Raw genomic sequence first — 56,312 nt, 5'->3', positions numbered from 1 at the left:
CATCGCGCGAAGGAGCGAGGGGTTGGTTCCGCCCACGGAGTGGCCGTGCAGGTACGTGAGCGCATTCGCGTAGAGCGCGTCGAGCAGATCCTGGTCGTAGACGCCTCCGACGAGCCGGATCCGGTCGTCGCCGTCGGCCACTCGCTGGATCTCCTGGGTGTATCCGGCGCTGTAGGGCGCCGACCCGACGACCACGAGCGGTAGCGCCGCATCGCTGTCGCGGTAGCCTTCGACGATCTCGAGAACGTGGTTCTCGGGCTCGAAGCGCGCCACCACGAGGTGGTACCCGCCAGGGGTCAGCCCCATCTCGGCGACGCCGCGCTCGGGGAGCTCATCGAGGATCGGTGCGCCGTAGCGGATGAGCTCGGTCGGAACATCGAACTGGTGCCGGTAGTAGTCGGCGATGCCAGGCGCATCCGCGATCAGTGCATCGGCCGTACGGACGCCGAACTGCTCCGCCCAGCGGTAGTAGGCCTTGCCTCGCGGACCCCACTTCGAGCGTCGCCATTCGAGCCCGTCCATGTGCAACGCGACCGGAGCCCGACGCAGCCGGAGCAGAGGCAGGAACGGGGAGTTCGCAGCGTTGAAGACGAACGTCGCGTCTGGTCGGCGCCGGAACATGAGATGCAGCGCCGACAGCCCGGTGTGGCTGAGCGTCTCGATCTGCTTCACGGGTACCGCAGGGAGGTGCACCACCCGCATGCCGAGGTATTCCTTCTCGCGCCGCTCGGAACCGCGGGTGTACACGACGACATCGTGTCCGCGGTCCGCGAGCCGGCGACCGACCTCTTCGATGGCGGTCTCGAAGCCGCCATAGGCCGCGGGCACTCCTCGAGTCCCCACCATCGCGATGGTGAGGCGGTTCGTATTGCTCATGCGATCAGTATGCCCCGCTGGGCTGCACCATGACCTTGGCGGTGCGCCACATGATCTGCAGATCGTTCATCACTGACCAGTTCTCGACGTAGCGGAGGTCGAGGCGCACGCTCTCATCCCAGGAGAGGTCGCTGCGTCCGGAGACCTGCCACAGGCCGGTGATGCCAGGCTTGATGTAGAGGCGGCGGAACACCGTGCCGTCGTAGGCGGTGACCTCGGTGGGCAGCGGCGGACGCGGTCCGACGACGCTCATGTCGCCGATGAGGACGTTCCAGAACTGCGGCAGCTCATCGAGGGAGAGCTTGCGCAGCACCTTTCCGATGCGGGTGACTCGCGGGTCGTCCTTCATCTTGAAGAGGAGGCCGGCGCCCTCGTTCTGCGCCTTCAGTGCAGTGAGCTGCTGTTCGGCGTCGGTCTTCATCGAGCGGAACTTGACGATCTTGAAGCGACGACCGTCACGGCCGACACGCTCCTGGAAGAAGAAGACAGGACCGCGCGAGTCCAGCTTGATGAGCAGCGCGAGCACGGGGGCCAGCAGCCCGATCGGGATCAGCGCCAACGTGGCGACCGCGATGTCCAGTGCGCGCTTGAGCAGGTGCTGACCGCCCTCGTAGGTCGGGATCTGCACCTGGATCAGCGGCAGTCCTTCGACGGGGGCGAATGAGATGCGGGGACCCGCGACATCGGTGAGCCGGCTGGAGAGCACGAGCTCGGCGGCGGTTCCCTCGAGCTGCCAGCTCAGCTGTTTCACGAACTCCGGCTCGCCCTCGGGGCGGCTCGCCACGATGATCGTGTCGGCACCGACCTCGGCCGCGACCGACGACACGGAGTTCACGTTCCCCAGAACTGGGAACCTCGTGTCGTCGATCACGATGTCGCGCGCGTTGCCGTCGAGCAGCGTCGCGCCGACCACCTGGTAACCAGATGCACCGATCGGGTGCAGCGTCCGCACCACATACTCCACGTCATCTCGATTGCCGACGACGAGGGTGCGGGAGGCGAACCTCCCGTGGGAACGCTGCTTCTGCAGCCAGTGGCGCCACAACCACCTGGTCACGAGAAGCGTCAACACACCGAGGGGCAGCCCCAGCAGCAGCGTCAGTTGCATCGACTTCCATGCGAGCAGCACCGCCACGATGGCGATGATCCCGAAGGCGAGTCCGCTGGCGTGGACCACGCCGCGGTACTCGGTGGCACTCGCGCGGAACAACGCGGCGTCCCGCGTGTGCATCGCGCTGAGCATGAGGTACCACAGCGCAGCGAGCGGGATGCCGCCGCGCAGGACCTCGAGCCCGGAGACGCCGGTCGCCAGCTGGATCGCTGCGGTCAGACCGAGGGCGAACAGGATGACAGCTGCATCCGTGATCCGCAGTCGCATCCGATAGCGGCGCTCCCATTGACGGCGTCTCTCCAAGGTCGCCGAGGCGCGCGGTGTGACCACCGTTCGCGTCACCGACTTGGCGGCTCGCGGAGCAGCGACCGGCACGAAGCCCGTACGAGTGATGCTCAGGGCATCCTCGACGGAAGTCATGCCGAGGCTCCTTGAGCCGTGAATGTACGCAAATATCCCCAGTGCGACATGTGATTCCCCAGATTCCCCAGACCATGAACCCCACGTTCACGGCGTTTGTCTGCGTCCCGACCCCTCGGGTCCTGCTGAAACTCCCCGTGATTCCCACATCACGAGGTGCGTTTTCGCCGTCCCACACGGCGGTCGCTGACAGCAGGCACTGCAGACCTTCACCACTGTAGCGGAAGATCGTCTTTACCGGAAGGTATCTCTGCCGAGTGGAACAATCCGTGTCGCGAGATGGCTCCGGTCGCGGGCTATCCTGTCGCGGTGACCGCGAACACAGATTCCCCTCGCTTCCAGCTCCGCACGATGCTGCCGCGGGACCCCGCTCAGCCGCATCGAACCGCGAGTCCACTCGAGCTCTTCTTCGATCTCGTCTTCGTCGTCGCCGTGAGCATCGCCTCGGCCCAACTGCACCATGCCCTCAGCGAAGGCGAGTTCCTCCACGGCATCACCTCCTACGCGATGCTCTTCTTCGCGATCTGGTGGGCCTGGATGAACTTCACCTGGTTCGCGACTTCATTCGATACCGATGATTGGTTGTACCGCGTCACGACGTTCGTGCAGATGGGCGGCGTCCTCGTCTTCGCCGCCGGCATCCCACAGGCGTTCAACGAGGGGAACTTCACGATCCCCGTCCTCGGCTACGTCGTCATGCGCGTCGCGATGGTCGCGCAGTGGCTGCGGGCGTCGCGCTCGGCCGGCGCCCTGCGATCCGCGACGCGCCGGTACGCCTTCGGCATCGCGGCGGTCCAGGTGCTCTGGATCCTCTTCCTGCTGATCCCTACGGGACCGCTGCAGTTCATCGCCTTCGCACTCTTCGCATTGATCGAGATCAGCGTCCCGGTGTTCGCCGAGTACCGCAGGCAGACTCCGTGGCACCCGCACCACATCACCGAGCGCTACGGACTGTTCACGCTCATCGTGCTCGGCGAGAGTCTTCTCGCGTCGGCGAATGCCATCATCGACGCGCTCGACAAGGTGGAGACGCTCGGACCGCTGATCGCGATCTCCGTGCTCACACTCCTGGTCACGGCATCCCTGTGGTGGATCTACTTCTGGCCGCCGCACCACCGCGCGATCACGACCTTCGGCCGTTCGCTGCGTTACGGCTACGCGCACTACTTCGTGTTCGCAGCCGCCGCGGCGTTCTCGGCGGGCATCGAGGTGGAGCTCGACGTCCTGACAGGGGAGAGTCACCTCTCGAACATCGCGGCGTCGTTCACGGTGACGATCCCGATAGCCATCTTCCTCATCGGTATCTGGTGGATCGCGATCCGCGAGAACGCCGACCGCGTCGTGAACACCGTCGTCCCGCTCGGCGCGGTGCTGGTGCTGCTCGATCCGATCCTTCCGATCCCGGTCACGCTCACCGCCCTGATCCTCGTCGGCATCGTCGTCGTGCTGGTGCTCCGCCCGCCGGTCGCCGCTTCCGCCATAGAGAAGGCATAGGCCGAGCAAAGCCTTCTGATCGGATGCTCCGCGAGCCTGGTGGTCCACCCTCGCCGATAAGGAGTCAGATCATGAGCATTCCGGAACCCACGCAGACCCCCGACGGCCCCGCGTTCGAAGGCCGGCTGCTCGATCGCATCGATGAAGAGGTCGTCGATCAGGGGGCGGCCTTCGACATCCGCACGCTGATGAGCCGGCGCGGCGTGCTCGGGCTCGCAGGCCTCGGTCTCGGTGCCGTCGTGCTCGCGGCATGCGCGCCTGCCGCCTCCGGCGGATCGTCGAGCACTCCGACGCCGGCGGCGACGTCGGGAAGCTCGGGCGACGGTACGTCGGGCGTGGGTGAGATCCCCGACGAGACGGCAGGACCGTATCCGGGCGACGGTTCGAACGGCCCCGATGTCCTCGAAGACTCGGGAATCGTCCGTCAGGACATCCGCTCGTCGATCGACGGCGGGGCGACGGCCGAGGGAGTGCCGCTGACGTTCGAGCTGCAGATCATCGACCTCGCGAACGGGGGCACGCCGTTCGCCGGTGTCGCGGTGTATGCATGGCATTGCACGGCGCAGGGGGAGTACTCGATGTACTCCTCCGGCTTGGAAGATGTCACCTACCTGCGGGGCGTGCAGGTGGCGGATGCCGAAGGCAAGGTGTCGTTCACGTCGATCTTCCCCGGGTGCTATTCCGGACGCTGGCCGCACATCCACTTCGAGGTTTATCCGGATGTCGCCTCGATCACCGATTCGACCACGGCGATCGCGACGTCTCAGCTGGCCCTTCCCGAGGCGGCCTGCGCTGCGGTGTATGCGGAAACCGCCTACGACGGGTCCGCGCGCAACCTCTCCCAGATCACCCTCGCCAGTGACAACGTCTTCGGTGACGACTCCGGCGCTCTGCAGGTGGCCACGGTCTCCGGAGGGGTCTCGGCGGGGTGTGCGGCCACGCTGGTCGTCGGTGTCGACACAGCGACGAGCCCCACCGCTGGATCGGCGCCGTCGGGAGGTCAGGGAGGGCCTGGCGGCGGCGGGCAGCCGCCGGCCAGCTGAGGCGACGAGACGAGGATTCGATGCCGAGGGGGCGGTCTGCTATGCTTATCGTGCAGCGTGTGTGCATCGCCCCTCTCGGCCGCCACGTCGCCACTGATCAGGGCCATTACGGACCGCGCACATCGATGCGTGCGGAATCCGCCCTCGGTCTCAAATCTTGCGGAGCGCCTACGCGTGTCCGCCACACAGCAATGAGCATCACCATGAGCACCACCACCTTTCCCCCGTCCGATCCGTTGACCTGGAAACAGGCCGACGCCGATGTGCACGTCGCTACCCGTGCCGGCGAGTTCGCCGGCTTCGTCGAGTTCGACGGCACCACCCACCTCGTGCGCGACAACCGCGGCACCGAGCTCGGCGCGTTCGCTTCGCTCGATGACGCGTTCAGCGCGCTCGAGGAAGCACACGAGTCTGTCAGTCGTGGACCGGCGTTCGCGCCGATCCTGCCGCGCGCCTGGCGCCGGAGGACCCGCCGCGCCCGTTCCTGACGCCGACCGGGACTCTGTGTTCTCGACGGCCACCCCGACCACCATTCGGCGCGCATGCTGAGAGGTGGCCAGGGGTTGTCGAAGTATTCCCTGACGCGCATGGAGCTAGGGCTATCGTGAGGTAAGCGTTCGGCACCTGCCTTGGGCTTTCACAGCTCAAGGGCTCCGATCGTCAGGAGAAGATCATCTCCAGCACACAGATCGAAACGACCGCGTCAACGCTCGGTCCGGTTCGCCAGACCTATTCCGGCAATGCGGATTTCCCTCCGATGGCCAAGGCCTACAAGCAGGTGTCGCAGGTGGTCAAGGAGACCGGCCTGCTCGGACGCACCCAGTGGTTCTACGTCTTCGTGGCCGCCGGTATCGCCGTCGCCCTCGGTGGTCTCATCACCGGTTTCATCCTGCTCGGCGACAGCTGGTTCCAGTTGCTCATCGCCGCGGGGCTCGGCATCGTCCTGACCCAGATCGCGTTTCTGGGACATGAGGCAGCACACCGTCAGATCCTGACGACGGGACCGGCGAACTTCAAGCTCGCCCGCATCGTGATCGCCAGCATCGGCATGAGCTACTCCTGGTGGGACTCGAAGCACACCAAGCACCACGGCAACCCGAACCAGGTCGGCAAGGACCCCGACATCGAGGTCGACACCGTCTCGTTCCTCGAAGAGGATGCTGCGAAGGCGAAGGGCCTGATCAAGCTGATCACCCGCAAGCAGGGCTGGCTCTTCTTCCCACTGCTCACCCTCGAGGGGCTGAACCTCCACTACCTCGGCCTGAAGTACCTGATGACGACCAAGAACGTCAAGGGACGCTGGACCGAGCTGAGCATCATCGCGCTGCGGTTCGCGCTTATCCTCGTGCCCGTGTTCATGATGCTCCCGCTCGGAATGGCCTTCGCCTTCATGGGTGTGCAGTTCGCGGTCTTCGGCGTCTACATGGGGGCCGCGTTCGCGCCGAACCACAAGGGCATGCCGATCATCGAGCCCGGCGCCCGTCTCGACTTCTTCACCAAGCAGGTCCGCACGTCCCGCAACATCAGCGGTGGATGGTGGACGACCTGGCTCATGGGTGGCCTCAACTACCAGGTGGAGCACCACCTCTTCCCGAGCATGGCGCGCCCGCATCTGTCCCAGGCGCGCGAGATCGTACGTGACTACTGCGCGGCGAACGGCGTGCCGTACACGGAGACCAGCCTCGGACGCTCGTACATGATCGTGATCGAGTACCTGAACCGTGTCGGTCTCGCCGCCGGCGCAGACCCGTTCGACTGCCCGGCATCCGCCCAGTTCGGGCGGGCGTAGCCGAAGCGGTCTCACCGGGCATTGATCAGCCCGGGAATGACAGAGGCGCGAGCAGGAATTCCTGCTCGCGCCTCTGTCGTTCCGTGACTACTTGGAAGACTTCTTCTTCGTCTCCACCACGTCGATCGTGATCTTCTCGAGTGGGCGGTCGTCGTCGAGCTCGTCCTCGAGAACCTCGTCACCGAGGAAGATCTCCTCCGGCGTCGCGTCGTTCGCCTCGGCAGGCGCCTCGACGGTCGCCTCGTCCGCTGCGGCGATGCCGGCCGGCAGGGAATCGTCGGAGAAGATTCCGTCGGGACGGATGAGCTCCTTGACCTCCGCCATGAAGCTCGTCAGCTGCTGCTGCTGCCAGCGCAGCTGACGCGTGCGGTCTTCTGCGTCGTGCAGCACCGAGGTGGTGTGGCCGGTGACCGAGTCGACGATCTTCTGCGCCTTCGCACGAGCACGCTCGAGGGTCTCGCGCGCACGGACCTGGGCGTCTGCCTCGATGGCCTGTCCCTGCGAACGCGTCAGACGCTCGTAGTCCTCTGCCCGCGCGGAGATGCGCTGGGCATGCTCGAGTGATGCCGAGACCTGCTCGTTCGCATCGTTGGTGATCCGTTCGGCGTGCGCCACGGCCTGGTTGTGCAGCACGAGGAACTCCTGCTGCGCATCGTCCTGCCGGCGCGTGAGCGTCTCCTCGAACTCCAGCACGCGGGCGTTCATGTCGCGGACATCGCGCTCGGCGTCGGCGCGCAGCTGGGTCGTCTCGCGGGTGACGAGGGAGCGCAGCGCGGCCGCGCCCTTCTCAGCCTCGGTACGGATCGCGGTGGCCTCCTGGGCGGCCTGGTTCACCTTCTCGGCGGCGTGCGCGGCTTCGCGCTCGATGCGGGCCTCGTGCGCCGTGTACTCGGTGTCCATCTTCAGACGCACCTGGTCGGCGTCGCGCTGCGCCTGGGCCGTGATCCGCTCGGCGTCGGCGTCGGCCTCGGCGCGCTGCGCGGTCACTTCCTCACGAGCAGAGGTCATCAGGCGGTCGGCCTGCACGGCCGCGTTCTGGATGAGCACGTTCGCCTGTTCCTCGGCGACGCGCAGGATCGCCTCGAACTGCTGACGGGAAGGAGCCTCTTCGCCGTCGGGCTGGGGAGCGTCGACGAGTTCAGAGGTGAGGGTCGCGACCTGCTGCTCGGCGTCGGAGGCCTTGGCGTTCGCGGCCGTCAGTTCGCTCTCGAGGGCTTCGCGGGCCTTGCGCTCCTCTTCTCGTACGGTTTCGACGGCCTCTTCTTCGCGGGCCTGTGCCTCGGCGACGTCAGCGGCTGCCTGCTTGAGCTGGTTGCGGAGGGTCGAAAGTGCCGAGTCGACCTCGCCCTTGTCGTAGCCGCGGAAGCCGATGGTGAACGCACCCTGCTGGTCGCGCTGTGGCGTCTCGATCAGCTGGTCGAAGAAGTCCGGCGAGCGCTCGCCTTCGCGGTCGGCGGTTCCAGGGGATTCGCTCATGGGTTCTTGCCTTTCTGGCGTGGCCACACCGGGAGCTGCGGCTCCATCCCGACAAGCGGGACCGTGTGGACCGGTGGAGGAGGTCGTCAGGGCGCACGCCACCACCGTGACCCGGCGGAGGCCCGGCGGGCAGGGCGCGCCTTCCAGCCTAGTTGCGTCTGCGGGATGTTGCGCGCTCGGTTTCGTCGGGCTGGGGTCGCTCCGCGCCCGGGGCCCGGAATCGGATCACGAGTTTCGAACCCAGCGGGCGTTCCGGTCGTCGATGAGCGCTCCGCGGAGGAACTCGATGGGCTCGCCCGCTGCGACCGGGATCTCGCGGGCTCCGGCAGCAGTAGCGACGCGCGAGCGCAGCTCTGTCCACAGCGGACCCGTCTGCGGAGAACCCAGGTACTCCCGGAACGTCTCGACCTGCAGCCGGGTGCCCTCGGGGTCGGCGGTGAGATGGACGATGGTGTCGTCGGGTTCGATGAAGCGGATGCCGTAGTCGCCATCGCTGCGGATGACGTACTCTCGCTGCTTCTTCGCCATCGCCGATGCCACGATCTCACGCGCGAGGGGCTCCGGTGCGTGGATCACCAGGGTCGTGCCGAACTCATCGAGCGTCTCGGCGAGCTTGGCGGCGGCGAACTTCCGCCCGGTCTCGTCACCGGCCTCGGACGCACTGCGACTCAGTCGAGACTTCAGCAGGGGGCCGCCGATGATCAAGGCGAGGATCGGCAGGCCGAGAAAGAGGTAGGGGACAGCATCCACTGGCACAGCGTATCCGGCTCCTCGCAGGCTTCCCGTGCGGAGGTCCGGAGCCCGACCGGGCTGATCTGGTTAGTCCCGTCCGTCACGCCGCCTGCCTCTTCTCGGGCTCTCGCGCAATCCCCTTCTGCGTCGGCAGCTCGGTCGATAGCGTCGCCGGTGGCACCAGACGGAGAAGTGGAGGGCGAGATGCAGACCATGTCCCGCACGCGGGTTGCGCTCGACGATGCTGGGTTCTTCCTGGCTCAAGACCAGGATGTCGCCGATTTGAGACGGCGCATCGAAGACGCGGTGCACTCCGGCGGAGCTTTCGTCGAGTTCGTCGCGGCGGGTGATCGCTCGATGAGCGTGCTCATCTCCTCAGCGAGCAAGGTCGTGATCTCGGTCGAGAGCGTCGACTTCGACGCCCGTGACCTCGGTGACGATGCTCTGCCGTACGGCGGGGAGTTCGACCTGCTCTGACGAGGAACCGCCATCGCTCTCGCGGTCGAGCTGCCCGCCGCTCGGCGTATCGTTGGGCCATGGCTGCTCCGACGTTCGACGAGATCGTGCGCGGACTGTATGCCGGGCCCCCGGAGAACTTCGTGTCGTCTCGCAAAGCCCTGGCCGACGAAGCCGGAGACGGGGGAGTGGCCTCGCGAATCCTCACCCTGCGCAAGCCGTCCGTCGCGGCCTGGGTGGTCAACGTCTTCGCTCAGGAACGGGCAGGTCAGCTGGGGGAGGCACTCCAACTCGCGAGAGAGCTTCGCGAGGCGCAGGATGATCTGGATGCGCCGGCCTTGGCGAAACTCGGTCGGGAGCGTCGGGCGCTGACGCGAAGGCTCGCCGAGAGCGCGGGGGAGTTGGCTGCTGCACGCGGTGAACGCATCACGCCCGCCACGCTCGAGGCCGTCGAGCAGAGCATCTCCGCGGCATTCTTCGATCCTGCCGCGGCGGCGGCCGTCGCCTCGGGCCGGCTGTTGCGGGCTCTCGCGCCCTCGTCGACGGCGGACGACGTCCGTGATGCGGTGGCCGGAGAGAGCCCGGTGCCGGCCCCGGAAGCTCTGCGTCCCCCCGGCGAGTTGCAGGCGCGCAGGGCTCGCCGCGAGGCTGAGCGCGCAGTCGCGGACGCCGAGAAGGAACAGGCATCGGCGGAACGGGAGCTCACAGCTCAGGATTCGGCGTTGCAGGCGCTGCGTGCCAGAAGGAAGGAGCTGTCCGAGCGGTTGTCGGAGCTCGAAGATCAGCTCGCTCACTCTCGCGCAGACGCGGCCCGCGTCGAGCACGACCTCCCGGGTGCCGAGGAGGGGCGGGCGGATGCGGCTGCGCGGGCGGATGCTGCTGCGAGTGCCGTGGATCTGGCGCGGAAGGCGCTGGAGAGCCTGTAACCAGGCGTCAGTGGGGTCAGTTCTTGCCGCGCGTCGCGAAGTCGGGCCGGTAGATCCACTTGACCGTGTCGACGAAGCTGATCGTCTCGGTCTCGGTCACCCCGGGGATCGCGCGGATCGACATCACGAGGTCGAGCAGGTGTTCGTTGTCCGCGGCCATCAGTTCGGCCATGAGGTCGTAGTGTCCGGTGGTCGTGACCAGGTAGTACACCTCGTCGATCGCCGAGATCGCATCGCTCACCTCGTGCACGCGGTGGTCCACGCGGACACCGACGAGCGCTGACTGCGCATAACCGTGAGTCTGCGGATGCGTCATCGCGCCGATCGTGACGACGCGCTCGTTCAACAGGCGCTGGATGCGCTGTCGGACGGCCGCGTGCGAGAGGCCGACGGCTCCGGCCATCTCGGTCACGGACCGGCGTCCGTCTTCCTGGAGAAGGCGGACGAGTTTGCGGTCGAGCTCGTCCAGCTGTGCCGGGACCAGTCCGTGGAATTCTCCGGATCGCATCGGTGCGTGCTCCTCTCGTGCGGCCTTTCGGCACGCTGACAGCGTACTCGAACCGTCATTCTCGTCGCACAGCATCTCGCCGACGATCATTTTGACGGTGCACGCCATGCGATTCTGTAATTTTCGTTGCTGAGAAGGAGCCCAACCGCTATATTCATTTTCAAACAGATGTTCAACGATGAAATCAGCGGTTCAAGGAGTTCGTGATGAGCAAAATCACGGTTGTTCAGGCCGGACGCCTGCTCGACGGCACGGGGCAGGTCATCGACGACGCGACGCTGGTCGTGCGCGACGGCACGATCGTGGCGGTCGGGCCGCGCGGCAGCGTCGCGGTCCCGGCAGGTGCCGAGCAGGTGGACGCCGGAGACATGACCGTCATGCCCGGCCTCATCGACTGTCATACGCACCTCGGCGGGGCGTCTTCGCCGAACTACACGACCTGGGTCGTGGAAGACGATCTTCGCCAGGCGATCCTCTCGGGGCAGCAGATGCGCGCGCTCATGGAGCACGGGGTCACCACCATCCGCGACATCTCCCGCAACGGGCTCCGGCTCAAGTGGGCGGTCAACAACGGTCACATGGAGGGACCGCGAATCGTCGCCTGCGGGCCGGGGCTTTCTCGTACGGGTGGGCACGGTGATGCGCACAACCTGCCGTGCGACATGATCCAGCGCAGTCACCCGTGGGCGATGCTCGCCGACGGGCCGGAGGAGCTGCGCAAGTCCGTCCGTCTGCTCAACCGCATGGGCGCCGACGCGGTCAAGATCTGGGCGACCGGCGGCGGCATGTGGGACAAGGAGCTCGAGACCGACCAGCACTACGACTTCGAGGAGCTCTGCATGGTCGTCCGCGAAGCGGCGATGGTGAAGATCCCCGTGCTTGCGCATGCCGAGTCGCTCGCCGCTGCCAAAGACTGTCTCCGCGCCGGCGTCGCCACGCTGGAGCACGGCGAAGAGCTCGACGACGAGTGCCGACAGATGATGGTCGACAACGGCGTCATCCACGTGCCGACGCTGCAGCTGTTCCTGGGGCCCTGGTTCGACGAGTACCCGCCGCCCCCTCGTGAGGGTCTCGAGAACTACCGCGGCGAAACCATGGTCGAGAAGGAGAAGAACCGCGTCGCCGACAACTTCACCGCCTCCCGTCTCGCCGGCGTCACGATCGCCGTCGGCAGCGACAGCTTCTCGAGCGTCGATGTTCCCTACGGCGCATCGACCCTGTCCGAGATCCACACCATGGTCGAGACCGGGATGCCGGAGAGCGACGCGATCGTCGCCGCCACGCTCAACGGCGCCAAGGCGCTCCGCGTGGACCACCTGACCGGTTCGCTCGAAGTGGGCAAGGCCGCCGACTTCCTCATCGTCGACGGCGACCCGTTGGACGACATCCACTCCCTCGCCCAGGACCGTCTGCGATATGTTCGCCGCGGCGAACAACTGTGGCTGGACGAGCTCACTCCCACCGCGCACCGCTCACCCGCCCGCTGAAACGCCGAATCCGAGGACGATGATGACCCCGACAGCCCCCTCAGCACCACACGCCCCCACTGATGCGTCCGAACCGCGCACGCTCCGCCGCGCGGGCCTCGGCACTGCCGACCTCGTGTTCTTCGTCGTCGCGGCCGCCGCTCCCCTCACGGTGGTCGCGGGAGTCGTGCCGCTCGCGATCCGCACCGGCGGAGAATCGGCGGCCTACGGGTATCTGGTTCCAGCGATCGTCCTGATCCTCTTCGCCGTCGGTTTCACTGCGATGAGCCCTCGGATCAAGAATGCCGGAGCCTTCTACTCGTACATCACCCACGGCATCGGGAAGCCGTTCGGGGTCGGCTCCGCGCTCCTGGCCGTCGTGTCGTACAACGCCATGACGATCTGCCTGGTCGCCGGATTCGCCGTGTACGCCCAGAACATGCTCGCCTCGCTGTTCGGGTTGAGCGTGAACTGGGTGATCCTCGCCGCGCTCGCGGTGATCGGGATAGCGCTGCTCGGCTACTTCAAGGTCACGCTCGGTGCCAAGGTTCTGGGCATCGCGCTCGGTCTCGAGGTCGCCGTGCTCGTGGTCTACGAGGTCTTCATGCTCGGTCAGGGTGGCGGTGGCGACATCGCCGAGACCGTCACGATCTTCAACCCCGCGGTGATGGCCGACCCCGGTTTCGGTGCGATGCTCGTGCTCACCGCCGGCGGATTCATCGGGTTCGAGGCCACAGCGATCTATGCGGAGGAAGTCAAGGACCCGAAGCGTACGGTGCCGCGTGCCACCTACATCGCGATCGCGTTCCTCGGCGTCTTCTACACCTTCTCGGTGTGGTGCATCTTCGCCGCGTACGGCACTCAGGGCGCACTCGACGCGGCGGCGAGCGACGACGTGGCCCTCCTGACGTTCGCCTCGATGGAGCAGTTCGTCGGCCCGTGGTTGTCCGATCTGTCGCAGCTTCTTCTGTGCACGAGTGCGTTCGCTGCGGCGCTCGCGTTCCACAACGCCGCGTCCCGGTATCACTTCACGCTCGCCCGCGAGGGAATCCTGCCTCGTAGCATCGCGAAGATCAGCCGCGCCCACGGCTCGCCCGTCGGCGGTGTCGCTCTGCAGATCGTGATCTGCGTGGTGGTGCTGGGCTTCGCCGCCATCGCCGGCGCCGACCCGTACCTCGTGGTCTTCCTCTGGTCGGCAGCTCCCGGCGTACTCGGCATCCTGCTGCTCGAGGGCATCGCCGCGATCGCGGTCGTGGCCTTCTTCCTCCGCGACCGGCACGGGCACAGCGTCTGGCGGGTGATCGTAGCCCCTGTCCTCGCGGCGATCGGCCTGTTCGTGTTCGTCGGCCTCAGCGTGTCCCAGCTCGAGCTGCTCACCGCAGCCGAGCCCTTCGTCAACGCGCTCCTGCTGATCCCGATCCCCCTCGCGATCCTCGCGGGAATCGTCGTCGCGCTCGTCTTCCGCGCACGGCGCCCGGAACGATACGCCGCGCTGAACACCGTGGATGTGGACGCCGAGAGCTGAGTCGTCGAGGGTCAGCGGGAACGGTGTCCGAGGCGTCCAGCAAGGAAGGGCAGCACCGGCGCCCGGTACTCCAGAGCCGAGTGATCCTCGGGTTCGAGCGTGAACTCGGTCTGACCGAAGCGCCATAGTCGGTTGAACAGGTACACGCCGATGACCACTGACTCATCGGCGGGAACCTGCCAGGTGCCCAGGCCCCACTGCGTCGGCTGACCGCGCCCGCCGATGACGAGCGTCGGCCTGATCCCGGCATAGAGCGCGAATCGCGGCCGGTGCATCGTGAGCTCGATCCGGCGGGTGGTCATTCCTGGACCTCGTCCTGGTGGGTGCGGACCGTGGGCCGGCGCGTGACCCGCCAGATGCCGGCGGTGGCGGAGCCGGATGCGGGGTGGTGCTCGTGGTCCATGATGATCGCAGCCTAACGGCTCGAATGGCTGGTCAGTCAGTCGAGCCCGAACGCCCGTCGCAGGGTCTGTCGGAGGACCCGCTCATCTCGGGAATGATGGTTGCGAGCATGATCTCGGGCCCGCTTCTGTCAGCGGGCCGAACGCTCGGGATCACGCACCAGGGCCGGCCGCCTGATCGGGAGAGAACTCAACCGGACCAGGAAAAGGCAAAACCCCCGCCATGTAGAAGCTAGGCGAGGGTTTCTGGGGTGATTGTAATGATCACCCTTGTGGCTCCGACGGGCGTCGATCCCGTGACCTCTCGATTTTCAGTTGGATGCGGCGGGATAGTGGGCGCTCGTTGGTCGCCGTTTGCCGAGTGATTCCGCGGAAGTGGTCATGGTTGGTCGCGGCTGGTTGAGGGTGTTTTCAGTCGAGCTACCGGCACAGAACCGGCACGACTGTTCGTCTCTCAGAGGCTGCGCTTCCAAACGCGAACGGCCAGATCCGCGAGTCGGAGTTGCCGTTCTGCGATCGTTTTCGGTGTCCAGTCGGTTTCCCTGCCGATTTCCTCCGTGAGATTGAGGCTCGATGCCAGCAGGACAGGCTTCTTCACGCTGAACGACTTGTTGCCGATCGCGTCATTTTCTGTCTTCTTCAAGAGAGAATGATTGCCGAGCCGATCCACCCATTCCGCTCGGAGGTCGCCCGCGAACTTGGGCCAGTCCGACGCAGTCGCGCGCTTCGGCAGCACGTGCTCGAGATTCACAGCGTTCTCATCCGCGTTGGGGACGAGCTCCGGCTCTGCCTCTCCCCGCGACTCGCGTTCAAGCGCGACCAGGTAATAGCGACCGATGTTTGTCTTGGGCACGCGGATCGTGGCGAAAGCACTTGCGAACTCCTCATCGGTGGCGACGATGGCGGCTAGCGACGGCAGCAGCTCAGATGAGAGCTTGGTCGTACCCTTGCGAATGCTGATCGCGGCTTCGCAGTATGCCTTCTCAGCCGTGCCACCGCCGATGCCTCCGACTACCAGGCCGCGGACCCCCCAGTTGACTGCCAAGCGGAGCGCCTTCTGAGCTTCGCTTCGACGGAAATGCTGGAGGACGGCGAGCAAGAGAGGGCGATTCTGCTCGAGCCCGAGACGATTGAGAGTCTCGATGTTGGCCTTGGTCTCGGTCCCCCATCCCTGCCAGTAGCTGTGCCCAGGGTCGCGCAATGCGGCATAGAGCGTCGAAGCTTTCTCAAGATCGCCCGAGAATGAGATGGCCTGAGCAGCGCTGACGACTTCCTCCTTGATTTTGCGGTAGAGGTCGCGCTCGCGGGTCGCGCCATACATCGAGCTCCAGTATTGCCGAAGGAATGTGATGAACAGGTCCTGGTCGGTTTCGAGCGCGCCAAGCGCAAGTAGCCACCGCTCACGAACCTGATCTAGCCCGCCCGCTGTGCTGGACGCCCTACCGAACAGGTAACTCTTGAGGAGATCGGCAAGGGTGAGTTTTGCGCCTCGATCGTTGAGGGTCTCAAAGATCAGGAAGGCGTCAGACTCTGTCGCCACCGATACGTAGATGACGTTTAGCCCCTCCTCGATGAACTTGCGCCATGCGATAAGGCGTTGCACCCAACTCGAGCCGGCGTTGACCGCCTCATCGGCCACAAACTTCCGCAACTGTTGATATGCCGCCGCAATCAGCGGGTGAGAGGCGCGTGTCGCCGCAACCTCCGGGGACCCTTCGATGACGAACTGGCGAAAGAACTCGTCGTCCTCGGAGTTGAGAGTCAGTCGGGGAATGAAGTCGTCCTCGTCATCCGAGTAAGAGTTGAGGAACTCTCTATTGATACTGTCGGCGCGATTGGTCTCGTGGTGCTCACGGTAGTGATCGCGCAATGCCGCGAGGAGGAGCGCGGTCGTTGCCAGCCGTTGCTGCCCGTCGATGATTGTCGCGCGTGAATCGTCCTCACTTAGGACTATCGTGCCCATGAAGTGCTCGCGCGGCTCACTGTTGAACGCGTTACGAACGTCACCGCAGAACTCGTCGACCTGGTCCTTCTCCCATGCGTAGGAACGCTGATAGAGCGGCACTTTCAGCAAACGCTGTTTGAGCTGGGCGCCGATTCCGGCGAGTCCGAAGTCAATCGAGCTAGAAGTCATGCAATTCCAATCGCGCGTGGCCTTGCCTGACTCTAGCGTTGGGTTTCGAACCGCGCACGATCGGCCGCGACTGGAGCGAGTCTGTTCCGCCTGCGAAGCGTGATCGTCGGGTTGAGGAGCGCCCGGACCGGAGCGTAGCGAGGACCGGACGCACCGCAGGCCCGACGATCACGCGCAGCCGGCCGCTAGGCCGGCCTTGAATGAGTAAAGAAAGTTCTCACAGCTCGGTACGCCGTCAACGCTATTGGCCAGCAGCTTCGAAGTGAGGCGCGGTTCCCGCCGCGGCCCAGTTTCAGCGGACCGAAGGTTCCTCTGGTGTCGCATGCCGCCGTGCGACACGCGGTTTCACGGCGGCTTGACTTTTTCGAGTTTCCCAAGTTCTTGAGTCTGCTGCTTATGGCACTGGATCAGGGATTTGCCTGCCGCGGCTGTTCGTAACATCCCGCTCGGCTGGCCGATCTGGACGGCGGGAGGGGCGAGATACGGCCCGGGCGTGTCAGGGTGCCGACCGAATGTGGAGTTGTTCCCGCAACTGCGGAACACAACTCAAGCAGGAGGTTGCAAGGGCAATCCAGACATCCATCCCGGTCAACTTCGAGGCGTACTTCCCACGCGGGGCCTTCATGGTCGGTGAGGTCGAGCCGGTCGCGAAGTGGTCCGAAGACGGCCAGCGTCAGGGGCAGGACCTCGACAAGCGCACAGGGCACCCCCTATGGCAAGTGCGGATCATCGACGCGGATCCAGACGCCAAAAAGGGTCAGGGAGAGGTGACGGTCAAGATCGCGAGCATCACCGAGCCGACAGCACCGCCCGAGACCCAGGGGCTTCCGTTCCGTCCCGTTGTCTTCGACGGCCTGTCGGTGACTCCGTACGTCAAGGAGACGGGCGGACGACCTCGCGTTGCGTATTCGCTTCGAGCAACGGAGATGAAGCCTCCTAAGCGCGCGTACTAATCGCAGCACGCGTCGGAGCTTTGCCTCCGGAACTTGCGCCCACGCGGCGCAGGCGGTATCTGACCGGCGGACACCTCGAGGTCGAGGAGACTCTTGCCCGCGTCGAGCGGAGCATACGGGAGGGTGACGTCATGCCGGACTTCTGAGGCGCACGATACCCTTGGACTGCGGACCCGCCCAGTGAACACTGGTCAACGGGTCCAGCTTCTTTCTAGAGCCAGAGTTCGACATGGTGCTCTACCGGCACCCGATCGCGCGACCAGCACAAACCGGCACGAGCTCCGTGTCGAGGGCGTTTTGTTTCGGCTGCGCTCGCTTAACGTCTGGGAGTTCCGCTTTCCGGACGGTGCGTCTGGTCAGACTAGGAAGTAAAGCGCCGCGCTGATGACAACACAAGCAGCGGCGGCGCTGATCGCGAGACGGTCCACTCGCGTCCCCGGGCGCGTGACGAGGGTGACGATCAACAAGGCCACCCAGACTGCCCATAGGATCACGAGACCGACGATCAGAACAGTCGGGTTCGTGACGTCGACCATCGCGAGGTAGTAGTACGTCGCGAAGAGGTTGAACGCGAGCGTCAGCGTCAGAAGCACCCACCTCGCAGTCCGAGACGGTCTGACGTCCGTATCATCCGTCGCGAGTCGGTCCTGTTCAGACGCCACAGCACGCATAGGTCCACCTCCTGCAGTTCTGTGATGCACAGACTGAGCACATGATAATGACGCAAGACAGCAGGGCGTATGGATTCGCAGCCGCCCACGCACAGCCGCCGCAACATGCCAGCACTCCACCCGTGTTGAGCTCGGAACAGGTGCGACAAGAGTGCTTACCTGGAGGGCAACTCGCAGCGGCTGTGGCGTCGAACTGAGCCCGGCTAGCAACTGCGGAGCGGGCATCGGGGCCCATGGAGTACAGGCTCATGGTCTCCATGTCTTCGGATACAGCGAACGTTGTCGTTGCCGCTCGAACGACTTTCCCCTCAGGTGAAAGCTCAACATGCCGAGCGTAAATTCGAGCCGTGACCAGAGCCGCTCCGAAGGCCACCACCGTGCCGTAGATGCTCTCGGAGATCGACATAGTCAGGGGCTGTCCTTCCATGCGTGCTCCATAGCTGCGTTCCATGCTCTCGAGATCGCTCTCGAAGAGTGCAAGGTACTTCGAGCGTTCCTCCTCCGTAGCTGCCCGCGCGTCTCTCGGTTGCCACTGCCATGGCGTGTCTGCGGTCTTGCTCGCCGCAGAAGAAGCACCCGCTCGAGCGCTTGCCAGCTCTGGGAAGATCATGGCCGCGAGGCCGCCGAGTCCGATTCCGATGAACGATCTACGTTTCATATCCACGCTCAATCTCCAATCTGGTTCACTGCGACTCTGCTCTGAGGCGCAGATTCTTCTTCTGTTTTCTGCGAGTGGCGAACTGGTGTGAACATCCGAACGAGCCCGATGAGGAATCCGAGCCCGACGAGGGCCCATCCGACCCTCTCATCCACGAAGCCGGTGATTGGCCAAAGGAGGGAAGGTGCAAGAGCAAGAAGAAGGACGACGTTGCGGCCAACCACCACCCAATTCGCTCGTGACTTGAGTACCGACCCAAAACAACCGCAATCAGTAGAGATCTTCCGGGTGATAACGGAAATCACGGACGCGGTGTAGACCACGATGAGCGCCACAGCTGCGAGGGCCCACGGGCCTGCAATCCCGGCCACGAGAGCGAGCCCAACGGCGAGTTCAAGTGGCGGAAGGACCGCGGCGATCGGGCGCACTGCTGCAGCCGGCACGACTCTGAACGTCTCGATCGCCTGCCCGAGCGGACGTTGACCTTCCCGCAGTTTGATCACGCCAGTGACGGCAAGAATGAGTCCAACGAGCGCTGAGAGCGAATAAATCAGTACCGGCACTTCAACCTCCTTTGGGTCTGCATCCACGTCAATGACGACCCGCGTCCGACGGTACGCCCGTTTCCGCAGTTTGGATGTCCCCTCTTTGGGGGACAGTAGCGAGTGAGGGTGAACCGGCACAAAACCGGCACAAGCTCTATGTTGAGGGCGCTGCGTCGCTCAGCGTCTGAGAGTCCCGCTCGCTCAACGGCCAGGCCGGAGCGGTGCAGGGGAACAATTCAGAAACCGGCTCTCGCCAGGGAAAAGGCAAAACCCCCGCCATGTAGAAGCTAGGCGAGGGTTTCTGGAGTGATTGTAATGATCACTCGTGTGGCTCCGACGGGCGTCGATCCCGTGACCTCTCGATTTTCAGTCGAACGCTCTACCAACTGAGCTACAGAGCCGTGGTGCGACCGGCGAACCTGTCGCGTCCTAGACGAAGGGCTCTCTCCGAAGAAAGAGCCCGACGAACGGAGCGACCCTGACGGGACTTGAACCCGCGACCTCCGCCGTGACAGGGCGGCACGCTAACCAACTGCGCTACAGGGCCATACTTGTTTTCAATTATACCGGAAGGTGTGACCCCAACGGGATTCGAACCCGTGCTACCGCCGTGAAAGGGCGGCGTCCTAGGCCGCTAAACGATGGGGCCGAGTCAGTCCCGGGGGACTTCCTTGCCGACGCTCAAGCATAAGGGATGATTCGGGCAAATCGCGAATCGAGGGCGCGGCTCCGACTCCCGGGCGTGTTTAGGGAGGACGATGGAGGTGTCTGTAGTGCAGGGAGACTGGCGGGCTACCCCTGGTGCTGATGTGAAAGTTGTTGTTAGTGTGGCAACTGTGAAACCGGCGGAAGGGGCCGTGTGAACGACAAGATCACGCTGGATGCTGCAGTTGCTGCGGCATCCGAGGACTGCGGCTGCGCGCCCAGCCCCACAGAACGCCGTGCTTTCGGCAAGACCGGCATCAGCCGCCGCGGTGCTCTCGGCATCGGCGTGCTCGGCGTCGTCTCGCTCAGTGCCTTCGGCATCTCGAACGGAGTCTCCGCCGCCTACGCCGCGACGTACCCGAGCTGGGATGACGTGCAGCGGGCCAAGGGTAACGAGGCGGCGAAGGCCGCTGAGGTCTCGCGCATCGAAGGACTCATCCAGTCCTTGACGCAGAAGGTCGCCGACACTGCGGCTGCGGCCGCGGTCGCGTCCGAGGAGTTCTACGACGCCCAGCAGGCATACTTCGCTGCGGCCACCGAAGCCGACTCGATGCAGGCGAAGGCCGACGAGCAGGCAGCGGTTGCTGACGCTTCGGCCCGCAAGGCCGGCCAGGTTGCGGCCCAGCTGTATCGCAACGGCGGCGACGACACCTCGCTGGAGCTGTTCTTCGCCGGCTCGGCGAACAACACCGACGACATGCTCGCGCGCCTCGGCACGATGGACAAGCTCCTCGAATACAACCAGTCCGTCTATGACAACGCCGTCGCGTCTCGCAACTCCGCGCAGTCGCTCAGCGATCAGGCCGTCGTCGCCCGCACCGAGCGCGACCGGCTGCAGAAGATCGCCGAAGAGAAGATGGTCGCGGCCCAGCAGGCCGCAGACGCAGCTCAAGCCGCCCTCGACGAGCAGACCACGAACCTCGCCACCATGCAGGCGCAGCTCGCAGCGCTCAAGGATGCGACGGCCCAGACGGTCGCCGGCTACCAGGCCGGTGTCGAAGCCGAGGCGAAGGCTCGTCGCGAACGCGAGGCCGCCGAGCGCGCCGCCGCAGAGGCCGCGGCCGCTGCCGGCGGTGGCGGCGGTGGTGGCGGTGGCGGCGGTGGCGGAAACCAGGGCTCCGGCGGCTGGTGCCGCCCGCACGGTGGAGGCAAGAGCTCGGGATACGGTCCCCGCTCCGTGCAGTGCGGCTCGAACGGCTGCTCCTCGTCGTTCCACTACGGCACCGACTTCGCCAACGGCTGCGGTTCGCCGATTTACGCCGCGAACTCCGGCACGGTCGACTACGCCGGCGGCAACGGCGGCTATGGCAACTACATCCGGATTCAGCACGGCGGTGGCGTCGGGACCGGTTATGCGCACATCCGCAACGGAGGCATCCTCGTGCGGTCGGGGCAGCGGGTGAACTCCGGCCAGGTCATCGCCTACGCCGGAAACACCGGGCGCTCGTTCGGCTGCCACCTGCACTTCGAGGTCTACGTCAACGGTGGCGCCGTGAACCCCGTCGCTTTCCTCGCGGATCGCGGAGTCTCTGCCTGAGCTACCGCCCGTCTGATTGCAGAAGACCCCCGGCCGCTGAGCGGATCCGGGGGTCTTCTACGTTCGAGGCGTGGGTCAGTGACCCTGCTCGGCAGCGCGGACGATCGCCTCGTCGAGGATTCGCTGCGCTTCAGCGGCGTTGCCCCACTCGTCGACCTTGACCCACTTGTTGGGCTCGAGGTCCTTGTAGTGCTCGAAGAAGTGCGAGATCTCCTTCTTCGTGTACTCGGCGATGTCGTCGATGTCCTGGATGTGGGCCCAGCGCGGGTCCTTCGCCAGGACGGCGACGAGCTTGTCGTCTCCGCCGGCCTCATCGCTCATCTTCAGCACGGCGACGGGGCGCACCTCGACGACGACACCGGGGTAGATCGCGTGGTCGAGCAGGACGAGCACGTCGAGCGGGTCGCCGTCCTCGCCGAGCGTGTTGTCGAAGTAGCCGTAGTCGGCCGGGTAGCCGAAGGTCGTGTAGAGCACGCGGTCGAGGTGCACTCGCCCGGTCTCGTGGTCGACCTCGTACTTCACGCGGCTGCCGCGCGGAATCTCGATGACGGCGTCGTGTGCGCCCATGCGTGTGCTCCTCAGGAAAAGTTCGGTTGGATGCCGCGGACTAGCCTACCTGCGGCGATCGCACGCCCGTGGGCGCTGCCGCTCAGTTTCCGGAGTCGTCCGTCGGCGCAGGATCTTCGCTCGGACGTCGGCGCAGGAGTCTATTCAGCAGGCGGCTCATCGGGTCGCTCAGCAGCAGCAGGAACAATCCGGTGTATCCGTTCGGGGAAGCGGCGACCGCGATGGCGAGGGCTGCTGCGAACAGGATGATTGCGGCGAGATCGCCGATCGCCCCCAGCCGGATCGTCTCGGTCGAGATGGTGCTGAGCTCGCGATGCCGCGCCAGGTAGAGCCAGCCGGCGAGGGTCGTGACCTGCGTCATGATCAGCGTGCCGATGTAGACCACCGCCTGGAGCGGATCGGTGTCCATCTGCCCGATCATCGCCGTGGGCACGGGCAGCCACACGATCGTCGCCATCCAGGCCACGTTGATCCACAGCAGCGGCCCGGTGATGAACTCCACGTCGCGATACTGGCGATGGTGCCCCATCCAGAAGGTCGCGATGAGGAGGAAGCTCAGACCGAAGCTCAGCAGCTGTCCCGAATGCTCGGAGAGGAACTCGGCCGTGCTCAGCTTCCCCGATGCGGCCTCGGAGACGGACTCCATCAACGGCAGGATGAGCAGCGTCATCGCGATCGCCACGACGGCGTCGACGAATGCCTTGAAACGCTCCGTCCGGAAGGGCTTCGCGTGTGAGTTGTCTGCCACGGCGTCAGGATAGCCCCGCCTTCGCACCTGACGCACTTCTCGTAGCAGCGCGGATGGGCCCGGTGCCCTAGCGTGGAAACCGTGCCGTCTCTTTCTCCCGCCATCGCCGAGATCCGCCTCGCCGTGCGCGCCGCGCTCGCTGAGGTTCCCGAAGGCTCGACCGTGATCGTCGCCCTCTCCGGTGGCGCCGACTCGCTCGCGCTCGCCGCGGCCACCGCCTTCGAAGCGCCCAAGCGCGGCCTTCGGGCCGCGTCCGTCACGGTCGACCACGGCCTCCAAGACGGTTCCGCCGAGGTGGCCGCCAACGCTGCGCGCATCGCACAGATGCTCGGACTCGACGCGCGTGTGCTCCGCGTCGCCGTCTCGGGCGAGGGCGGCCCGGAAGCTGCGGCGCGCGAGGCGCGGTACCGCGTGCTGCGTGAGGCCGCTTCGGATGCTCGCGCCTCGACCGTGCTGCTCGGACACACGCTCGACGACCAGGCGGAGACCGTGCTCCTCGGGCTGGCGCGAGGCTCCGGCGCCGCGAGCCTGCAGGGCATGGCGCCGGTGCGGGAAGACGAAGACGGAGCGAAGTGGGTGCGTCCGCTGCTCGGTGTGCGCCGCGAGACGACGCGGGCGTTCTGTGCCGCATCCGACCTCACGCCCTGGGATGATCCGCACAACCTCGACGACCGCTACGCCAGGGTGCGGGCGCGTGAGCGTGTGCTCCCGGTTCTCGAGGCGGAGCTCGGGCCGGGCATCGCCGATGCGCTCGCTCGCACCGCCGAGCAGCTGCGCGAGGACGCCGAGGCGTTCGACGAGATGATCAACGAGACCATCGAGGACATCGTCGAGCACGCGGAAGCGGGCATCTCGGTCAGCGTGGCGGCGCTCGCCGCGAATCCGGCTGCGCTGCGCAACCGCATCATCCGTCTCGTCGTGGACAGCGAGTTCGGGGTGAGTCTGACCAGGGCGCAGACGATCGAGGTCGCGCGCCTGGTCACGGACTGGAGCGGTCAGGGGCCGATCGACCTGCCGGAATGTTCGGCTGTGCGCCAGGGCGGGCGCATCGTCTTCACCGCATCCGGTCGCTGAGCGCGTCTCGTCTCGAACGCTCTTCTGCGCCTGCGTCGTCGCTCGACGACCGGATGCGTCAGGTGGAGTGCTACTTCTTGCCGCCGAAGAGGCCGCCCAGGATGCCACCGAGGTCGATGCCGCCGCCGGAGCCGCCGCTGTTGCCTCCGCCGAGAAGTCCGCCGATCACATCGCCGATGCCGCCGCCGGAGCCGCCCTTGTCGCCCCCGCCGAGGATGCCGCCGATGAGGTCGCCGATGCCACCGGAGCTCTCAGCGCCAGCATCCGCCTTCGCGGTCTTGTCCTTGTTCGCGTTCGCGATGAGCCCCATCACGATGGGAGCCAGGATCGGGAGGAGCTTGCCGAAGTCGATTCCGGGGGTCGCCTTCGACTCGGTGAGTTCCTTCGTGACCTCTTTCTCCTTCGAGCCGAGGATGTGCGCGACGATCTTGCCGCCGTCGGCCGCATCGATGTCGTCGACCTTCGAGGCGCCGGCGCTGCCCTCGTGCTTCTTCAGCGCGTTCTGGATCGCGGCGGAGCCCTCATCGGTCTCGGCGTTCTTCGCGAGTCCGCCCAGCAGCACGGCGCCGCCCTGCTCGACCGCGACCTTGGCTTCGTCTCGCGAGACGCCCAGCTTCTCGGCGATGTCGTCGATCGGCACCTGCTTGAGGATGTCGTCAAGAGCCATGGTGAATCCTTCCGTCGGGGCGTCCGCCCACATCACCGCTCACAGTAGTGCGGATGCCGCGGGATGGGGAGATGCCTTCCCGATCGGTGAACCTGGACGCGAGCATCGGATCACGTCACCTAAAATCAATCCATGCGCGCCGCGGAAATCCAGGACGACCTCACCAGCATCCTCGTCACAGAGGAGCAGATCCTCGCCAAGCTCGATGAACTCGCAACCCAGGTCGCGGAGGACTACGCGGGCAAAGACCTCGTCCTCGTCGGCGTGCTCAAGGGAGCCGTCATGGTGATGGCCGATTTCGCACGGGCGCTGCCCTTCCACGCTCCGATGGACTGGATGGCGGTGTCGAGCTACGGTGCGAGCACGAAGTCGAGCGGTGTCGTGCAGATCCGCAAAGACCTCGACACCGACCTGAACGGCAAGCATGTGCTGATCGTCGAGGACGTCATCGATTCCGGGCTGACGCTCAGCTGGCTGCTCGAGAACTTCGGCTCCCGCGGCGCCGAGTCGATCGAGGTGCTGGCCCTTCTGCGCAAGCCGGAGGCTGCGAAGGTGGTCATCGACTGCAAGTACGTCGGCTTCGACATCCCCACCGACTTCGTCGTCGGATACGGCCTCGACTACAACGAGCGCTATCGGAACCTGCGCGACGTCGCGGTCCTCGCGCCGCACGTGTACTCCTGACGACCGCGACGCGCTACGCCGTGGGTGAACGTACAGCGACCCCCTAGGGCACCCGCGATACGCTGATCCGATCATGGATGTGAAGAAGCTCACCCGGAATCCGCTGATCTACGTCGCGCTGATCGGCGTGCTCCTCTTCGGCGGTTTCCTGCTGATCTCGAATCTTGGCGCGCCCAAGCAGATCACGACTCAGGAGGGGCTGAAGCTCCTCTCCGGCACGACGGTCACAGAGGTCGTGAACACCGACGGCGATCAGCGCGTCGACATGACGCTCTCGAAGCCGTTCAAGGGTTCCGAAGACGTGCAGTTCTACTACGTCGACGCCCGCGCCGACGAGGTGGTCACCGCGATCAACGAAGCCGCGCCCAAGGACGGCTTCAACGACGCCGTGCCCCGGGCGAGCTGGTTCGACGGCTTCCTCTCACTCCTCCTCCCGCTCGTGCTGCTCGGCCTCCTGTTCTGGTGGCTCCTGTCATCCATGCAGGGCGGTGGCGGCAAGGTCATGCAGTTCGGCAAGTCCAAGGCCAAGCTCGTCAACAAGGAGACCCCGACCGTCACCTTCGCCGACGTCGCCGGTGCCGACGAGGCGATCGAAGAGCTCCACGAGATCAAGGAGTTCCTGCAGGATCCCGCGAAGTTCCAGGCCATCGGCGCCCGCATCCCGAAGGGCGTGCTCTTGTACGGCCCTCCCGGAACCGGTAAGACGCTGCTCGCCCGCGCGGTCGCGGGTGAAGCCGGTGCCCCCTTCTACTCCATCTCCGGTTCCGACTTCGTCGAGATGTTCGTCGGTGTCGGTGCCTCCCGCGTTCGCGATCTCTTCGGCCAGGCCAAGGAGAACGCGCCGGCCATCATCTTCATCGACGAGATCGACGCCGTAGGCCGCCACCGCGGCGCCGGGATGGGCGGCGGAAACGACGAGCGCGAGCAGACGCTCAACCAGATGCTGGTCGAGATGGACGGCTTCGACCCGAACGCGAACGTCATCGTGATCGCTGCGACCAACCGTCCAGACATCCTCGACCCCGCGCTGCTGCGACCCGGTCGTTTCGACCGTCAGATCGGTGTGGATGCGCCCGACCTCAGGGGCCGCCAGAAGATCCTCGAGGTGCACAGCAAGGGCAAGCCGCTCGCGAAGAGCGTCGACCTCGAGGTCGTCGCCCGCAAGACTCCCGGCTTCACCGGCGCCGACCTGGCGAACGTGCTCAACGAGGCTGCGCTCCTCACCGCGCGCTCGAACGCGCAGCTGGTGGACAACCGCGCCCTCGACGAGGCCATCGACCGTGTGATCGCCGGTCCGCAGCGTCGCACCCGTGTGATGCGCGACAAGGAGAAGCTGATCACGGCGTACCACGAGGGCGGACACGCGCTCGCGGCGGCGGCGATGAACTACACCGATCCAGTCACCAAGATCACGATCCTGCCCCGCGGCAAGGCGCTCGGATACACGATGGTGCTGCCGCTGGACGACAAGTACTCGATCACCCGCAACGAGCTCCAGGACCAGCTGACCTACGCCATGGGAGGCCGTGTCGCCGAGGAGATCGTGTTCCACGACCCCACCACAGGAGCGTCGAACGACATCGAGAAGGCGACCTCGATCGCTCGCAAGATGGTGCTCGAGTACGGCATGACCACGCAGGTCGGCCCGGTCAAGCTCGGCAGCGAAGGCGGCGAACCCTTCGCAGGCCGTGACATGGGCCGTGGCCGCGAGTACTCCGAGCGAGTTGCCGAGCGGGTCGACGCCGAGGTGCGCGCCCTGATCGAGCAGGCTCACAACGAGGCCTATGCGGTCATCAGCGAGAACCGCGACATCCTCGACAAGCTCGCCCTGGCGCTGCTCGAGGAGGAGACCCTCGACCACAACCAGATCGCGGAGATCTTCACCGAGATCAAGAAGCTTCCCGAGCGTCCGCTGTGGCTGTCGAGCGAAGGCCGCCCGGTCTCCGAGCGTCCGCCGATCGAGGTGCCGAAGAAGGACATCTCGCTCGCGGCATCCGTCGAGGCTCCGGCCACCGCGCCGCGCACGCAGCAGGGATCAGCGGGCGCCGGTAACCCGCGGCCTGCAACGGCGTGACGTGACCGTCGACAAGCAGCGTGTCGAGCGACTCACCAGAGAGCTGCTCGAGGCGATCGGGGAGGACCCGGATCGGCCCGGGCTGAAGCAGACTCCGTCGCGGATGGCCGAGCTGTACTCCGAGTTCTTCTCGGGAGTCGGCGAAGACCCGGACGAGCCGCTCGCGCGCACCATCAGCGTCTCGCGGGGGCCCGCGCCCGACACCCTGCCCTCCGGGGCGGTGCTGTTGCGTGACATCCGCTTCCGCTCGGTGTGCGAGCACCATCTGCTGCCTTTCGCCGGCCACGCGCACATCGCGTACCTCCCGGGGGAGCAGGTCGTCGGCCTCGGGGCGCTCGTGCGCGTCGTCGAGATCCTCGCCGCCCGTCCGCAGGTGCAGGAGCGCCTCGGCGAACAGATCGCCGACACGATCGCGGAACACCTCGACACCAGGGGCGTGCTCGTCGTGCTCGACGCCTCGCACGGCTGCGTCACGATGCGCGGAGGACGGCAGACCGAGGCGTCGACTCTCACGATCGCGGCGCGCGGCGAGTACACGGATGCGGTGTCCAGGGGCGAGCTCATCACTCTGATCGGTGCGTCGGTCTCCGGTTCGGGAACTGTGCGCTGATGACGGGCATCTGGGGGATACTCAACGTCACCCCCGACTCCTTCAGCGACGGCGGACGCTACCTCGATGTCGACAGGGCAGTCGCCCATGGCCTGCGGCTGCGGGCCGATGGCGCCGCAGTGCTCGACGTCGGCGGCGAGTCGACCAGACCGGGTGCCGACCGTGTCGGTACCGAAGTCGAGCAGCAACGCGTGATCCCGGTGATCGAGCAGCTCACCGCGGCGGGTGTGCCCGTGAGCATCGATACGCTCAGCGCCGCGACCGCCGCAGCGGCTGTGCGCGCGGGAGCACGGATCGTGAACGACGTCTCCGGCGGGCTGGCCGACCCCGAGATGCGGGCGGCTGTCGCCGAGTCGGGTGCCGACTTCGCGATCGGGCATTGGCGGGGGTTCTCCGCCGACATGTACGCGAAGGCGGAGTACCGCCGGGTCGCGCGTGAGGTCGCGGGCGAACTCCATGAGCGCATCGGCGAGGCAGCGGCATCCGGAATCGCCCCCTCACGGCTGATCGTCGACCCGGGGATCGGGTTCGCGAAGGCGGGCGCGCAGAACTGGGAGGTGCTGCGCGGACTCGACGAGATCGTCGCACTCGGTCCGCGAGTACTCATCGGCACGTCGCGCAAGAGGTTCCTGGCTGAGACGCTGCGTGAGGATGCCGGTCCCGATGAAGACGTGTCGGAGGCCCGTCGCGACCTCGCGACCGCCGTCACCAGCGCCCTCGCGGCACGGGCCGGAGTCTGGGCCGTGCGGGTGCACGATGTGGCAGCCACCCGCGACGCGCTCGCGATCGCCCACGCCTGGGAAGGCTGAAGGCGTATCGGGCGGGCCCGTACGCTAGAGGCATGGAGTTCCTCGACGAGATCGTTCTCACCGGTCTGACCGTTTTCGGTCGTCACGGTGTCTTCGAGTACGAGCGCAGGGACGGGCAGGAATTCACGATCGACCTCCGTCTGCGGTTGCCGCTGAAGCAGGCATCCGTGTCCGACGACGTTGCCGACACCGTGCACTACGGAGAGCTTGCCGAGAAGGTGGCTGCCGTGGTGGCCGGGGAACCGGTGAACCTGATCGAGACGCTCGCCGAGCGCATCGCCGCCGTCGGGCTGGCAGACCCACGGGTCGTGGACGTGACGGTGACAGTGCACAAGCCCCATGCCCCGATTCCGTTGAACTTCACCGATGTGGCGGTCACGGTGCACCGACGTCGCACGGTCGACTCGTGGGAGGACACGACCTTATGAGCCGCAACCTCGCGAACCCGCCCGACATGCCCGGCCCTCGCCCGGCACGACCGGAGACCGTCGCCGTCGTCGCACTCGGTGCGAATCTCGGGGATCGCCACGAGACCATCCGCGCCGCCGCAGAGCGGATCGCCCGTCTGCCTCTGGTCAGCGATGTGCGCCTCTCCCGCCTGTTCGAGACCGTCGCGCTCCGTCTCGACGGGCCGGATCCCGATGCACCCGGATACGTCAACGCGGTCGCCCTCGTCACCACGCGCCTCGCTCCCGGGATCCTCCTCAGGATGCTGCACGCCATCGAAGACGAGAACGGTCGTGAGCGCCGAGAGCGCTGGGGCGACCGCACTCTCGACCTCGACCTCATCGCGTACGGCGATGTCGTCTCGGACGAACCGAACCTGCAGCTGCCGCATCCGCGCGCGGTCGAGCGCCTGTTCGTGCTCGACCCCTGGCTGGACGTCGACCACGACGCGGTGCTGCTCGGCCACGGCAGAGTCGCCGACCTCGCGGCCGAACTGCACGCCCGGAGCGAGGGATGAGACGCACCTCTGCCGGTGTGCTCGTCGTCCTCGCCCTGCTCGGCGGCGGCGGCGGATTCCTGCTCGACCACCTGCTCACCACCGCGGGGCGCATCACCTTCACTCCCTCGCTGCTGCTTCCGCTGCTGCTCCTGCTTATCGCGGCAGCAGCGCTGGGCGTCGCCTGGCCGGTGCGGCGCAGTGTGCGTTCGGGCATCCGCATCGATCCCTTCCGCGCGCTCAGGGCCGCGACGCTGGCGCGAGCCTCGAGTCTGCTCGGCGCCATCATGGCGGGATTCGGAGCGGGGCTGCTGCTGTTCCTCCTGTCGCGCCCCGTCGTTCCACAGGTAGGGTCGACTGTGGCCATGCTGGCCCTGATCGGCAGTGCGATCGTCCTCGTGATCGCTGCGCTCGTCGCCGAACAGTTCTGTACCCTGCCGAAGGATCCTGATGACTCAGAACCCAGAGACCGCGCCCCTGAACCCAGCGGAGGGCACTGACCTCGGCGCCCTCGACCAGGGGACCTACACGCAGCTGCGCACGGCACGCAACGAGGCCAGGCTGGAGCTCGACGGCACGTGGCACCAGATCTCTCCGCGCTACGTCGTCTCGCAGATCGTCCAGAACGTGATCTTCATCGTGATCGTCGTGGTCGCCGCCGTCGTGCTGAACGTCGTGCTGAACCAGCAGTGGGTGTGGATCCCCGCCGGCATCATCCTGCTCATCACGGTGATCGCGCTCATCATCCTTCCCCGTCAGGCGAAGGCGATCGGCTACATGCTCCGCGTCGACGACATCGTCTTCCGCAAGGGCATCCTCTGGCAGCGCATGATCGCGGTTCCGTACGGGCGCATGCAGTTGGTGGACATCACCCAGGGGCCGCTCGATCGAGCCTTCGGCATCGCCCAGCTCAAGATGGTGACTGCCGCGGCGACAACCGGCGTGCAGATCCCCGGACTCACGCAGGAAGCAGCTGAGGCGCTGCGCGACACCCTCATCCACGTCGCCGAGACTCGCCGGACCGGCCTGTGAGCGAGCCGCAGCTCCCGCCCTCCCCGAGCCCGAAAGTCGCAAGCGACGCGTCGTCGACGACGAACCTCGCGAACGGTGAGTGGCACCGGATGCACCCGCTCACCCCGCTCTTCAAGGGCGGGCTGGCGCTGATCATCATCGCGGGTATCGTGATCGCGAACATGCGGGACCGCCTCATCACCTGGGCGGTAGACCTCTTCACTCCCGAAGAGGCGCACTACGGTGACTACGCCGGCGCCGACCCGGTCGACTGGGTTCTGTCGAACAACCTGATCCTCGTGGCCCTGCTCAGCGTGCTGGGGTTGGTCGTGGTGCTGGTACTGATCTTCTGGTTCATCTGGCGCTTCCAGCAGTTCCGGATCACAGGAGACCACGTCGAGGTCCGCAAGGGCTTCGTCTTCCGCTCGCACCGCCGCGCGCCGCTCGACCGGGTGCAGGGCGTCAACCTGACCCGTCCGTTCCCCGCTCGCATCATCGGTCTGGCCAAGTTGGAGGTGGTCGGTGCCGGCAACGACGCGAACGTGGAGCTCGAGTACCTCGCCACTGCACGCGCCGAGTCGGTGCGGGCCGACATCCTGCGGCTGGCGTCAGGTGCCCGCGCCGCACGCAACGCCGCGCTGAATCCCGAGCAGGGGACGGGGACCGCGGCTCCGGTCGCACCGACGTCTGCGCGAGCACAGCTGGTCGGGTCGATGAACGCCGGTGTCAACGATCTCCTCGCCGGCGTCGATCTCGCCGACGTGGTCCCGGAGAGCGTCGTCAAGATACCGACCGGCCGCCTGGTCGGGTCGCAGCTGATCTCGGGTCTGCTGTGGTTCGTGTTCTTCGGGGCGATCTTCGCGATCGCGATCGGAAGCGCCCTGATCGGCATGATCGCCGATGGCGACACGGACGGAAGCTTCATCCTCCTGGGGCTCGGGCTCGGCATGGGCATTCCGATGGTCATCGCGGTCGTCGGTATCACCTGGGCACAGATCTCGAAGTCGCTGCGCTATTCGATCGCGCCGACTCCGGACGGCGTCCGGATCACCTACGGTCTGCTGACGACGGTGACCGAGACGCTCCCTCCAGGACGCATCTTCGCCGTGGAGGTTTCCCAGTCGCTGCTGTGGCGTCCGTTCGGCTGGTGGACGATCAAGATCAACCGGATGAGCGGCAAGAGCGCGGCCCAGCAGTCCTCCGGCAGCGGACAGCAGTTCAACGTGGTGCTGCCCGTCGGCAAGCGTGCCGATGTCGAACGCGTGCTCGCCCTGGTGCTGCCGGACGTCCCCGCTGCGGGCATCTCCTTCCTCTGGGAACAGGGCATCGTCGGCCCCGTCGAGGGTGACCCCTATCGCACGATGCCGCGGCGCGCACGGTGGCGGCGGCCCTTCTCCTGGAAGCGTCACGGATACCTGGTGGCCGACTTCGGTCTGCTGCTGCGCCGCGGGAACGTCTGGCGCAAGCTCGCGGTGTTCCCGCTTGCTCGTCTGCAGGGCGTCTCTCTCAGCCAGGGGCCGATCGACAGGAATCAGCGTGTGTCGGGCGCGCAGGTGCACACCGTACCCGGCCCGATCACCGGATACCTCTCCGGTCTGGAGCGTGCGGATGCGCTGGCGCTGCTCGACGATGTGAGCCGGGCAGCAGCAGACGCGGCTTCGCGTGACACGACCCACCGTTGGAGTGAGCACGCGGCTTCCGCATCGATGGCAGCCCCTCTGGCCCCTCCGGCCTACACCGGACCGCCGGCCTACACGGGACCACCGCCGATCTTCCCGGCCCCGGTTCCGGGACAAGGGGCTCCGCCTGCGCCGCCTGTCGCTCAGCCGACCACTGCGCCGCCCGCACCTCCGGTTGCTACTCCCGCGCCTCCAGTGGCTCCGCCTCCCGCGCCGCCCGCACCTCCGGTTGCTACTCCCGCGCCTCCAGTGGCTCCGCCTCCCGCGCCGCCCGCACCTCTGGTTGTTGCTCCCGCGCCTCCAGTGACTCCGCCTCCTGCGCCCCCGGTTGTCCCTCCGGCGGCTGCGCCTCCGGTGAACGCTCCGGTGACTCCGCCGCCAGCGCCGCCGGTGCTTCCCCCGGCACCCCCGGTGACTCCTCCTGCGTCTCCGCTCCTGCGGCGGACGAGAAGGAGCGACGATGGCGCGTGACGGTCGCCTCGGCGTCGGCATCATCGGTGCGGGGCGAGTCGGCCCGGTCGTCGGCGCAGCTCTCGGAGGTGCGGGTCACGCCGTCATCGGCATCACGAGCGGATCCGATGACGAGCGCGCATCGGCGGTGCTGCCTGACGTGCCGGTGCTCGACGCTCTCGAGGTCGTTCGTCGAGCCGAGCTCGTGATCATCGCGGTTCCTTCGGAGCAGCTGCCTTCGCTGGTCGCCGGCATCGCTGAGGTGGGCGGTTGGCAGATCGGGCAGCTCGTGCTGCACACCGACCCCGCATACGGCATCGAGGTGTTGCGACCTGCCGCCGAGCACGGTGCGATACCCCTCGCCGTGCATCCTGCGATCACCTTCACCGGAACCTCGATCGACCTCCGGCAGCTGCAGGCCGGGTTCGCCGCTGTGACCGCGCCGGCCGCCGTGCTGCCGATCGCACAGGCGCTGGCCGTCGAGATGGGGTGCGAGCCGGTCGTGATCGCCGAGGCGGATCGTCCGGCCTACGCGGATGCCATCGCGACGGCCACCGAATTCTCGCGGTCGATCATCGGCCAGTCGACCGCACGGTTGCGCGAGATCGGCGTGGAGAACCCTGGCGGCTATCTGTCCGCTCTCGTGCAGTCGACCGTGGAGCGCGCGCTGCGCGAAGCATCCGACGCACCGCCCCTGGTCTGATCGCGGGCAGCGCTCACCGCCCGCCCGAGAACCCGCCGCCTCCGCCTCCACCCGAGAACCCGCCACCGAACGAGCCGCCGGCGCTTGAGGAGGCACTCGTTGAGGGAGCCGAATATGTCGCGGCCGAGTGGGACGACGCCATGAACGACGCCAGCTGCACGCGAAGGGCGAACGACGTAGGGTCGCCGATCCAGGACGCACCCCGTTGCGCGTCCGCGTAGGCCCGCTCCAGCACCTCGCCCCATTCGTCTTCCAATCCGAACAGGATGGCGTAGGGGAGGAGCCGCTCGTACACGTGGATGACGTTCGCGCTGTCGTCCGGTCGACGCTGCGCGCCGCTGTAGGACTGCAGCATCCGCAGGCGATCGGCATCGGCCACGCGGATGAACTCCTTCACGCCCTGAAGGTACTCGTGCGTGCGAGCGCCCTCAGCGGTGAGGACCGTGTGCTTCGAGAAGGAGTCGAGGCTGGAGAGGAGCACGAGGAACGCGCCGAAGGAGATCGCGACCATCGCCGGGATCGCCGAGAGGCGGCCGCTGGCTGCTCCCCAGATTCCCAGCGCCAGACCGACTGCGGCGATGCCGATCGCGCACCACTGGAGGATGACGGCTCCGCGGCTGCGCACCTTCTCGGTGAGACCGCGGGTCTGGGCCGCTGCTCGACCGCTCTGCTCCAGAGCAGTCATACGAGCGGCGAAGGCTTCGTCAGCCGCAGGAAGGTCGACGACTCCTTCTGCGTCGGCGTCGGCGTCGAAGAAGAGCGATTCGAGCGCATCGACATCCAGCTGGTCCGGGATGCGCGCTCCGGGGATGCGACGCAATCGCGGTTCCTCCGCCTCCGCCCCCTCTTCGATGCGAAGCGTTCCGCGCACGGCCAGGTGCACTATCTCGGCCGGAACCACATCTTTGGCTCCGGCGACGACGGCCGCGGCGAGCAGTGGGGGCAGTGAATCCGGTACGTCGTATTGTGCGACGACGATTCCACTGGATACGCGCCGTCTGCGAGTGAAAGCGGAAACGGCCACCCAGCTGCCTGCTGACACGCCGACGGCTCCGACGGCGGCGATCAGAGGGGCGATGTCGCCGACCGGATCCGGGGTGCGGGCGAGGGGCTGAGTAACGGTGCCCTGCTCGAATCCGATGGCCACGGTCACCCCGTCGCCGGCCGGGCGCTCGCCGGATTCGACGCGGAACTGCGCAACCCCTCCGTCGATCTGAGGGCCTTGCAGGTCGCACTCGTCTTTCGAGCCCGATGGGCCGGTGTAGCACCCGGTGGACCCCGTGAGCGCGGCGCTCATCACGGTGTCGAACTTGATGTCGGCGCCGAACCGTTCGATGGCCTGAGTACTGTCGAGCGGGAGCAGATCCCAGTAGAACTCGTCGACGGCGGGCGTGGAGGATCCCGCAGGCGGGCTGGTCGCGAGGACGACATCACGCATCTCATATTCGATCACGTAGGTCGTGAGCCCCTGCACGTAGGAGTCGTCGCCGGTAAGCACGAGCAGTACTCCGTCTTCCTCGTCCGTCTCGTAGGGCACGGCCACGCCGTTCCCGTCGGTCACCGACAGGATCGTGGTCTCGGTGCTCGCCCCCTTGTACGACGTCGCCAGGCCGCGCACGATGCCGCGGTTCTGGTCGAAGTCGGGGAATCGGGCGACGAGAGTCTCGGTCGCATGCATCCGCGCACGACCTTCGTCGTCGAGCCCGACCTCGTACACGGCGTCCCACGAGCTGTAGCTGAAGTCGTCCACGTCGGCTTCCGCTGCGGCCGGTTGTGGGTACGAAGCGGCGTCCGGCCGGACGCTGTCGGGTGTCGCGAAGGCAGCGGTTGGAGCGAGGACGGCGGCGAACGTGACGGCGAAGACAGCGAACGCGCGGAGGATCCGTGTGTGGGCCATTCTTCGAGGCTACCCAGCACGCGCCAGTGGACGACGCGCCGCCTCGGTAAACTGGGAGGGACTTCCAAGGAGCCCCGCACATGACTGACGCGTCCGCCGCGCCCGAATCGGCCTCGACCGATCCTTCCCTCGAAGAAGACGTACACGAGCAGAAGGCCGTGCGACTCGCCAAGCGCGAGCGTCTGATCGAGAAGCGGGCTGATGCGGGTGGCGGGGCGTTCCCGGTCGCCGTGCCCGTGACACACACCATTCCTGCACTGCGCGCCGAGTATGGCGAGCTCGAAGCGGGGGCCGAGACCGGCGTGATCGTCGGGGTCGCCGGTCGTGTGGTCTTCAGCCGCAACACCGGCAAGCTCTGCTTCGCCACCCTGCAAGCGGGCGACGGCTCGCGCATCCAGGCCATGATCTCGCTGGCGAACGTCGGCGAGGAGTCGTTGGCGGATTGGAAGGAATACGTCGATCTGGGAGACCACGTCTTCGTGCACGGAGAAGTCATCTCGAGCCGCCGCGGTGAGCTGTCGATCATGGCCGATGACTGGGCGATCGCTTCGAAGGCGATCCTTCCGCTCCCCAACGCGTACTCCGAACTCAGCGAGGAGGGGCGCGTGCGCAGCCGCTACCTCGACCTGATCGTGCGGGAGCAGGCGCGCACCACGGTCCGCGCTCGTGCTGCGGTGAACGCGAGCCTGCGCTCGACCTTCACGAGCCACGACTACCTCGAGGTGGAGACCCCGATGCTGCAGGTGCAGCACGGTGGGGCCTCTGCTCGCCCGTTCGTCACCCACTCGAATGCGTTCGACACCGAGCTGTACCTGCGCATCGCGCCGGAGCTCTACCTGAAGCGCGCGGTCGTCGGCGGTATCGAGCGGGTCTACGAGATCAACCGGAACTTCCGCAACGAGGGGGCGGACTCCACTCACAGCCCCGAGTTCGCGATGCTGGAGGCCTACCAGGCCTACGGCGACTACAACCAGATGGCCGCACTCACGCAGGAGCTCGTGCAGAAGGCAGCGATCGCGGTCGCAGGCTCCACGACCGTGACCTGGGCTGACGGAACCGACTACGACCTCGGTGGCGAGTGGGACCGCATCTCGATGTACGAGTCGCTCTCGGCCGCTTCCGGTCGCACCGTCACTCCGCAGGATGCTGTCGAAGACCTCATCGCCTTCGCCGAGGCGAACGACGTCGATCTCCCGCCGCAGGCCACTCACGGCAAGCTCGTCGAGGAGTTGTGGGAGCACTTCGTGAAGGGCGATCTGGTTCGTCCGACCTTCGTGATGGACTTCCCGGTCGACACCTCACCCCTGGTCCGCGAGCACCGCTCGATTCCCGGTGTGGTGGAGAAGTGGGACCTGTACATCCGCGGCTTCGAGTTGGCGACCGGGTACTCCGAGCTCGTCGACCCCGTGATCCAGCGTGAGCGCTTCGTCGAGCAGGCGAAGCTCGCGGCTCGCGGCGACGTCGAGGCGATGCCGGTGGACGAGGAGTTCCTGCGGGCGCTCGAGCACGGCATGCCGCCCTCCGGCGGGATGGGTATGGGGATCGACCGTCTGCTGATGGCGATCACCGGTCTGGGCATCCGCGAGACCATCCTCTTCCCCCTGGTCAAGTAGTCCGACGGGTCAAGTAGTCCACCGCGCCCGGCGGTCACTCCGCCGGGCCTCGTCGGAACGCCCACTCCGGCAGCATCGCCGCGCCGATCATCGTCTCCAGGAGCACGGCGAGGGAGTAGCGAGGGTCGATCTCGCGCACCATCTCCAGGTACCGACCGGCATGGCTGGCGCGTCCCAGCGCCCAGGACAGCCACGCCGCAGCGGTGAGCGGTGCGCATCGCGCGGATCGCGGAGCCCGAGCTGCCGCCTCTCGGACGACGGAGAGGGCGCTCCGCAGACGGTCGGTGTCGGGAGTCGGGCCCCGGCCGAGGAACACCTGCCCCACGTCTTCGGGGACCATCACGCCGGACTTCGCGAACTCTGTCTGGGCATCGAGCGTGCGGATACCGCCGGCGAGGTCGGTCGCCCACTGAGCGATCGCGACGTCGCGCAGCAGAGATCGTTCCAAGCACCACAGCAATGCCGCTGTCGCGAACGGGGGAAGCTCGTCGGGTGCCGCCAGCACTGATTCGAAGAAGGCCGGAACGTCTTCGAGCAGAACGACGGCGGCGATCAGCTGCGGGTTCTCCCCACCGGTCAGCCGCCCTCGTCCTGTCGCATCGAGCAGAGCGGTGAGCTCGATCGACGCGCGCCCGACTCGCTCCTTCTCCGCGAGATCGACCGTCGGGAGCTCAGCCCCCGTCGACTGGTCTCCGGAGACATCGCCCACAACTGGTAGATCAGGCGGGCTGCAGATCTCCGCGAGCGAGCCGAGCTCAGGCTCCTCCTCGATGTAGCTGGACCATCCGGACGGCGTCACGCAGAGAGCATCGACCACGCGGAGCCCGGCATCTTCGGCACAGCCCAGGAGTTCGTCGACGGCGACCGCGTGCGGGAGGACGAGGCCGTCGCGCGTGAGGTGCGACTCGTCGTCGGTGTACACGACCACGGCGACGGCGTCCGTTCCGGCAACGCGCGCGACAAGGCCGACCGCCGCATCGGCATACACCTCGAGGTCGGTGTCGTCGTGGGGGAGATCAAGGCGCATCGCCCCGTCGGTGCGACTGCCGCGGAACGGGAGGAGCACGATGCTCCGACGAGGTGTGAAGCCCGCGAGAGAGGGGACGATGCTGAGGAAAGCGGCGGAATCGGTGGCTCGGAGAACTGTTGTCATCCCGAGAGTGTGGTCGAACGCGCGGCCCGCCGAACGTGAAAAGCGGTTCTGTGGACGCAGATCCCGGTGCGCGCGGAATGTGCACGAAGAGTGGCTCGCGTACCATGGGATCATGGACAACTTCTGGCTCGCCGCCGCGTGGTCGCTTCTGCCGACCGTCGGGGTGAGCATCGTGTTCTTCCTCGTGGTCCGTGGCATCCTCCGCTTCGACCGGACAGAGCGCAAGGTGCACGCGCAGATCGAGGCCGAGGAGCGCGCCGCGCGGGGCCTCCCGCCGCGCGCCTGAGCGCACCCCATCCGCTACTGTGAAGCCAGCGCGCCGGCTCCGGTGCGCTGCAGATGTGATGGTCACTGCGGTGGCGAGGGGGCACGATGACTGCGGAGACCTGGGGATGGTGGATCGCCGCATTCCTCGTGGCGCTCGACCTCGTCATCCGTGTGACGGCGATCATCGTCATCCCCCGCAACCGTCGCCCCACGGCCGCGATGGCATGGCTCCTCGCCGTCTTCTTCATCCCGTACGTCGGAGTCTTCCTGTTCCTCGTGATCGGCAACCCGCGGCTTCCCCGTGTGCGCCGGCGCAAGCAGGACCAGATCAACGAGTACATCGCCGAGACCAGCGAGCATCTGCACTTCGGCACGTTGCGGCCGAACGCTCCGGCATGGTTCGGCCCGATCGTGCAGATGAACCAGAGGCTCGGCGCCCTGCCGCTCTCGGGTGACAACGGCGCGCATCTCATCTCCGACTACCAGGAGTCGCTCGATGCGATGGCCGAGGCCATCCGTTCAGCGCAGAAGTATGTGCACGTCGAGTTCTACATCCTCCAGTCGGACACGGCCACCGACAACTTCTTCCGGGCGCTCGAAGAGGTCGCCGCGCGTGGCATCGAGGTCAGGGTGCTCCTGGACCACTGGGCCAACCGCGGCAAGCCCCGCTACAAGCAGACCCTCGCGAGGCTCAATGCGATGGGCGCGGACTGGCACCTCATGCTCCCGGTGCAGCCCCTCAAGGGCAAGATGCAGCGACCCGATCTGCGCAATCATCGCAAGCTCCTCGTCGTCGACGGCAGCATCGCCTTCGTCGGGTCGCAGAACGTCACCGACTCGACCTACAACCTGCCGAAGAACATCAAGCGCGGTCTGCACTGGGTCGACCTCATGGTCCGCATCGACGGACCTGTCGTGTTGAGCGTCAACGCGATCTTCGTCGCCGACTGGTACAGCGAGACCGACACCGTTCTGGAGGGCATCGACATCGCTCATGCCGAGATCGGCTCCGGCGACCTCGACTGCCAGGTCGTGCCGTCAGGGCCCGGGTTCGAAGTCGAGAACAACCTCCGCCTCTTCCTCGCCCTGCTCTATGCGGCGAAGAAGAAGATCATGATCGTCAGCCCCTACTTCGTTCCAGACGAGGCGCTGCTGCTCGCGGTCACCGCTGCCGTCGATCGCGGTGTGCACGTCGAGCTCTTCGTGTCGGAAGAGGGCGATCAGGCGATGGTCTACCACGCCCAGCGAAGCTACTACGAGGTGCTCCTCAAGGCGGGTGTCCGCATCTGGATGTATCGCAAGCCGTACATCCTGCACACCAAGACGCTGACCATCGACGACGAGGTCGCCGTCATCGGATCCAGCAACATGGACATGCGCTCGTTCGGTCTGAACCTCGAGGTCTCGATGCTGGTGCGCGGCGAGGAATTCGTCGCCGAGATGCGCGAGGTCGAGGACAAGTACCGCTCCCTCAGCCGTGAGCTGACGCTGGAGGAATGGATGCAGCAGCCGTTGCGTTCGACCGTGCTCGACAACCTCGCCCGTCTCACCTCTGCTCTGCAGTAGCCGCTGCGGGCTATCCCGGGGATCGTCGTGCGCACTACCCTGTGAGCATGACCTCCGTGCTTCGCCCTCTCGTGTCCGTCGTCGGCCTCGTCGCCGCCGCACTCCTCGTCGCGGGATGCACCACGGGGCCGGGGTCGGAGACTCCGACCAGCTCGCCGGCGCCGAGCGCGGGCAACGTCGATGACCAGAACGATGTGGAAGGGGCGCTGCTCGACGACGGTCGGATGTTCGCCGTCATCACCTGGGGCTCGTCGTCGTGTGTGCCGCAGGTCGATCAGGTCTCGGCGAAGGGGCAGACGGTCACCGTGTCGCTCGTCGATACCGACGGCGCTGACAAGGTCTGCACGGCCGATTTCTCACCACGGGCGAGCGTCGGCGCTCTTCCGGAGGGTGTGGATCCCACCGCTGACATCACGCTGAACGTCACCTACGGCGACATCGCCGACGACGTCGACCTGGACGGTGACCCCGCAGCCACCGGCACGCCGGGAACCTCGACCGAGTACCTCCCCTCCGCCGGCTGGTTCGACGACGGCGGTCTCGTACTGCTCACCTGGGGATCCTCCTCCTGCCCGCCGGTCGTCGAGTCGCTCGAGGGCTCGGGCAACGCCGGAACGGCGACCTTCGTCACCGACGCGAACCAGGTCTGCACGATGGACATGGCGCCGCGCGCGACGATGCTCGACTTCGGCGACGACACCGTCGAGGACGATGGCACCTTCACCCTGACTCTGGTCGGCGGAGGCCTCGACGGCACGGTCGAGGTTCGCTAGCCCGATCGCCGCTCGGCGGTCAGAGCAGGTGCACGGGGTGGCCGGTAGGCAGCGCCAGGAGCAGGGCTCCCGGATCGGCCCAACAGGTGAGGCGCACGGCCTCGCCGAACTCGTCGCCGTCGAGCTCGATCGGAACGGGGTCGGGCGCAGCGGCCTCCGCTGCAGCGCCGTGGAAGAAGTGCACCGAGGCGTTCTTGCCGCGACGTTCGAGCACACGGCGTCCGGCTCGGAAGCGGCGCAGCACGGAATTGTCCCACCAGATCTTCCGCCACACCCCGAACCAACCGAACATACCGGTGGGCTGGATGACGGCGACGTCGAGGGCGGCGTCGGTGATGGACGCGTCGGGGATCAGTGAGATGCCGGCGGGGAGGGTGCCGCAGTTCGCGAAGAGGAGGCTGTACGCGCGGTGCGAATGCAGCCGCCCGTCGTCGATCTGATAGACGGCACGGAACGGCTTCGCGCGCGGCAGCGAGCGGGCGGCGCCGTCGACGTATGCGATCCATCCCACGGACTTCTTCAGATCAGAGCGGGTGTTCGCGATCATGTCGGCATCGAGCCCCATCCCTGCGAGCACCACGAAGGCGTGCTCGGCCTCGTCACCGTTCTGGCGCGTCAGACGGGCGCGGCCGATGTCGATCGGATGCCGGAAGTCGCCGAGGGCCGCCCGGATCATCTCCGACGGGTCGCCGAGGGGGAGTCCGAGGTTGCGTGCGAGCAGGTTGCCGGTGCCGCTGGGCAGGATCGCCAACGGCACTCCGGTGTTCGCTATCGCCTCCGAGACCGCTCGGACGGTCCCGTCGCCGCCGGCGACCAGCACGACGTCCACGCCACGGGCGAGCGCCTGAGCCGTGGCCTGCTGCCCGGCGTCCTCGATCGTCGTCGGATAGAAGGCCGGATGCTCCCACCCGGATTCGCGCGAGAGATCGCGCACGGTGGCACGCAGATGCTTGCCGTCGACCTTCGTCGGGTTGTAGACGAGCGCCGCCTGTCGCAGGACGGAGGCGCTGGTGGTCATGGCGCTACTCTATTCCTCGATGCGCCCGGGATCGGCGACCTGGAGCGGGTCGCTCCGGGCGAGTGCGACATCCGGCGCCGTGGGGCGTTCCCCGTAGACTTGGTGAATGATCGACCTCGCATTCCTCCGCGACAATCCGGAGATCGTCCGCCGTTCGCAGGCTGCTCGTGGAAACGACCAGAGCACCGTCGACGTCGCAGTCGAGGCAGATCGATCGCGCAGGGCCGCGCTCTCCGCTTTCGAGGAGCTGCGCGCCGAGCAGAACGCCTTCGGCAAGCAGGTCGCGAAGGCGCCCAAAGACGAGAAGGCCGCGCTCGTCGCGCAGGCGAAGGATCTCGCCGAGCGTGTCAAGCAGGCGCAGCACGCCGCGAACGAGGCTGCGGAGGTGGCAGCCTCTGCCCTCGCGCGGATCGAGAACATCGTGATCGACGGCGTCCCGGCCGGCGGCGAGGCGGACTTCGTCGAGCTGCGCCGCGTCGGCGACGTGCCCGCCTTCGAGTTCGAGCCGAAGGATCACCTCGAACTCGGCGAGCTCCTCGGGGCGATCGACATGGAGCGCGGCGCCAAGGTCTCGGGTGCACGCTTCTACTTCCTTCGGGGGATCGGCGCCCGCCTCGAGATCGCGCTGATGAACCTCGCGCTCGACAAGGCGCTGCAGAACGGCTTCGTGCCGCTGATCACCCCGACCCTCGTGCGTCCCGAGATCATGCAGGGCACCGGCTTCCTCGGCGAGCACGCCGATGAGGTCTACCACCTCGACAAGGACGACGATCTCTACCTCGTCGGCACCAGCGAGGTCGCGCTCGCCGGGTACCACAAAGACGAGATCGTCGACCTCGCAGACGGCGCCCTCCGTTACGCGGGCTGGTCGACCTGCTACCGCCGCGAAGCCGGATCGCACGGCAAGGACACCCGCGGCATCATCCGGGTGCACCAGTTCAACAAGCTCGAGATGTTCGTCTACACGACGGCGGAGGAGGCCGAGGCAGAGCACCTGCGCCTCGTCGCGCTGCAGGAGGAGATGCTCACCTCGCTCGGCCTCGCCTACCGCGTGATCGACGTCGCGGCGGGGGATCTCGGCTCGAGCGCCGCCCGCAAGTACGACATCGAGGCCTGGGTGCCCACCCAGGGCGCGTTCCGCGAGCTCACCTCGACCTCGAACTGCACGACATATCAAGCACGCCGTCTCGATGTGCGGTACCGCCCGGTGGTCGACACGGCCGATGCCACGGCGCAGGTGACGGCGAAGACGCAGCATGTCGCCACGTTGAACGGCACGCTCGCCACCACGCGCTGGATCGTCGCCCTTCTCGAGACTCACCAGCAGGCCGACGGCTCCGTGCGCGTTCCCGAGGTGCTGCGCCCCTATCTCGGCGGCCTCGAAGTGATCGAACCACTCGCCCAGGGGCGGGCCATCCGATGACGGGGCCCTGGCTGGTCGGCCTCGACGTCGATGGGACGATCCTGCTGCAGGACGAGACCATGAGTCCCGGCGTGCCCGCCTCCATCGCCCGGGTGCGCGATGCCGGGCATGTGGTCACCATCGCGACCGGCCGCAGCTGGATGGCCACTCGACGCTACGTCGAGGAGCTCGGCCTGACTGCCGACTACGTGGTGTGCTCCAACGGTGCCGTGACGATGCGTCGTTCAGGCGATGACTGGGAGCGCTGGAACGTCGAGACGTTCGATCCGACTCCCGTTCTCGCTCTGCTGCGCGACCGGCTGCCGGACGCCAGGTACATGGTCGAGCTCGCCTCGGGACAGCGGCTGTTCACCGAGCAGCTCGACGACTGGACGCTCGACGGGGGCCGGCAGGTCGACTTCGCCGAGCTCGGCGCGCTGCCCGTCTCGCGCATCGTGGTCGTCTCTCCCGGCCACGACGAAGACGACTTCCACCGCCTGGTGGCGGATGCCGGCCTCAACGAGGTCTCTTATGCGATCGGCTGGACGGCGTGGCTGGACATCGCCCCGCAGGGTGTCGACAAGGGCACGGCGCTCGAGCAGGTGCGCACCGAGTTGGGCCTCGATGAAGGTCGCATCCTCGTCGCAGGGGACGGACGCAACGACATCGGCATGTTCGGCTGGGCGCGAGCGCTCGGTGGGCGGGCCGTGGCGATGGGGCAGGCCCCTGACGTAGTGAAGGATGCCGCCGGAGAGGTCACGGCCGACGTCGCCGACGGGGGCCTCGCGCGGGCGCTCGACACGCTACCAGCCCCCGCCCAGGTCAGCGCAGGAGAATAGAACTCGGCTAGACTCACGCCTGGTCGACAGAAGCGTCTGTCGGGAGGGTTGTCCGAGCGGCCGATGGAGCTGGTCTTGAAAACCAGTGGGCAGAGATGTCTCGTGGGTTCGAATCCCACACCCTCCGCATTTTGAGCACGGTGTCTCGACGCCAGCGCTGAATCCGAAAGGACCCGAGTGAGCCAGAACACCCGACGCCGTCACACGATCGCGCGCCACGGTCAGCTGGGCACTCCTGGCACGCTCGGCCAGCTGCTGAAGTTCATCGCCATCGGCCTCGCGGTCGTGCTCGTGAGCGGTCTCGGTGTCGGTGCCTACGTGTTCTACGACCTCTCGAGCACCGTCTCTGCGAACGCCGTCGAGATCGAGGGCCAGGACCCCATCCCGCCGGACATCGGCGAGTACGAGGGCGGCTTCAACATGGTGCTCACCGGGGTCGACACCTGCGAAGAGAAGTACAAGGATCTCTTCGGGGCGCGATGCACCGGCGCGGATGCCGAGGGAACGCTCAACGACGTGAACCTGCTGGTCCACGTCTCGCAGGAGCCGCGCCGCATCACGGTCGTCAGCTTCCCGCGCGACCTCATGGTCCCGATCCCGTCCTGCACGGACAAGAACGGCAACGCCACCTCCGCGATGAGCAAGCAGCCGCTCAACACGGCCTACACGGACGGCGGCCTGAACTGCGTCGTGAAGACCATCTCCGAACTCACCGACCAGGAGATCCAGTTCGCGGCGGGCGTCACCTTCGGTGGTGTGATCGAGATCACCAATGCGATCGGTGGAGTCGACGTCTGCCTCGCCAATCCGATCAAGGACCGTTACACGGGTCTCGACATGCCCGCGGGCACGCACACGATCGAGGGGCTCCAGGCGCTCCAGTTCCTGCGCACGCGACACGGAGTCGGCGACGGCAGCGACCTCGGCCGCATCGGAAACCAGCAGCAGTACATGTCGAGCCTCGCGCGCAAGATGATCAGCGGCGAAGTGCTCGGCAACGTTCCCGTGATGCTGAAGCTCGCGAACACCGCCATCCAGAACCTCGAGCCGAGCGAGTCGCTCACGAACCCGATGACGCTCGTCCAGATCGCTCTCGCGGTCAAGTCGGTGCCGTTCGAGGACATCGTCTTCGTGCAGTACCCGAACGGGGCGGACTCCGCCGACCCGAACAAGGTCGTTCCCAACTACACCGCCGCCTCGGCGCTGTGGGATGCGCTCGAGGCCAATGCGCAGTTGCAGATCACGCATGAGAACAACAACAACGACGGTGTCGTCGTGCAGGAGCCGACGGCGCCTGTCGAGGACCCGGCAGCGACTCCGGATCCCGCGGCGACTCCGGACAACGTGGTGGCTCTCCCCGACTCGATCAAGGGCAACTCGGCCGCTCAGCAGACCTGCTCCAACGGCAACGTCCGCTGAGTCCCTCACAAGAGCACGCAAACTGCTTGCGTGCTCTTGCAAGAACTTGCGTACACTGACTCCATGTCGAAACGACTGGCAGAGGTGGCCCGCAAGGTCGGTGTGAGTGAGGCGACGGTCAGCCGTGTGCTCAATGAGAAGCCCGGTGTCTCCGTGGCCACGCGGCAGGCGGTCCTCACCGCGCTCGACGTGCTCGGCTACGAGCGTCCGACCAAGCTGCGGGGTGAGCGCGCCCGCCTCGTCGGACTCGTGCTCCCGGAGCTGCAGAACCCGATCTTCCCCGCGTTCGCCGAGATCGTCGGCGGTGCGCTCACCCAGAACGGGTACACGCCGCTGCTGTGCACCCAGAACGCAGGGGGAGTGACGGAGTCGGATTACGTGGACCTACTCCTCGCTCAGCAGGTGTCCGGCGTCATTTTCCTCGGTGGGAACTACACGCAGGCCGATGCCGCGCATCAGCACTATGAGCGGCTGCGCCAGGTGAATCTGCCGACCGTGCTCGTCAACGCCCGCGTGCCGGAGCTCCATTTCGCGACGGTGTCGACCGACGACGCCGCCGCCGCGGAGCAGGCGGTGCTGCACGTGCACCAGCTGGGGCATCGCCGGATCGGTCTGCTGCTCGGCCCGGAGGATCACGTTCCCTCGCGCCGCAAACTCGAGTCAGCTCGCCGTCTGCTCGCGTCGCTCGGCGCGCCGTTGTCCGACGACCTCGTGGTGCGTGGCATGTACTCGCTCGAGTCGGGGCAGGCGGGGGCCTCGCGCCTCTTCGCGGCCGGGGCGACGGCGATCGTGTGCGCCAGTGATCCGATGGCCCTCGGCGCCGTGCGTGCGGCTCGCCGGGCCGGTCTGTCGGTGCCGGGAGATGTGAGCATCGTCGGGTTCGACGACTCGGCGCTGATGAGCTGCACCGAGCCGCCCTTGACGACGGTCCGGCAGCCGATCGAGTCGATGGGGCGAGCCGTGATAGCCCTGCTGCTCGCGCAGATCGCCGGCACCTCTCAGCCGAGCGATGAGTTGCTGTTCGAGCCTGAATTGGTGCTGCGGGCCTCCACGGGGCCGCTGAGCTGATCCCACGCCGCACCGGCCCGGTGGCCGGCCTTTCGCATGCCCGCAAATGATCGCAAAATTCCAACATCTTGTTTAGTTCTTGCGCGATGTGCGCGGAAAAGCTACATTCGACTCATCGCCATCGACGACGAGGAGTTCCGTGGACACTGAAGTTCTGCGAAGCGCGGCACCCGCCCGTGCCCTGACCATGCCTGCGGGCGAGGGGTGGTGGCGCACGGCCGTCATCTACCAGGTGTACGTGCGCAGCTTCGCGGATGGCGACGGCGATGGCACCGGCGACCTCGCGGGTGTGCGTTCGCGGCTCCCGTACCTGAAGAGCCTCGGCGTCGATGCGCTCTGGTTCACGCCCTGGTATCAGAGCCCGCTCGCCGATGGCGGCTACGACGTGCAGGACTACCGGCAGATCGACCCGAGGTTCGGCACGCTCGCGGAGGCAGAGCAGCTGATCGTCGAAGCCCTCGAACTCGGCATCCGCACCATCGTCGACATCGTCCCCAACCACATCTCGGATCAGCACGAATGGTTCCAGCAGGCGCTCGCAGCAGGCCCCGGCAGTGCTGAACGCGAGCGCTTCTGGTTCCACCCCGGCCGTGGTGAGCACGGCGACGGCATCCCGACGAACTGGGTGTCGAGTTTCCAGGGCGAGACGTGGTCGCGCACGCAGAACCCGGACGGCACCGACGGCGAGTGGTATCTGCATCTGTTCACCCCTGAGCAGCCGGACCTGAACTGGAACCACCCCGACGTTCGTCGCGAGCACGAAGACGTCCTCCGCTTCTGGTTCGACCGCGGGGTCGCGGGCGTGCGCATCGACTCCGCGGCGCTTCCGGTCAAGGATCGGACGCTGCCCGACCTCCCGCCCGGCTCTGCTCCGACCGCCGGGCATCCCCATATCGACCGCGACGAGCTGCACGACATCTACCGCGGCTGGCGGGCCGTCGCCGACGAGTACGACGGCGAGCGGGTGCTCGTCGGTGAGGTGTGGCTCGATGACGCCGAGCGCTTCGCCCGCTACCTGCGCCCTGGCGAGATGCACACCGCGTTCAACTTCGGGTTCATGACGCAGCCGTGGAGTGCGCGCGCGATGCGCGAATCCATCACCCGCACGCTCGCGGAACACGAGCCCGTCGGCGCTCCCGCGACGTGGGTGCTCTCGAATCACGACATCACCAGACCGGTCACGCGATACGGACAGGCCGACTCCTCGTTCGCGTTCGAGCGAAAGCGGTTCGGCACCCCTACCGATGCGGCGCGAGGAGCGCAGCGAGCCCGCGCCGCGGCACTGCTCGTGGCTGCGCTGCCGGGAAGCCTCTACATCTATCAGGGCGACGAGCTCGGGCTTCCCGAGGTGGAGCTGCCCCTCGATGCGATCGAGGACCCCATGCACTTCCGCTCCGGCGGGGTCGATCCGGGGAGGGACGGATGCCGGGTGCCGCTGCCGTGGGCCGGAGCATCCACCCCTTACGGCTTCGGAGGCGACCCGTGGCTTCCGCAGCCGGAGGGGTGGGCCGGGCTCACGGTGGAAGCGCAGGATGCGGACCCCGATTCGACCCTGAACCTCTACCGCGCAGCGATCGCGCTGCGCCGCCGTGTCGACGATCTCGCCGGCAGCGACCTCGAGTGGCTGGAGCTCGGCGCCGATGTGCTCGCCTTCCGTCGGGGCGACGGCACCCTCAGCATCACCAACCTCGGAGCCGTGCCGGTGCCGTTGCCGGCACACCACGAGGTGCTTCTCGCCAGCGCTCCTCTGGACGCACTGCTGCCCCCGGACTCCACAGCCTGGCTCTCGCTCCGAGCCGTTCCCGAGCGCTCTTCCCGAGCGCCGAAGTAACCCTGCACCACCCGATCAGCACCACATGGAAGGACAGACAATGAAGTCACCAACGAAGGCCATGGTCGCCGGCATCGCCGTGCTCGCGACGGTCGGCGCCCTCGCCGGATGCACGTCGAGCGGCGATGGCGACAACGCCGACGGCAAGCTCGAGCTGCGCGTCGCGACGTTCCCGCCGGGAGCGGACGCTGCCGCGTACGATGCGTTCGCCGCCCAGGAGAAGCAGTTCGAGAAGGAACACCCCGACATCGACATCATCGGGGTCGAGTACGAGTGGGAAGGCCCGACCTTCGCCGTGCAGCTCGCCGGGGGAAGCCTGCCCGACGTGTTCACGGTGCCGTTCACCGATTCCAAGACGCTGCTCGAGAACGGCCAGCTGACGGATGTGACCGACGCGATCGAGAAGCTCGGATACACCGACAAGTTCAACCCGATCATCCTCGACGGTGTCACCGGCGCCGACGGCAAGATCTACGGCTTCCCGAGGCAGGCGTATGCGGCCGCACTGCACTACAACCGCGACCTGTTCGAGCAGGCCGGGCTCGACCCCGACAACCCGCCGGAGACGTGGGATGAGATCCGCGAAGCCGCGAAGAAGATCACGGACGCCACGGGCAAGGCCGGATACGCGCAGATGGCGATCAACAACACCGGCGGGTGGCAGCTGACCTCGCAGACCGTGGCCCGCGGCGGCCGCACGCAGACGGATGCCGGCGATGGATCGGCGGAGTCGACGATCGACAACGACGCCACCAAGGCGGCGCTGCAGTTCCTGCACGACGTGAAGTGGGAGGACAACGCCTTCGGGTCGAAGGTCGACCTCGACTGGGGGACGATCAACCAGGAGTTCGCGGCCGGCAACATCGGGATGTACACCTCGGGCTCCGACATCTACACCGCGCTCGTGCGCGACTTCGGCATGGACTCGGAGATCTACGGCATGACGGTCGTGCCGATGGAGGGCAACGACCCCGGCACTCTCGGTGGCGGCGACATCGCGGTGATCAGCCCGACTGTCGACGACGCGACCAAGGACGCCGCGGTGACCTGGATCGACTGGTACTACATGCAGAAGCTGATGGACAAAGATGCAGCGGTGCTCGACGCCAAGACCCTGAACGAGTCAGGCCAGGCTGTGGGTACGCCGCTGCTGCCGGTGCTCAGCCGCGAGCTGTACGACGAGTCGCAGGAGTGGATCGCCGACTACATCAACGTGCCGGTCGAGCAGATGGCGCCGTTCAGCGACCGCATCTGGGACCAGACGCCGGTGGGCGAGCCGAAGGTGAAGACGCAGGAGGTCTACGCCCTCCTCGACACCGTCGTGCAGAAGGTGCTCACCGACCAGAACGCCGACATCGACGCTCTCCTCGCTCAGGTGCAGACCGATGCGCAGGCGAAGCTCGACGAGTAACGCTTCATGACGATGACGCTCTCCGAGCAGCGGGCGGCGGCGGAGGACTCTCCGCCGCCCGCTGTGCGCCGAACCCGCCGCCGCTCGCCACTCACGTGGTACCGCGGCGGCGGGGTCGCGAACCTCCTGTTCGTGCTCCCGATGCTGTTCGTGTTCGTGTTCTTCTCGTGGTCGCCGATCGTGCAGTCCGTGATCATGAGCCTGCAGAAGACCAACCTGATCGTCTCCGAGTGGGTCGGGTTCGACAACTACCTGGCTGTGATCGGCGACCCCGAGCTCGGACGTGCCGTGATCAACACGCTGTGGTTCGCCGTGCTCGCCCTGCTCTTCGGGTTCCCGCTGCCGCTGCTGATGGCCGTGCTGATGAGCGAGGTGCGCCGCGGCAAGGGCATCTACTCCGCTCTCGCCTACCTCCCTGTCGTGATTCCGCCGGTCGTGGCTGTGCTGCTGTGGAAGTTCTTCTACAGCGCTGATCCTTCCGGTGTGTTCAACACCGTGCTCGGCTTCGTGGGCATCCCCCCGCAGCCCTGGATCCAGGACGCCGTGCAGGCGATGCCATCGCTCGTGCTCGAGGCCACGTGGGCAGGAGCCGGCGGTTCGATCATCATCTACCTCGCCGCGCTCCTGGGCGTACCGCCCGAGCTGTACGACGCCGCCGAGGTCGACGGCGCCGGGATCTGGAAGAAGGTCTGGCACGTCACGTTGCCGCAGCTGCGCGGCATCCTCTTCATCATGCTGATCCTGCAGGTGATCGCCACCGCGCAGGTGTTCCTCGAACCGTTCCTGTTCACCGGTGGGGGGCCCGCCGGGGCGACCAAGACCGTGCTGCTGTACATCTATGACAAGGCCTTCCGCAACAGCCTGGGCGGCGATTACGGCGAGGCGACGGCCGTCTCTGTGCTGCTCGCGATCGTCCTCGCCCTCCTCTCCTGGCTGTACTTCAAGCTGACCGACCGTTGGAGCACGACGTGAGTCTCACCACCCGCCTCTCGACCCGCGCCGCGGAGAAGGCGGCCGAGAAGGCAGCCGACCGCGTGGGGGACCGCACCGTCATCTCGGACTCCGAACGTCGGCGCCGCGGCATCCGGTTCGGGATGTCCTTCACCCATGTGTTCCTCGCCGTCGGATTGGTCGCCGCGGGCCTCGGCCCGATCCTGTGGTTGGCCAAATCGGCTGTGACGCCGACACAGGACACCCTGCAGCAGCCCTTCGCGCTGTGGCCGAACGGCATCGACTGGGAGAACCTGTCGACGGCATGGAACGACATCCACATCGACCAGTACTTCTTCAACACGGTGATCATCGCGCTCGGCGCCTGGTTCGTGCAGGTGTTCATCGCCACGACCGCGGGCTATGCGCTCTCGGTGCTGCGTCCGAAGTACGCGCCGCTGCTGAACGCGCTGGTGCTGGCGACGCTGTTCATCCCCGGGATCGTGCTGCTGGTGCCGCTGTACCTGACCATCGTGCACCCACCACTGCTGGGGGATGTGAGCCTGCTCAACAACTACCTCGCGGTGTGGCTCCCGATGGGAGCGAACGCCTTCAACATCCTGCTGGTCAAGCGGTTCTTCGACTCGCTCCCGCGCGAGGTGTTCGAGGCGGCGCGGACCGATGGCGCAGGACCCTTCCGGCTGTTCTGGTCGATCGTGCTGCCGATGTCGAAGCCGATCCTCGGCGTGGTCTCGGTCTTCGCGATCATCGCAGCGTGGAAGGACTATCTGTGGCCGATGCTGGTGCTGCCCGACCCCGCCGTGCAGCCGCTGTCGGTGCGGCTCCCGGCCGTGCAGTCGCAGACCGAGCTGGATGTGTTCCTGGCAGCTCTCGCGATCGCGACGCTCATCCCGATCGCGATGTTCCTGATCTTCCAGTCGGTGTTCCTGCGCTCGGCCGGACTCGGGGGAGCGGTGAAGGGCTAGTCGGCGGCGGCCGGTGTCGGCGGATACAGGGCGTCGATGAGGGCAGACATGATGCCGGGCATGTCGACGGTCGGGTCGATCATCCACTGCAGCTGGAGCCCGTCGGATGCCGCCTGGATCACGCGGGCGAGGGTGTCGGGGTCGAGGGCGGAGCGCCGCTCCTCGGCGCCGAAGTTGTCGACGATGGACGCGCGCAGGCGCGCGCTGCGATCGAGGAAGTAGCCGTGGGCCGGATGCTCCGGGTCGGCGGCGTCCACCGAGAGACGCGAGAACAGGGTGACGAGTCCCGGGACCTCGGTGTTGTGACGGATCACGTCGATGAACGCGGTCCGGGCCTGGGTGTCGCTGAGACCTGCGGGATCGAGGCCGTCGTGCTCATCGCGTTTGCGGAGCACCTCGGTGAAGAGCTCCTCCTTGGACCCGAAGTAGTGCAGGAGGGCGGCAGGGGTGACGCCGACGACCTCGGCGATCTCCTTGAGCGAAGCGTTCTGGTACCCCTTGCGCCCGATCACGTCGAGGGCGCTCTCGAGGATCTCCTCGCGTCGCGCCACGCCCTTCGCATACGAACCTCGTGTTGCCATGCCTCGACCCTAATCCTGAATGTCGTTTGAAATCTAATACTGAAGGGCATATGGTTTTCGCAAGGACATCGACGTCGCCCGCGAAAGGAACACAATGACCGAGAACTCGGCTTCCGACCTCACCCTCGAGGAGAAGGCGTCGCTCACCAGCGGTGCGGACTTCTGGACCACGAAGGCCATCGACCGCGTGGGCATCCCGTCGGTGATGATGACCGACGGGCCGCACGGCCTGCGCAAGCAATCCGGATCCACCGATCACCTCGGTCTCGCGAGCAGCGTCCCCGCCACCTGCTTCCCGCCCGCTGTCGGCATCGGCTCATCCTTCGACCCGGAGATCATCGAGCGGGTGGGCGCCGCGATCGGCGTGGAAGCGGCCATCGAGAACGTCGCCGTCGTGCTCGGCCCCGGCATCAACATCAAGCGCTCGCCGCTGTGCGGACGCAACTTCGAATACTTCTCGGAAGACCCGATCGTTTCCGGCATCCTGGGGGCCGCCTCGGTCCGTGGCATCCAGTCGAAGGGCGTCGGCACCTCGCTCAAGCACTTCGCCGCGAACAACCAGGAGTTCGACCGCATGCGCGCGAGCTCCGATGTCGACCCGCGCCCTCTGCGCGAGATCTACCTGCGCGGATTCGAGCGTGTCGTGAAGGACGCGTCTCCGTGGACCGTCATGTGTTCGTACAACAAGCTCAACGGGGTCTGGACCTCGGAGGACCCGTGGCTGCTCACCAGCGTGCTGCGCGACGACTGGGGCTTCGACGGCCTCGTCGTCTCGGACTGGGGAGCCGTGAACGACCGCGTCGTCGGAGTCGCCGCCGGACTCGACCTGGAGATGCCCGCATCGGGTGGGCGGACGGATGCCCAGCTCGTCGCAGCCGTGCGGGCGGGGGAGCTCGCGGAGAGTGTGCTCGACACCGCGGCAGCCCGCGCCCTCGACCTCGTGCGCAAGGCCGGTGAGCGTCCTGCTGTGGCAGGCCCGCTCGACGTCGAGGCGCACCACGCACTTGCCCGTGAGGCGGCCGGCCGCTCGATCGTGCTGCTGAAGAACGAGGGTGCGCTGCTGCCGCTCGCCGCCGACCAGAAGGTCGCCGTGATCGGTGCGTTCGCGACCGAACCGCGGTTCCAGGGCGCAGGCTCGTCGTTGATCAACCCCACGCGCGTCGACAAGGCCCTCGACGAGCTGCGCGCCGTCGGTGGCGACAACGTCTCCTACGCTGCGGGCTTCGCGGTCGAAGGTGGCACCATCGCGACATCCGGGCGCACCGCCTCGGACCTCCGGTCCGAGGCCGTCAGCGTTGCCGGCGAAGCGGACGTGGTCGTGCTGTTCCTCGGCCTCCCTGCCGCGGAGGAGTCCGAGGGCTTCGACCGCGACCACATCGACCTGCCGGCAGAGCAGCTGGCCGTGCTCGATGCCGTGCTCGAGGTGAACCCTCGCGTGGTGGTCGTCCTGTCCAACGGCGGCGTGGTCGCCCTGCCCTTCGCAGACCGGGTGCCGGCGATCGTCGAGAGCTGGCTGCTGGGCCAGGCCGGAGGCAGTGCTGTCGCCGACGTGCTCTACGGCGCAGTGAACCCCTCGGGCAAGCTCACAGAGACCGTGCCGGTGCGGCTCGAGGACAACCCCTCCTTCGGCAACTTCCCCGGCGAGTTCGGCCACGTGCGCTACGGCGAGGGTCTGCTGGTCGGCTACCGCTGGTACGACGCGAAGGGTCTCGAGGTGACCTTCCCGTTCGGTCACGGACTCTCGTACACGACGTTCGAGTACGGCACCGCGACGGCAGAGGGCGGAGCAGACGGCGACATCGTCGTGCGCGTCGACGTCACCAACGCCGGGGACCGCGACGGCCGTGAGGTCGTGCAGGTCTACGTCGCCCCGGCGGCCTCGATCGTGCAGCGCGCACCCCGCGAGCTCAAGGCGTTCGCTTCGGTCGCGCTCGCCGCAGGAGAGACCCGCACGGTCGAGCTCGTCGTACGGCGTGAGGACCTCGCCTACTGGGACATCCGCGTCGACCGCTGGGTCGTCGAGGGTGGGGCGTACACCGTCGATGTCGCCGCTTCCAGCCGCGACATCCGCTCTACCGTCTCGGTAGAGGTCTCCGGAGACGAGGTGCACCAGGAGCTGACGATGAACTCCTCGATCGGTGACCTGATCGCGCACCCGATCGCCGGCCCCATCGTGCAGCAGGCGCTCGGCGGCCTGATGGGCGGGCTCGGTGGTGATGCGGCCGCGGCCACGATGATGCCGAACGACGAGGCGATGCAGAAGATGATGGCGTCGTTCCCGATCGGTCGGCTCGCCGGATTCCCAGGACTCCCGGTGAACTTCGAGCAGATCGAGCAGTTGATCGCCGCAGCGAACGCGGGCGGTCCCTCAGCAGACTGATCGTGACCGACTGATCGCGAACCCCAGGTCGCGACTGACTGACGAAGCCCCCTCACCGCTGCATGGCGGAGAGGGGGCTTCGTCAGTAGGCGCGGTCAGCCGCGGGGATCGAAACGCGTTGGCGTGTAAGTCTCAGCCACGAGAGCGCGGAGGCCCTCCAGAGACGACGGAGCGGCGCCGAGCGCGCGCGCCTGGACGAGGACGTTGCCCAGGGCTGTCGCCTCGACGGGGCCGGCGAGCACCGGCAGTCCCGTGCGGTCGGCCGTGGCCTGGCAGAGCAGGCGGTTGAGCGACCCACCTCCGACGAGATGGATGTTGTCGAGCTTGCGCCCCGACAGGTCGGCCGCGGTCCGGACCGCACGTGCGAAGGCCGCGGCGATCGACTCGACGATGGTCCGCGCGAACGCGGGCCTCGTGGTCGGTGCCGCATCGCCGATGAGCTCTGAGATCCGTGCCGGCATGTTCCCCGGTGCGCTGAGAGTGGGATCGTCGGCGTCGAAGACCGGTACATCGCCCGTGACCTCGGATGCTGCTGACAGCAGCTGAGGCAGATCGATGCTCTCCCCGTCTTCGGACTCCCACGCCCGCACGGTCTCGCTGAGCAGCCAGAGTCCTGTGACGTTGTGCAGGAACCGGTAGCGGCCGTCGACTCCGAGTTCGTGGGTGAAGTTCGCCTCCCGCGCAGCATCCGTCAGCACCGGCTCGGTCAGCTCCACCCCGACCAGGCCCCAGGTGCCGCACGAGATGTACGCGGAGTGCGGGGTCGAGAGGGGGGCTGCGGCGACGGCGGAGGCCGTGTCGTGCGAGCCGACGGCGATGACCGGCAGGGCCTTGCCGACCAGTGCGACCAGTTCCGGGCGCAGGATGCCGATCGTCGTGCCCGGATCGACCAGCGGCGGCAGGATGCCCGAGGGGATGCTGAGCCGGTCTGCCAGCTCGGTGTCCCAGTCGCCGTCCGTGACACCGAGCAGACCGGTGGTCGAGGCGTTCGTGCGCTCTGCCACGGCGGATCCGGTGAGCAGGAACGCGATGAGGTCGGGGATCAGGAGGGCGGTGTCGGCGTCGGCGAGACGCTCGTCGACGCGGTACTGGTACAGCGTGTTGAAGGGAAGGAACTGCAGGCCGTTGCGCTGATACAGCTCGGCGAACGGGGCGATGACATGCACCTCGTCGACGCCCCGCGCCGTGCGATCGTCGCGGTAGTGGAAGGGCTCGGCGAGGAGCTCCCCGTCTTGCAGAAGCCCGTAGTCGACCGCCCAGGAGTCGATGCCGATGCTCTCGATGCCCGGTTCGCGGCGCACGGCCTCGGCGAGTCCGGAGGCGACGTGCTCGTACAGAGCCGCGAAGTCCCAGTGCAGTCCGTCCTCGCGTTCGACGGGACCGTTGGGAAAGCGCGACACGAGCTCGAGGTCGAGCGTGCCGTCGCCGACCCGCCCGATCATCACGCGGCCGCTGGTCGCGCCGAGATCGACGGCCGCGACCGCCCGGGTGGTCATCGGGCTCCACCACTCGCCGAGTGCACGGCTTCCGCCCGAGTGCACGGCTTCATGACGTGAACAAGCCGTGCGTTCGACAGGGAGCCGTGCACTCGGCGGACCGCGGTCATCGCAGGAACGCCGCGGCGACGCCGGAGTCGACCGGGATGTGCAGACCCGTGGTGCGGCTGAGCTCGGGACCGGTCAGCACGTAGACCGCGTCCGCGACGTTCTCGGGCACGACCTCGCGCTTGAGGA

Annotated in this window: 52 protein-coding genes and 4 tRNA genes (2 of these 56 running past the window's edge); 35 read left to right on the top strand and 21 right to left on the bottom strand. The window is 66.8% G+C overall.

Annotation, left to right across the window (positions count from 1 at the left end; translation table 11 throughout):
• Both CQ040_RS11985 and CQ040_RS11980 read right to left on the bottom strand, forming a co-directional pair.
• Nucleotides 1–876: the 5' portion of a glycosyltransferase gene (locus tag CQ040_RS11985; RefSeq protein ID WP_105526351.1), read on the bottom strand. It extends 321 nt beyond the left edge of the window; the window shows 876 of its 1,197 coding nt (coding positions 1–876); its start codon is at nt 874–876; the stop codon falls past the left edge of the window.
• 4 nt (nt 877–880) lie between these two features.
• On the bottom strand, nt 881–2,407 hold the full coding sequence (locus tag CQ040_RS11980) for a sugar transferase (protein ID WP_028502014.1): 1,527 nt from the start codon (nt 2,405–2,407) through the stop codon (nt 881–883).
• A gap of 279 nt (nt 2,408–2,686) precedes the next feature.
• Between CQ040_RS11980 and CQ040_RS11975 the strand changes: the two genes are divergently transcribed.
• The 4 genes from CQ040_RS11975 (at nt 2,687) to CQ040_RS11960 (ending at nt 6,733) form a co-directional block, all read left to right on the top strand.
• Nucleotides 2,687–3,901: a low temperature requirement protein A gene (locus CQ040_RS11975; protein WP_374954125.1), complete on the top strand. Its 1,215-nt coding sequence runs from the start codon at nt 2,687–2,689 to the stop codon at nt 3,899–3,901.
• Nucleotides 3,902–3,972: 71 nt separating this feature from the next.
• Nucleotides 3,973–4,944 (top strand): intradiol ring-cleavage dioxygenase, encoded by a 972-nt coding sequence (locus CQ040_RS11970; RefSeq protein ID WP_105526352.1) that lies wholly within the window; start codon nt 3,973–3,975, stop codon nt 4,942–4,944.
• Nucleotides 4,945–5,147: 203 nt separating this feature from the next.
• Entirely contained in the window at nt 5,148–5,432 is a 285-nt protein-coding gene (locus tag CQ040_RS11965; protein ID WP_146113868.1) for a hypothetical protein, read from the top strand.
• 182 nt (nt 5,433–5,614) lie between these two features.
• Nucleotides 5,615–6,733, top strand: coding sequence for an acyl-CoA desaturase (locus tag CQ040_RS11960; protein ID WP_181156899.1), 1,119 nt, complete (start codon nt 5,615–5,617; stop codon nt 6,731–6,733).
• A gap of 87 nt (nt 6,734–6,820) precedes the next feature.
• On the opposite strand, the gene CQ040_RS11955 is transcribed toward CQ040_RS11960, so the two are convergent.
• On the bottom strand, nt 6,821–8,209 hold the full coding sequence (locus CQ040_RS11955; protein ID WP_105526355.1) for a cell division initiation protein: 1,389 nt from the start codon (nt 8,207–8,209) through the stop codon (nt 6,821–6,823).
• Between the two features lie 225 nt (nt 8,210–8,434).
• Entirely contained in the window at nt 8,435–8,959 is a 525-nt protein-coding gene (locus tag CQ040_RS11950; protein WP_258131409.1) for a hypothetical protein, read from the bottom strand.
• A 186-nt stretch (nt 8,960–9,145) separates the two neighbouring features.
• Here CQ040_RS11950 and CQ040_RS11945 point away from each other — a divergent pair, with 186 nt between their 5' ends.
• Nucleotides 9,146–9,418 (top strand): hypothetical protein, encoded by a 273-nt coding sequence (locus CQ040_RS11945; protein WP_105526486.1) that lies wholly within the window; start codon nt 9,146–9,148, stop codon nt 9,416–9,418.
• Between the two features lie 59 nt (nt 9,419–9,477).
• Entirely contained in the window at nt 9,478–10,323 is an 846-nt protein-coding gene (locus CQ040_RS11940; protein WP_105526357.1) for a transposase, read from the top strand.
• A 16-nt stretch (nt 10,324–10,339) separates the two neighbouring features.
• Here the strand turns inward: CQ040_RS11940 and CQ040_RS11935 are convergent, their stop codons facing one another.
• Nucleotides 10,340–10,831 carry an Lrp/AsnC family transcriptional regulator gene (locus CQ040_RS11935; RefSeq protein ID WP_181156890.1) on the bottom strand — a complete coding sequence of 164 codons (492 nt, stop codon included), beginning with the start codon at nt 10,829–10,831 and terminating at the stop codon, nt 10,340–10,342.
• Between the two features lie 206 nt (nt 10,832–11,037).
• Between CQ040_RS11935 and CQ040_RS11930 the strand changes: the two genes are divergently transcribed.
• Complete coding sequence (locus CQ040_RS11930; protein WP_105526359.1) at nt 11,038–12,318, top strand: amidohydrolase family protein; 1,281 nt, start codon at nt 11,038–11,040, stop codon at nt 12,316–12,318.
• Between the two features lie 22 nt (nt 12,319–12,340).
• Nucleotides 12,341–13,822, top strand: coding sequence for an APC family permease (locus tag CQ040_RS11925; RefSeq protein WP_181156888.1), 1,482 nt, complete (start codon nt 12,341–12,343; stop codon nt 13,820–13,822).
• 11 nt (nt 13,823–13,833) lie between these two features.
• On the opposite strand, the gene CQ040_RS11920 is transcribed toward CQ040_RS11925, so the two are convergent.
• Both CQ040_RS11920 and CQ040_RS11915 read right to left on the bottom strand, forming a co-directional pair.
• The gene (locus CQ040_RS11920; protein WP_105526361.1) at nt 13,834–14,124 is read right to left on the bottom strand and encodes a hypothetical protein; all 291 of its coding nucleotides are present in this window, start codon (nt 14,122–14,124) and stop codon (nt 13,834–13,836) included.
• A gap of 553 nt (nt 14,125–14,677) precedes the next feature.
• Entirely contained in the window at nt 14,678–16,357 is a 1,680-nt protein-coding gene (locus CQ040_RS11915; protein WP_105526362.1) for a DUF262 domain-containing protein, read from the bottom strand.
• 623 nt (nt 16,358–16,980) lie between these two features.
• On the opposite strand from CQ040_RS11915, the gene CQ040_RS11910 reads away from it, so the two are divergent.
• The gene (locus CQ040_RS11910) at nt 16,981–17,310 is read left to right on the top strand and encodes a plasmid replication, integration and excision activator (protein ID WP_181156886.1); all 330 of its coding nucleotides are present in this window, start codon (nt 16,981–16,983) and stop codon (nt 17,308–17,310) included.
• Between the two features lie 356 nt (nt 17,311–17,666).
• Here the strand turns inward: CQ040_RS11910 and CQ040_RS11905 are convergent, their stop codons facing one another.
• From CQ040_RS11905 to CQ040_RS11885, 5 genes are all read right to left on the bottom strand, one after another.
• Nucleotides 17,667–17,903: a hypothetical protein gene (locus CQ040_RS11905; protein WP_146113869.1), complete on the bottom strand. Its 237-nt coding sequence runs from the start codon at nt 17,901–17,903 to the stop codon at nt 17,667–17,669.
• Nucleotides 17,904–18,647: 744 nt separating this feature from the next.
• Complete coding sequence (locus CQ040_RS11900; protein ID WP_181156885.1) at nt 18,648–19,202, bottom strand: MauE/DoxX family redox-associated membrane protein; 555 nt, start codon at nt 19,200–19,202, stop codon at nt 18,648–18,650.
• A 310-nt stretch (nt 19,203–19,512) separates the two neighbouring features.
• Nucleotides 19,513–19,585: transfer RNA gene (locus CQ040_RS11895), tRNA-Phe, on the bottom strand.
• Between the two features lie 72 nt (nt 19,586–19,657).
• Nucleotides 19,658–19,731: transfer RNA gene (locus tag CQ040_RS11890), tRNA-Asp, on the bottom strand.
• Between the two features lie 29 nt (nt 19,732–19,760).
• A tRNA-Glu gene (locus CQ040_RS11885) sits at nt 19,761–19,833 on the bottom strand.
• A 210-nt stretch (nt 19,834–20,043) separates the two neighbouring features.
• On the opposite strand from CQ040_RS11885, the gene CQ040_RS11880 reads away from it, so the two are divergent.
• Nucleotides 20,044–21,426 (top strand): M23 family metallopeptidase, encoded by a 1,383-nt coding sequence (locus tag CQ040_RS11880; RefSeq protein WP_105526366.1) that lies wholly within the window; start codon nt 20,044–20,046, stop codon nt 21,424–21,426.
• Nucleotides 21,427–21,501: 75 nt separating this feature from the next.
• On the opposite strand, the gene ppa is transcribed toward CQ040_RS11880, so the two are convergent.
• Nucleotides 21,502–21,993 (bottom strand): inorganic diphosphatase, encoded by a 492-nt coding sequence (gene ppa, locus CQ040_RS11875; protein ID WP_105526367.1) that lies wholly within the window; start codon nt 21,991–21,993, stop codon nt 21,502–21,504.
• An 82-nt stretch (nt 21,994–22,075) separates the two neighbouring features.
• Nucleotides 22,076–22,741, bottom strand: a complete 666-nt coding sequence (locus CQ040_RS11870; protein ID WP_105526487.1) for a TMEM175 family protein — start codon at nt 22,739–22,741, stop codon at nt 22,076–22,078.
• An 81-nt stretch (nt 22,742–22,822) separates the two neighbouring features.
• Here CQ040_RS11870 and tilS point away from each other — a divergent pair, with 81 nt between their 5' ends.
• On the top strand, nt 22,823–23,815 hold the full coding sequence (tilS, locus tag CQ040_RS11865; protein ID WP_105526368.1) for a tRNA lysidine(34) synthetase TilS: 993 nt from the start codon (nt 22,823–22,825) through the stop codon (nt 23,813–23,815).
• Between the two features lie 70 nt (nt 23,816–23,885).
• On the opposite strand, the gene CQ040_RS11860 is transcribed toward tilS, so the two are convergent.
• The gene (locus CQ040_RS11860) at nt 23,886–24,482 is read right to left on the bottom strand and encodes a DUF937 domain-containing protein (RefSeq protein ID WP_105526369.1); all 597 of its coding nucleotides are present in this window, start codon (nt 24,480–24,482) and stop codon (nt 23,886–23,888) included.
• Nucleotides 24,483–24,614: 132 nt separating this feature from the next.
• Here CQ040_RS11860 and hpt point away from each other — a divergent pair, with 132 nt between their 5' ends.
• The 10 genes from hpt to CQ040_RS11810 all read left to right on the top strand — a co-directional run bounded on the left by hpt (nt 24,615) and on the right by CQ040_RS11810 (nt 33,445).
• Nucleotides 24,615–25,166: a hypoxanthine phosphoribosyltransferase gene (gene hpt, locus CQ040_RS11855; protein ID WP_105526370.1), complete on the top strand. Its 552-nt coding sequence runs from the start codon at nt 24,615–24,617 to the stop codon at nt 25,164–25,166.
• Between the two features lie 73 nt (nt 25,167–25,239).
• Entirely contained in the window at nt 25,240–27,240 is a 2,001-nt protein-coding gene (gene ftsH / locus CQ040_RS11850) for an ATP-dependent zinc metalloprotease FtsH (RefSeq protein ID WP_105526371.1), read from the top strand.
• Nucleotide 27,241: 1 nt separating this feature from the next.
• The gene (gene folE / locus CQ040_RS11845; RefSeq protein WP_105526372.1) at nt 27,242–27,850 is read left to right on the top strand and encodes a GTP cyclohydrolase I; all 609 of its coding nucleotides are present in this window, start codon (nt 27,242–27,244) and stop codon (nt 27,848–27,850) included.
• A complete protein-coding gene (gene folP, locus CQ040_RS11840; RefSeq protein ID WP_105526373.1) occupies nt 27,850–28,659 on the top strand; it encodes a dihydropteroate synthase in 810 nt (269 codons plus the stop codon). Before folE ends, folP begins: the two co-directional genes overlap by 1 nt.
• Before the next feature lie 32 nt (nt 28,660–28,691).
• Complete coding sequence (gene folB / locus CQ040_RS11835; RefSeq protein ID WP_105526374.1) at nt 28,692–29,087, top strand: dihydroneopterin aldolase; 396 nt, start codon at nt 28,692–28,694, stop codon at nt 29,085–29,087.
• On the top strand, nt 29,084–29,623 hold the full coding sequence (folK, locus tag CQ040_RS11830; protein ID WP_105526375.1) for a 2-amino-4-hydroxy-6-hydroxymethyldihydropteridine diphosphokinase: 540 nt from the start codon (nt 29,084–29,086) through the stop codon (nt 29,621–29,623). The genes folB and folK overlap by 4 nt, the downstream gene beginning before the upstream one ends.
• Nucleotides 29,620–30,102, top strand: a complete 483-nt coding sequence (locus CQ040_RS11825; protein WP_105526376.1) for a DUF3180 family protein — start codon at nt 29,620–29,622, stop codon at nt 30,100–30,102. Before folK ends, CQ040_RS11825 begins: the two co-directional genes overlap by 4 nt.
• Nucleotides 30,053–30,634, top strand: coding sequence for a PH domain-containing protein (locus CQ040_RS11820; RefSeq protein ID WP_105526377.1), 582 nt, complete (start codon nt 30,053–30,055; stop codon nt 30,632–30,634). The genes CQ040_RS11825 and CQ040_RS11820 overlap by 50 nt, the downstream gene beginning before the upstream one ends.
• Complete coding sequence (locus CQ040_RS21185) at nt 30,631–32,763, top strand: PH domain-containing protein (RefSeq protein ID WP_308736899.1); 2,133 nt, start codon at nt 30,631–30,633, stop codon at nt 32,761–32,763. Before CQ040_RS11820 ends, CQ040_RS21185 begins: the two co-directional genes overlap by 4 nt.
• The gene (locus tag CQ040_RS11810) at nt 32,753–33,445 is read left to right on the top strand and encodes a DUF2520 domain-containing protein (RefSeq protein WP_105526378.1); all 693 of its coding nucleotides are present in this window, start codon (nt 32,753–32,755) and stop codon (nt 33,443–33,445) included. The genes CQ040_RS21185 and CQ040_RS11810 overlap by 11 nt, the downstream gene beginning before the upstream one ends.
• Nucleotides 33,446–33,458: 13 nt before the next feature.
• On the opposite strand, the gene CQ040_RS11805 is transcribed toward CQ040_RS11810, so the two are convergent.
• Nucleotides 33,459–35,342, bottom strand: coding sequence for a DUF2207 family protein (locus CQ040_RS11805; protein ID WP_105526379.1), 1,884 nt, complete (start codon nt 35,340–35,342; stop codon nt 33,459–33,461).
• Between the two features lie 80 nt (nt 35,343–35,422).
• Between CQ040_RS11805 and lysS the strand changes: the two genes are divergently transcribed.
• Nucleotides 35,423–36,955, top strand: coding sequence for a lysine--tRNA ligase (lysS, locus tag CQ040_RS11800; RefSeq protein WP_105526380.1), 1,533 nt, complete (start codon nt 35,423–35,425; stop codon nt 36,953–36,955).
• 34 nt (nt 36,956–36,989) lie between these two features.
• On the opposite strand, the gene CQ040_RS11795 is transcribed toward lysS, so the two are convergent.
• Nucleotides 36,990–38,108 (bottom strand): DUF4192 family protein, encoded by a 1,119-nt coding sequence (locus tag CQ040_RS11795; protein ID WP_105526381.1) that lies wholly within the window; start codon nt 38,106–38,108, stop codon nt 36,990–36,992.
• Nucleotides 38,109–38,220: 112 nt separating this feature from the next.
• On the opposite strand from CQ040_RS11795, the gene CQ040_RS20710 reads away from it, so the two are divergent.
• The 3 genes from CQ040_RS20710 (at nt 38,221) to CQ040_RS11780 (ending at nt 40,714) form a co-directional block, all read left to right on the top strand.
• Nucleotides 38,221–38,394: a hypothetical protein gene (locus tag CQ040_RS20710; RefSeq protein WP_021198192.1), complete on the top strand. Its 174-nt coding sequence runs from the start codon at nt 38,221–38,223 to the stop codon at nt 38,392–38,394.
• Between the two features lie 86 nt (nt 38,395–38,480).
• Nucleotides 38,481–39,941 (top strand): cardiolipin synthase, encoded by a 1,461-nt coding sequence (gene cls / locus CQ040_RS11785; RefSeq protein WP_105526383.1) that lies wholly within the window; start codon nt 38,481–38,483, stop codon nt 39,939–39,941.
• Between the two features lie 47 nt (nt 39,942–39,988).
• Nucleotides 39,989–40,714 carry a hypothetical protein gene (locus CQ040_RS11780; protein WP_105526384.1) on the top strand — a complete coding sequence of 242 codons (726 nt, stop codon included), beginning with the start codon at nt 39,989–39,991 and terminating at the stop codon, nt 40,712–40,714.
• Nucleotides 40,715–40,733: 19 nt separating this feature from the next.
• Here CQ040_RS11780 and CQ040_RS11775 read toward each other — a convergent pair whose 3' ends face one another.
• Nucleotides 40,734–41,732: a diacylglycerol kinase family protein gene (locus CQ040_RS11775; protein ID WP_105526385.1), complete on the bottom strand. Its 999-nt coding sequence runs from the start codon at nt 41,730–41,732 to the stop codon at nt 40,734–40,736.
• A gap of 106 nt (nt 41,733–41,838) precedes the next feature.
• Here CQ040_RS11775 and serS point away from each other — a divergent pair, with 106 nt between their 5' ends.
• The 9 genes from serS to CQ040_RS11730 all read left to right on the top strand — a co-directional run bounded on the left by serS (nt 41,839) and on the right by CQ040_RS11730 (nt 51,618).
• Entirely contained in the window at nt 41,839–43,155 is a 1,317-nt protein-coding gene (gene serS, locus CQ040_RS11770) for a serine--tRNA ligase (RefSeq protein ID WP_105526386.1), read from the top strand.
• Complete coding sequence (locus CQ040_RS11765) at nt 43,152–43,973, top strand: HAD family hydrolase (RefSeq protein ID WP_105526387.1); 822 nt, start codon at nt 43,152–43,154, stop codon at nt 43,971–43,973. The genes serS and CQ040_RS11765 overlap by 4 nt, the downstream gene beginning before the upstream one ends.
• Before the next feature lie 42 nt (nt 43,974–44,015).
• Nucleotides 44,016–44,100, top strand: a tRNA-Ser gene (locus tag CQ040_RS11760).
• A 50-nt stretch (nt 44,101–44,150) separates the two neighbouring features.
• A complete protein-coding gene (locus CQ040_RS11755) occupies nt 44,151–45,392 on the top strand; it encodes an LCP family protein (protein WP_105526388.1) in 1,242 nt (413 codons plus the stop codon).
• Between the two features lie 63 nt (nt 45,393–45,455).
• A complete protein-coding gene (locus tag CQ040_RS11750; protein ID WP_028502055.1) occupies nt 45,456–46,460 on the top strand; it encodes a LacI family DNA-binding transcriptional regulator in 1,005 nt (334 codons plus the stop codon).
• 187 nt (nt 46,461–46,647) lie between these two features.
• Complete coding sequence (locus CQ040_RS11745; protein WP_181156898.1) at nt 46,648–48,291, top strand: glycoside hydrolase family 13 protein; 1,644 nt, start codon at nt 46,648–46,650, stop codon at nt 48,289–48,291.
• A gap of 40 nt (nt 48,292–48,331) precedes the next feature.
• Nucleotides 48,332–49,702, top strand: coding sequence for an ABC transporter substrate-binding protein (locus tag CQ040_RS11740; protein WP_105526390.1), 1,371 nt, complete (start codon nt 48,332–48,334; stop codon nt 49,700–49,702).
• 6 nt (nt 49,703–49,708) lie between these two features.
• Nucleotides 49,709–50,674 (top strand): carbohydrate ABC transporter permease, encoded by a 966-nt coding sequence (locus tag CQ040_RS11735; RefSeq protein ID WP_181156883.1) that lies wholly within the window; start codon nt 49,709–49,711, stop codon nt 50,672–50,674.
• Nucleotides 50,671–51,618: a carbohydrate ABC transporter permease gene (locus CQ040_RS11730; protein WP_105526391.1), complete on the top strand. Its 948-nt coding sequence runs from the start codon at nt 50,671–50,673 to the stop codon at nt 51,616–51,618. Before CQ040_RS11735 ends, CQ040_RS11730 begins: the two co-directional genes overlap by 4 nt.
• Here the strand turns inward: CQ040_RS11730 and CQ040_RS11725 are convergent.
• Nucleotides 51,615–52,199 carry a TetR/AcrR family transcriptional regulator gene (locus CQ040_RS11725; RefSeq protein ID WP_105526392.1) on the bottom strand — a complete coding sequence of 195 codons (585 nt, stop codon included), beginning with the start codon at nt 52,197–52,199 and terminating at the stop codon, nt 51,615–51,617. The genes CQ040_RS11730 and CQ040_RS11725 overlap by 4 nt on opposite strands.
• Nucleotides 52,200–52,293: 94 nt before the next feature.
• On the opposite strand from CQ040_RS11725, the gene CQ040_RS11720 reads away from it, so the two are divergent.
• Entirely contained in the window at nt 52,294–54,579 is a 2,286-nt protein-coding gene (locus CQ040_RS11720; protein WP_105526393.1) for a glycoside hydrolase family 3 C-terminal domain-containing protein, read from the top strand.
• Nucleotides 54,580–54,674: 95 nt separating this feature from the next.
• Here CQ040_RS11720 and CQ040_RS11715 read toward each other — a convergent pair whose 3' ends face one another.
• Both CQ040_RS11715 and CQ040_RS11710 read right to left on the bottom strand, forming a co-directional pair.
• A complete protein-coding gene (locus CQ040_RS11715; protein ID WP_105526394.1) occupies nt 54,675–56,075 on the bottom strand; it encodes a rhamnulokinase family protein in 1,401 nt (466 codons plus the stop codon).
• Nucleotides 56,076–56,181: 106 nt separating this feature from the next.
• On the bottom strand, nt 56,182–56,312 hold the end of the coding sequence (locus tag CQ040_RS11710) for a bifunctional aldolase/short-chain dehydrogenase (RefSeq protein WP_105526395.1). 1,906 nt of this gene lie beyond the right edge of the window; the window shows 131 of its 2,037 coding nt (coding positions 1,907–2,037); its start codon lies off the right edge, out of view; its stop codon occupies nt 56,182–56,184.

Origin of the sequence: Microbacterium sp. MYb54 (genome assembly GCF_002979515.1) — a bacterium.
In the GTDB taxonomy this organism is placed as follows: domain Bacteria; phylum Actinomycetota; class Actinomycetes; order Actinomycetales; family Microbacteriaceae; genus Microbacterium.
This window is presented reverse-complemented; position numbering and strand designations above follow the sequence as displayed.

Excerpts from the sequence above, each read along its gene's own strand:
- CQ040_RS11980 (WP_028502014.1), bottom strand. The coding sequence starts at position 2,407 with ATGACTTCCGTCGAGGATGCCCTGAGCATCACTCGTACGGGCTTCGTG.
- CQ040_RS11975 (WP_374954125.1), top strand. The coding sequence starts at position 2,687 with ATGGCTCCGGTCGCGGGCTATCCTGTCGCGGTGACCGCGAACACAGAT.
- CQ040_RS11970 (WP_105526352.1), top strand. The coding sequence starts at position 3,973 with ATGAGCATTCCGGAACCCACGCAGACCCCCGACGGCCCCGCGTTCGAA.
- CQ040_RS11965 (WP_146113868.1), top strand. The coding sequence starts at position 5,148 with ATGAGCACCACCACCTTTCCCCCGTCCGATCCGTTGACCTGGAAACAG.
- CQ040_RS11955 (WP_105526355.1), bottom strand. The coding sequence starts at position 8,209 with ATGAGCGAATCCCCTGGAACCGCCGACCGCGAAGGCGAGCGCTCGCCG.
- CQ040_RS11945 (WP_105526486.1), top strand. The coding sequence starts at position 9,146 with ATGCAGACCATGTCCCGCACGCGGGTTGCGCTCGACGATGCTGGGTTC.
- CQ040_RS11940 (WP_105526357.1), top strand. The coding sequence starts at position 9,478 with ATGGCTGCTCCGACGTTCGACGAGATCGTGCGCGGACTGTATGCCGGG.
- CQ040_RS11935 (WP_181156890.1), bottom strand. The coding sequence starts at position 10,831 with ATGCGATCCGGAGAATTCCACGGACTGGTCCCGGCACAGCTGGACGAG.
- CQ040_RS11930 (WP_105526359.1), top strand. The coding sequence starts at position 11,038 with ATGAGCAAAATCACGGTTGTTCAGGCCGGACGCCTGCTCGACGGCACG.
- CQ040_RS11925 (WP_181156888.1), top strand. The coding sequence starts at position 12,341 with ATGACCCCGACAGCCCCCTCAGCACCACACGCCCCCACTGATGCGTCC.
- CQ040_RS11920 (WP_105526361.1), bottom strand. The coding sequence starts at position 14,124 with ATGACCACCCGCCGGATCGAGCTCACGATGCACCGGCCGCGATTCGCG.
- CQ040_RS11915 (WP_105526362.1), bottom strand. The coding sequence starts at position 16,357 with ATGACTTCTAGCTCGATTGACTTCGGACTCGCCGGAATCGGCGCCCAG.
- CQ040_RS11910 (WP_181156886.1), top strand. The coding sequence starts at position 16,981 with ATGGTCGGTGAGGTCGAGCCGGTCGCGAAGTGGTCCGAAGACGGCCAG.
- ppa (WP_105526367.1), bottom strand. The coding sequence starts at position 21,993 with ATGGGCGCACACGACGCCGTCATCGAGATTCCGCGCGGCAGCCGCGTG.
- CQ040_RS11860 (WP_105526369.1), bottom strand. The coding sequence starts at position 24,482 with ATGGCTCTTGACGACATCCTCAAGCAGGTGCCGATCGACGACATCGCC.
- hpt (WP_105526370.1), top strand. The coding sequence starts at position 24,615 with ATGCGCGCCGCGGAAATCCAGGACGACCTCACCAGCATCCTCGTCACA.
- ftsH (WP_105526371.1), top strand. The coding sequence starts at position 25,240 with ATGGATGTGAAGAAGCTCACCCGGAATCCGCTGATCTACGTCGCGCTG.
- folP (WP_105526373.1), top strand. The coding sequence starts at position 27,850 with ATGACGGGCATCTGGGGGATACTCAACGTCACCCCCGACTCCTTCAGC.
- folB (WP_105526374.1), top strand. The coding sequence starts at position 28,692 with ATGGAGTTCCTCGACGAGATCGTTCTCACCGGTCTGACCGTTTTCGGT.
- folK (WP_105526375.1), top strand. The coding sequence starts at position 29,084 with ATGAGCCGCAACCTCGCGAACCCGCCCGACATGCCCGGCCCTCGCCCG.
- CQ040_RS11825 (WP_105526376.1), top strand. The coding sequence starts at position 29,620 with ATGAGACGCACCTCTGCCGGTGTGCTCGTCGTCCTCGCCCTGCTCGGC.
- CQ040_RS11820 (WP_105526377.1), top strand. The coding sequence starts at position 30,053 with ATGACTCAGAACCCAGAGACCGCGCCCCTGAACCCAGCGGAGGGCACT.
- CQ040_RS11810 (WP_105526378.1), top strand. The coding sequence starts at position 32,753 with ATGGCGCGTGACGGTCGCCTCGGCGTCGGCATCATCGGTGCGGGGCGA.
- CQ040_RS11805 (WP_105526379.1), bottom strand. The coding sequence starts at position 35,342 with ATGGCCCACACACGGATCCTCCGCGCGTTCGCTGTCTTCGCCGTCACG.
- lysS (WP_105526380.1), top strand. The coding sequence starts at position 35,423 with ATGACTGACGCGTCCGCCGCGCCCGAATCGGCCTCGACCGATCCTTCC.
- CQ040_RS11795 (WP_105526381.1), bottom strand. The coding sequence starts at position 38,108 with ATGACAACAGTTCTCCGAGCCACCGATTCCGCCGCTTTCCTCAGCATC.
- CQ040_RS20710 (WP_021198192.1), top strand. The coding sequence starts at position 38,221 with ATGGACAACTTCTGGCTCGCCGCCGCGTGGTCGCTTCTGCCGACCGTC.
- cls (WP_105526383.1), top strand. The coding sequence starts at position 38,481 with ATGACTGCGGAGACCTGGGGATGGTGGATCGCCGCATTCCTCGTGGCG.
- CQ040_RS11780 (WP_105526384.1), top strand. The coding sequence starts at position 39,989 with ATGACCTCCGTGCTTCGCCCTCTCGTGTCCGTCGTCGGCCTCGTCGCC.
- CQ040_RS11775 (WP_105526385.1), bottom strand. The coding sequence starts at position 41,732 with ATGACCACCAGCGCCTCCGTCCTGCGACAGGCGGCGCTCGTCTACAAC.
- serS (WP_105526386.1), top strand. The coding sequence starts at position 41,839 with ATGATCGACCTCGCATTCCTCCGCGACAATCCGGAGATCGTCCGCCGT.
- CQ040_RS11765 (WP_105526387.1), top strand. The coding sequence starts at position 43,152 with ATGACGGGGCCCTGGCTGGTCGGCCTCGACGTCGATGGGACGATCCTG.
- CQ040_RS11750 (WP_028502055.1), top strand. The coding sequence starts at position 45,456 with ATGTCGAAACGACTGGCAGAGGTGGCCCGCAAGGTCGGTGTGAGTGAG.
- CQ040_RS11745 (WP_181156898.1), top strand. The coding sequence starts at position 46,648 with ATGCCTGCGGGCGAGGGGTGGTGGCGCACGGCCGTCATCTACCAGGTG.
- CQ040_RS11740 (WP_105526390.1), top strand. The coding sequence starts at position 48,332 with ATGAAGTCACCAACGAAGGCCATGGTCGCCGGCATCGCCGTGCTCGCG.
- CQ040_RS11735 (WP_181156883.1), top strand. The coding sequence starts at position 49,709 with ATGACGATGACGCTCTCCGAGCAGCGGGCGGCGGCGGAGGACTCTCCG.
- CQ040_RS11725 (WP_105526392.1), bottom strand. The coding sequence starts at position 52,199 with ATGGCAACACGAGGTTCGTATGCGAAGGGCGTGGCGCGACGCGAGGAG.
- CQ040_RS11720 (WP_105526393.1), top strand. The coding sequence starts at position 52,294 with ATGACCGAGAACTCGGCTTCCGACCTCACCCTCGAGGAGAAGGCGTCG.
- CQ040_RS11715 (WP_105526394.1), bottom strand. The coding sequence starts at position 56,075 with ATGACCACCCGGGCGGTCGCGGCCGTCGATCTCGGCGCGACCAGCGGC.